A 56597-nucleotide genomic window follows, 5' to 3' on the forward strand; every position below is an offset into this window, starting at 1 on the left:
ACAGGTTAAAGATGCATCAACATTAGGTGTTGGACTTGGCCTGGCGGGATTGGCATCTTCCACTCAATTCTTACAATTTAGCGTTGCAGGTGGTTCACCCAGATCAATTCCGGCCAATACTCCTGTTACCATTAAAATTTCACTCCCCACCGAAGTCTTGAGCGTTCTAAGCGGCGTAGAAATAGGGACATTTACAGGTTTACATACTGTTGCTGCTGATTGGCCCTTATTGGGATTGCTAGGTCCAGGTCATGATGCGGGATATGAGGCAACTACTGTTCCGATTTATAACTCTACCAATATAGCTGGTGTAATTAGCGGTTCGGGAGAGGTTGAGATTACACTCACGCCTAACCAGATATATAACGGGATTTATGTTAAGCTTGCCGGCAATTTACTATCGGTAGCTTTATCTACAAAGCTGTTTCATGCCTACATTATGGAAACGACTACTGATAAGATTGATTGTGATGAAGTAATTGATGTTTTATCGGGGGTACAGCCTACTGTTATTGGTGGGGTGTTAAATGCAACCGGAAAGGTAACTGATCCTTTCAATTCAATAGATAGCGATAAAAATAGCTATGCACTGATGGATGTTGGGATCTCGGTATTAAACAAAATATACCTTACGGCAATATTTAATAAGCCTTCTCAGCCGAAAGATTCTGTGAGCATTATAATAGGTAAGCCAGGGGGCGGATTACTTAATCTGAGTTTACTTACTGGGTTTATCATTCAGCCTTATTTAAATGGGGTTAAAGCGGGGGATGCCTTTGATAATACAGGAACTTTCCTAAATCTTCAGCTTTTTCCCGGTTCAACAGATAAATATGTACTGACCTTTCCAATTACCGAGGTTTACGACCGTTTAGAAATCACTACCGGAGGATTAGCAGGTGTGCTGGGTTCACTTCAGATTTACGATATTAAAAGAAAATTGGCTAAACCACGCACATTGATCGATCCTGTGGCTGAGGATGCCAGGGCCATCTGCCAGGGAGAAACCACTACCTTTTCCGTTAACAATCCACAGGCTTGTACAGAATATAAATGGTACGATGCTGAAACAGGAGGCAATTTGTTGTATACCGGAGAAAATTATACTCCTCCATCCTCGCTACTTGCCGGAGATTATAGTTACTATGTGCAAGGTAGCAGAACCTACTGCGTAACAGGGGTTTCTGAAAGACTCCGTGTGAAACTGAAAGTTCATCCACTGCCACCACTCGATGTTTCGGGTACAACAATCTGCAGTGGAGCAACAGCAGCATTATCTGTTAATAACTCCGATATCGCCCAATATACCTACAATTGGTACACCACTGCCAATGGAATTACACCGGTTAACACAGGGGCAACCTACACAACACCTACTCTTAATGCAAACACAACTTATTATGTAGAAGCCATTAATATATTAACAGGCTGTAAGAATGCGGGAGGCCGCAAAGCAGTGTTGGTAAATGTTAAACCTCTTGCTGTTGTAAATCCGATTATTGGCGTAAATACCATCTGTGCTGGAACAACCACAACTTTAACCAATGATAACCCTTTGGGTGTTTGGAGCAGTAGTGATGCAGCCATTGCAACAATAGATGCTACAGGTAAAGTTACTGCAGTGGCTGCCGGTAATACGGTAATTAGTTATACAGTGGCTGATGACGCTACTTATTGTGGTAAAAAAGTAGATTTTCCTTTAACTGTAAATCAACAGCCCAATTTAACATTAGGACCAGATGCGGGTATTTGTGAAGGGTTGACCACAACCAGAATTACTTACACCAATCCTGTTTTTAACCCAATAACCTATAGTATTTCCTGGGCAGGGAATTTATTGCCTGCTGTTCTAAATCAGGCCTTACCTGCAAATGAAATTACCATTACTATACCCTCAACTACTCCTGTTGCAGTGTACCAAGGAGTTTTAACCATTAAAAACGCAAATGGTTGCGAGCGTAATATCCCTTTCAATTTTAGGGTAAAGCTCGTACCGCATAAACCAACAGTATCTATTAACTAAAAAGAAAATAAATTATTCATCCCTAACAAATTAACATTATGAAAAAAAAATCTACAAAACGCAATCTAAGAATCTTTGTATTCTTTATGTTCCTATTGCCGCTGGGTGCCTTTGCACAAACGCCAAATGTATACCTATGCGGAACAGGTACAGTAAAATTGAATCCAACTTTCACCGGTTATACACCTGTTAATGGCGATAAAATTGTATGGACCGTTGATGGAACTGCGCAGGCTCCAGTTGTATTCGATGGAACAAATGCATTTTATCAGGTTCCTACAGGATTAGCAGTGGGAAACCATACTTACTCTGTTCAGGTTCAGCCAGCGGATGCGAATCTCTGTCCTAGTGATGCCTCTGATAATACCGTTGTAGAAAAATTACCTACGCCTATTATCGCTGTTGCAGCTCCAGGAAGTGTTTATTGTACCGATCAAACAGCGACCACGGTAATTACGGCGAGTAAGGATGCTTCAATAACATTACCAACTGGTGTAACCATGACTTATGTTTGGTCTGCAACTCTCGGTGGCACTGGAGTAGCGGATATTACAACTTTAGGGACAGCATCTACTTCTGGAGATACTTTTACGCTTAAAGCAGGTGTAGCTCCAGGTGCATATGTTTTCACTGCTATTGGAAGTTATGCTACAGGTGGTGTTCAGATTGTGCCTGCAACAACTTGTACTGCAACTGCCGGCAAAGCAATCACCGTTACAGTTAAACCGGGTAAAGCAACTATCTCCGTTGCACCATAAACTTTATTGTAAAGTTTAACCAACATGATGTTTAACAGGTTAGGGATAATTGTGTTCAGTGTGCTGCTGCTTTCTGCAGCGGCATGCTTTGCGCAATCTAACAATCCGAATACGCTTAACCTTAAACCAGGCGTTACCGTTAAACTTAGGGCCAATGGTACAGGTGCTACGTCTTATCAATGGTTCAGAAATGGTGAGCCCATTGCTGGTGCTACTGCACAAGATTATGTAGTTAATTCAGCCGGAAAATATACTGTCATTACTTTTAGTCTGGGTGGCTGTAGCTCAGACCTCTCCGAGGAGATGGAAGTAGTGATGGAGTCGGTTATATCAGCAGATGTTTCTATTGTTAAAAGGTCGGAAAGTAGACCGGTAATGAACACGGAGGTATTCAAATACAATTTATTGGTGCGCAATAACGGGCTGGGCATGGCTACCAACCTGCAGGTAAAAGACGATCTTCCAGAAAATCTAACCTTTGTAAGTGTTGATCCTACTGTTGTTGGTACGGCAAGTTACAACGAACAAACCAAAACAGTTTCCTGGGCTATACCATCACTTGCTAATGGCAGTTTCGTTGAACTAATCATTAATGTAAGGTCAATGAAACCTGGTAATGTTGTAAATAGTGCGACTGTTAAGATTGATGAGATAGATCCCGATCCATCAAACAACATTTCTGTAGATACCAAGGAAATCACAGGGCTTAAAATTCCAAATGTGTTTACGCCAAATGGCGATGGAAAAAATGAAACATTTTTTATCGATCGATTAGACCTTTATAGCGAAAATCAGCTTACCATTATTAATCGCTGGGGAAGTACGGTTTATGAAAAGAAAGGCTATTTAAACGATTGGACAGCGAACGGTTTGGTAGACGGAACTTATTTCTATGTAATTAAGGTGAAAACTGCCAGCGCTCAATGGCAGGAATTTAAAGGCTATGTAACCGTAATGAGATAAATGAAAGTTAAAATGTGACGATATGAAAAAGATAGTTTTAACGACATTATTTAATTTTTTCTGCCTCTGTTTGTTTGCCCAGCAGAATGCCCAGTTTGGGCAATATATGTTCAATGGTTTATATATCAATCCTGCTTATGCGGGCTACAAGGAAGAACTCTATATGCAGGCTTTTGTCAGGGCCCAATGGACAGGTATTCAGGGGGCTCCCCAAACGCTTTCCATATCAGTAGATGAGGCGGTTAAAGAAGAAAGTTTAGGTTTGGGTTTATTGGTATCTAAAGATAAAATTGGCGCCCAGAACTCGTTAAACCTATCAGGGAATTTTGCTTACCGCATTAAACTAGACCGTACCGAAACCAATATACTTGCCTTTGGCGTTGGTATAGGAGTGATGCAGATGGGGCTTAACGGAAATCTGCTAGATCCAAATGAAAGTGGCGATAATAAGATTCCGACAGGTTATGAAAGCCGGATTGTACATGATATTAGGGCTGGTGTACATTATTCGAATGAGAAATTCTTTATCGGTTTCTCTGCCAATAACCTGCTTACACAGTATCTTCCTGTTTTTAGGGATAATAATCTCCTCAGTATTACTTCCAAGCCACATTTTTATTTAACAGCTGGCATGATATTTCCAATCGACAATGATTTTATGTTCAAGCCTACTTTTTTGATTAAAGACGATTTGAACGGGCCAACCTCATTAGATCTGAATGCTTTTTTAATGATCAAAGAGAAACTTTGGCTAGGTGCTGCATATAGAACCTCTATAAAACTTTACCCTAAGTCGGCATTACAAGGCGATTTAAGGGCAAGAAGTGCCATCGGACTGGTTGCGGAGTTCTTTATTCGCGAAAATCTTCGGATTGGTTATGGTTACGACTACAGTTTAAATAAATTGGGTAACTATGATTATGGCTCACACGAAATATCTATCGGTTATTACTTGCAGACCGCAAAAAGTCGGAGGCCAAAGTGCTATTTTTAACAACAATCCTATCCTTATTCTTTTCTTGATTATAATATTTGGTACTGTTAACTGTTGATCTATAGTTTTGTTGATACAGATAGATGAATAAAATGAATATTTTAAACCTCTTGAATTACCTTGTGCAGGTCTTTAGTTGTTATGCTCCAACAACAAATTAAAGAGAATTATGATCAATTATACCACGTTAGGTTAGGAAAATCACTTTATAACAGCTTTATAACCGCAAAATTGTCTTAGTAATCTACTTTATTTTTATATTTCAATAGAATTTGCTATTATTAAGGGTCTAAAGTCTATCCCTATTTGTGTATGCTCGAATCTCACAAGGCATTTTTGATAAACGCTGTGTTAAATTATTTCAGCAGTTTATGCCCAATAACACCTGGGTTTATCCAGGAAATAGAAAAAAATGTAGAACCGCTTCTGGTTAAAAAGAATAAATACATTTTATCGCCTATGGACAATAATGATTATGTTTTTTTTGTTGTATCGGGCTTGGTAAGAGGTTTTATTAAAGATGGTAATAAAGAGATTACCACCTGGATCAGTTTAGGGGAGGAATTTATTGGAGCCATTCAACATCCAGACGCAGATATTCAGCCATCTATTGAATATCTGCAGGCATTGGAAAATTCGGAATTGGTTGCGATTCCGCACTTATTGATTGATAAACTTTACGCCAATTACCAGGAAACGAATGTTATTGGCCGCAAGATTTTAGCACTCCAGTATCACGCCGCCTCAGAGCGATCCATAATCGCACGGATCCCTTCGGCAGAAAGGCGTTATGAAAAATTCTTGGAACTAAACTCTTTAGATATATCCAGAGTACCTTTAAGGTGCATAGCCAGTTATTTAGGTATGCGTTTAGAAACACTTAGCCGCATACGCAGTAAGCTGGTAAAAGAGCCGATGTGGTGAAATGAAAAAACTCAGTTGGTTCTGTGCTTATAACAGCTTATCGATTCATGTGAAAGAATGCGCATTTGAAAAACTATGTTTACATAACGTTATACACTTTTTACATATGCTGTACAATATTAAATTTCGCATACCGAACACTGCTTTTATGTTTAAATTTGGGTAAGTAAGAATTAAATCAACGGGACGATTTAGATTACGTTTATAAGCCGATCTGCTAAGGGAGGCTTATTTTGTTTCTGCTCTATCGTCAAACTACCCTACTATCAAATGGATTTTGTTAAAGTTTTTATAAAATGTTCTTGATGGTATATGCAGAAATCATCCCCAATTTTTACGAAAATAAAGTACAGCATAAGTAGAAAAGGACTGACAATAGAATTACTTTATGTATGGGCAGCTGCACTAAATGCTTCTTTTCTTTATGGTGATAAACAATAAAAACAAAATAGGTTGGAGGAGGAGTGATGGTGGAAGTTGTGGTGGAGACTAAGTGTTTTTAATTTGTTAATATTCAAATCTTCATCAAATCTTAATCTTTCTGTAGTAATATTGCACATATAAGGGGTGAGAGCCTTATATCAACTTCATAGTTGAGAGCGTTAATTTAGATAGAGGGTGTGGCCAATGGCTACACCCTTTTTTTATGCTATTTTTCATTAAGCTAACATGAGGTTTGTCTCTTCCAGTTGTTTCAATAAAGCTGGTACCTCATTCCAGTGGTTGATCCGCTGATGATGGTCTTTCGCTACATTGTGGAATGCGGTAAACATTAAAGGTTTGCCTTTGCAGAAATCGAGGTTTTTGCTATGATCATCAATTAAATAGTCGGTATCAATAATGCTTTTATCGCCGCAAAAGATAATGTTTTTCCAACTGATGAAAGGGAAATGCTCTGCCAGCCATTCGTGTTTTTCGAAAAGGGATAAAGGAAATTCCATGGCTGCCGAAACAATATAGATTTCATAATCTTCCATGAGTTTTTTTACGGCTTCAACAGCACCTTCCATAACCGGCAGGTTCCTGAAAAAGCCTGTTCTGTTGCAGATCTTCATGACCATTGCCCTATCCGGAAAAAGTTCTTCTTCCGATTTGCCTTTTATATCGTTGCGCGTAAGCGAAATACCTGTTTCAATCTGATAGGTATGTAATATATGATCTTCGATGTCGGCCAGTACGCCGTCCATATCTATGCCAATGGTTTTTTTCATTATTTGCTATATTTTGCAACAAAAATATTTAATATTGCAATATATTGCAAATTTTATTCTTTTAAAATTTTTATATTTGCAATATATTGCAGTAATATGGTAAAGGAAGAGCGCCTACAGATTATTATTAATACCCTTGATAAAGACAGTAAAGTAAGGCTTGATGCCTTAAGCGCTTTGTTGAATGTATCAGAAGATACCGTGCGCCGCGACATTAAAGAGCTTGATTCGCAAGGGTTGCTCCGTGCCGTTCGTGGTGGTGCAATTTCCCGTTCTCCTATACCCCAACACTATAGAGATAGGGAAAAATACAATCAGCAACATAAGCAAGCCATTGCCAATAAAGCCTTGCAGTTTTTAAAAGATGGTCAGGTGGTTTTTTTTGACGGCGGTACTTCGGTAGTGGCGCTCGCTACGATTTTGCCTACAGATTTAAAGATTACCATCATTACCAATAGCTTTCCGGTAGCCAATATCTTGGAAGATCACCCTAGTGCTGAGGTAATATTTGCGGGAGGAAGATTGCAAAAAACTGCATTTACTACTATAGGACAAGAAACTATCGATACATTTAAGAAGGTAAGGGCCGATATCTGTATGCTTGGTATCTGTAGTTTGCATCATAGTATGGGCATTACTTCCATTATTTATGAAGATGCTCAGTTGAATAATATTATGATTAGCCAGGCGCAGAAAACTATTGCACTATCCGCACTCGAAAAAATAAATACTGTAGAGCCTTACTATGTTTGCCCGGTTAATGATGTAGATGTGATTATCACCGAAACAGATCCCGATAATGCCATCCTTGTGCCTTATAAAAATTTGGGGATTAAGGTGATTTAAATACTGGTATATTTTTAACTCGGGAGCTGGCTATTTTATTCTTAGGGAAAGAAATAGTTAATTATCCTTAGCTTAATCGTGATGTTGAGTGACTTTAGGGTGCAGCGTACAAACTAAGGTTCTTTTTGCGTAAAAAGTGAAAACTTAATCCGCCTAAGCACAAAATTAAGAGCGAAAGAGAATTGTCTAGAGCGCAATCCAGGATGGTGAATGTTTGTATGGTTCCTCCTGTAGGATTACCACTTCCTGGAGGGCAATTACCACCAGGATTAAGTCCATTCATACAAATAGTGCAGGGCGTTCCGGCAGTAGAACTCGAGTAACACTCTCCCGACAGATCTACGGAAGGTGATCCATCAAACAAAATTCCGTTGTTGGTTTGGGTGTAAACCTGTTGTCCGAGCGGCACAACGCAGCCTGTAATAGTGGCTTGCGCCATTAATTTTTGCACTGGGCAACATAATATGCAAATACAAAATAATAATGCTGCATTCTTCATTTTGACAAAAATAAACTAAAATGCAGTATAAATACTACGTAATTTTTCTGTTTTTGATAATTGTCAATGTGAAAATTTGTTCAATTTTATCAGCTAATCTTGTTCATTTATAATGTGTTGCGGTATAATAGTGGTTTTTGAATAGCCTTTTTTTTGTTAATAGGTAAGCTGAAAATTTTTAGGAATGAATTTGATTCTTCTAATTGTCACTTTCATTGAGTTCTAGTGGGGACTTACCATCCATGTTGTGTAAAATGCCATCTTTATGAATAAGCTGGTTTTTGGAGAGAGCCTAGCGGTAATTGATAACAGTGCCCCGTTTAGTGGATTTATGATAAATATTGGGTGGATATGAAGGTTTACGGTTAATTCTTTCGAAATTTTATTGTTGATCTATTTCATCTCTGTTTATGTAAAAATCGATGTTGAAAGTATAATATTGGTTTGAGGATATGTTTTTTCAGTAAGCAATGGTAATAAATGCGGTAAAAAAAAAGCCTGTATAAAAGAAAAGAGACAATCTATCCAGACTTGTCTCTTTTTTCTAACCAAATATAAACCTGTTATGAGCCAGGCTTTGTCTTTAATCTTCTATCTAAACCAGGGTTTTTCAAGAAAATGATTTATCTTTTTTTATCGTGATAAACATCGTTCCGTTTATTACTCTACAAATATAGTAAAAAATTTGATAGTGTAAAAAATACACTAAGAAAATTTTAAGTATTTTTTTTGTCATTTTTTATTTCCTGTTCTTTTTCTATAAGCTTTTAGGATTTAAAATGATCGTACTGCAAAGATAAGGTAAAAATTTGTTAAGTAATTGTTAAATATTGTCAATTTATAGCACGATTTAGTCAAACGTTTGTTTAATCCCTTGCTTAAAATGATTTCTATCATATTTTTAGGTGTTTTTTGTTGTTTTTACGATTGTAAAGTTGATTTTTGTATGAAAAATTAATCAAAAAATATTTTTCGTGTCAATTTTGAAATAAAATTTATATGTGAAAATTGTGTTTAAAACAAAAAGGCAACATTAATTGAATAATGTTGCCTTTTATATGATTTGAAAATTGCTTAATGCATTTTTTTATTACAAACTTGCGTAATATTCTACGAATTTAGCTAATGCAGAAGAATATCCCCATTCGTTATCGTACCAAGATACCACTTTAACGAAGTTATCGTTTAATGAGATACCTGCTTTAGCGTCAAAAATAGATGCATGATCATCGCCAATAAAGTCAGAAGAAACAACTTCATCCTCAGTATAAGCCAGCACGCCTTTTAATTCACCTTCAGAAGCTGCTTTCATAGCTGCTTTAATTTGCTCGTAAGTAGCTGGTTTTTCTAAACGTGCAGTTAAATCTACAACAGAAACGTCAGCAACAGGCACGCGGAAAGACATGCCGGTTAGTTTACCTTTTAATTCAGGTAAAACCATACCTACTGCTTTAGCGGCACCGGTAGAAGAAGGGATGATGTTAGAGAAACCACCACGGCCACCTCTCCAGTCTTTAGCAGACGGACCATCAACTGTTTTTTGAGTTGCAGTTACAGCGTGGATGGTGCTCATTAAGCCTTCAACAATACCGAAGTTATCATTTAAAACTTTAGCAATTGGTGCTAAACAGTTCGTAGTACAAGATGCATTAGAAACAATAGTTTGATCTGCAGTTAATTTATGGTGGTTAACGCCCATTACATAAGTAGGGATATCGCTATCTTTAGCAGGAGCAGAGAAAACTACTTTTTTAGCACCGGCAGCGATGTGTTTTTCAGCATCAGCGCGGGTTAAGAATAAGCCTGTAGATTCGATTACAACTTCAACACCTACAGCATCCCATTTTAAATCAGCTGGATTTCTTTCTGCAGTTACGCGGATTGTTTTGCCATTAACAACTAAATTGCCATCAACAACTTCAATAGTGCCATCAAATTTGCCATGTGTAGTATCATATTTTAACATGTATGCCATGTAATCAGGCTCGATTAAATCATTAATCGCTACAATATCTAATCCTCTTTTTAATGCGGCTCTGAAAACCAGTCTGCCAATACGGCCAAAGCCGTTTATTCCAATTTTGCTCATTGTTTTTGTTAATTAGTGTAATGTTTTAATAAATTTTGTATTGGTTCTTTAATAATGCTTTTAATTTCCAAGCCATATTTGCCTGCTGTAAGTCTTAAGCGGTCTTCCAGTTCGGCCGCTACTTTACCTACGATATGCAGTTCGCTGTCTTTATGTTTTTGTGAAGTAGGCAAGATATACGTTTCAAAGTATTTTTCAAATCCTTCATCAATCAGCCTGCGGATGTATTCGTGTTTGCTGTTCTGGGTGATGAAATCGAAAAATGAAGTTAAAAATATATTCGCCTGCGGCTTGTTGTAAATGCGTTCTAATATTTGAGGGCGGTCTAGATTGTGTGTTAAAGTAAATTTGGTCTCAATATCCTTTGGCATTTTTTGGCTTAAAAATTCTTTAAGGAGTATTTTTCCAAAGTAATTCGAAGAACCTTCATCGCCCAGTATATAACCTAATCCAAAGTTGTTGTTTATTGGCTTTTTTCCGTCGAAGTAGGCACAATGTGCGCCACTTCCCAACATGCCAACAATACCAGGTTTATCATAACAAGCTGCTTTAGCTGCGCCGAATAAATCATTTTCTACTACAATTTTACTGTATTTAAAAAACGATGCGAGGGTTCTGGCTAATTCCTCTTTTCTGTCTGCTGATGATGCCCCGGCTGCAAAAAAATAAATTTTCTTTATGTTTTCAGCATTGTTAACCAAAACAACTTTTTTGTTTAAAATCTGTAAAATCGTTTTTGGATCAACAAAGCAAGGGTTTAGGCCTGTAGTGTTACAATGTGCTACTACCTGTCCATTTTGTGTTAATTTCCAAAATGCTGTTTTCGATCCGCTATAAACAACTGCTACCATATTATATTGAAAGTACCTCTGTCATTTCCATTAAATCGGGCTCGAGTTTAAAAGAATGAGCAGTTAAAGCCTCTCTTATGCTGGTTAATTTTATTTCGTTTCCTTTTAAACCTACCATTTGCTCCGTTTCGCCTGCAATTAACGCATTTACTGCGGCAAAACCTAAACGACTGCCCAAAATTCTGTCGAAACTGCTTGGACTACCGCCACGTTGAAGGTGGCCAAGTATGGTTACTTTGGTATCGTAATGATCAAAAGTTTCTTTTACTTTTTTAGCAATATCGTAAGCACCGCCCTGTTTATGGCCTTCGGCCACGATAACAATACTCGATGATTTTTTTGTTGCTGCGCCTAAGGCCAGTTTGTTAATTAATTCGTTAACGCTGGTTTCCCTTTCAGGTAATAAAACAGCTTCAGCACCGCTGGCTATCGAACTTCTTAGGGCAATACAACCAGAATCGCGCCCCATTACCTCTATGAAGAATAAACGGTCGTGTGCATCGGCAGTATCCCTGATTTTATCAATCGCTTCGATTACAGTATTAATAGCTGTATCGTAACCTAAAGTAAAGTCAGATCCAACTAAATCGTTATCAATAGTACCCGGTATACCAATTACCTTAACACCAAAAGTTTCTGAGAAACGTTTCGCCCCGGTAAATGTCCCGTCACCTCCAATTACGACCAGTCCGTCAATATCATTTTTCTTTAAGTTATTGTAGGCAATCTGTTGACCTTCGTCTGTTTTAAACTCTAAACAGCGCGCAGTTTTTAATATGGTACCGCCCAAGTGTAAAATGTTACTTACAGAACGGGCGTCCATTGGTTTTATGTTGTCGGTAATTAAACCTTGGTAGCCTTGCATTACCCCAAACATATTAATGCCATGGTAAATTCCGGTACGAACAACAGCTCTGATTGCAGCATTCATTCCAGGGGCATCGCCTCCAGAAGTAAGTACAGCTATATTTTTTATATTTGGCTTCATCTTTATAACACGAATATAGTGTGTATTTTTTACACTAAGTAATTTATTTTATTTTTTTACTTAATATTGAAAGTCATACCTTTATCTGCTTAAAATAACTAAATTTTACTTTGGAACAAATTTTACCTCATTTAGATTCTGTATTCTCGATAGATTGCGTTTTGTTTGGATTTGATGGTAAGGAATTAAAAATCCTGCTCATTGAAAGGAATGAAGAACCATTTAAAGATTGGTGGGCATTGCCCGGTAATATTGTTGGCCCTGATGAAAGTTTAGATCAATCGGCCTCCCGCATTTTGTACGAACTTACTGGCTTGCGTGGCATTTATATGGAGCAGTATTATGCCTTTGGCGATCCGAACAGGCACCCGCAAGGTAGGGTAATTACTTTGGCTTATTACGCTTTGATCCGTTTAGGGGGAGATAAGGAACTGCGTCCGATTAGTACTTATGCCAAAAGGGCAAATTGGCTGCCGATTACTGACCTGCCTAAACTGGCATTCGATCACCAGAAAATTTACGATAAAGGACTAGAAAAAATAAAACGCCGGATTAAACACCAGCCAATTGCTTTCGAACTTTTGCCGGAGAAATTTACCTTAACGCAATTGCAGCATGTTTATGAACTGGTTCTGGGTAAAAAACTCGATAAACGGAACTTTAGGAAAAAGATTGTGAGTTTTGGTGTACTGAAAGAGCTAGATGAAAAACAAAAAGGAGTTTCCTATCGTGCGGCTACTTTGTACCGCTTCGATAAGCGTAAATACGCGAAACTTTTTGGTAAGGAGATCTCTTTTTAGATATGAGACAAGAGTAGGAAACATAAGTTTAATATAAATGCAAAAATCCCCGATTTGAATTTCAAATCGGGGATTTTTATATGGTTGTAATCCGACTCAGGACTCCAGACTCAGGACTCCAGACTTAGGACTGAAGACTAGGCTTTAGGCGCTAACTCCAAGTGGTAATGTACCAGATCATCTATAGGTGAGCGGATAATTTTACCTACGCCCATTTCGTAACGGTCGGCTACAATACTTAAAATATCACGGAAACTATAACCTACTGAACCCACACAGTTTAATTTGTGGTCTTTGTAGTTAGGATAGTGGATGACCAAAGCTTCGAAAAATGCAGTAAAAGCATAATCAATGGTAGCAAAAGCATAATCCTCATAGTTATCTTTAAAATCGTATAAGAATTTACTAAAGCTTGCGCAGAAACGGTTTGGCAGTGGCTTATTATAAATGTTATCGAAAATATCTTCGTTGGTTAAAGCGTAGTTATCGTAAAAAGCTTCACGTAATCCTTTCGGCATGTAACCTTTCATGTAATCGCTTAAAATACGTTTACCGATGTACGAGCCGCTACCTTCATCACCCAAGAAATAACCCAACGAATCGATGTTCATGGTAATTTCAGATCCATCATAAAGGCATGAATTTGTACCTGTACCTAAAATAGCAGCAAATCCTGGCTCGTTTCCAAGGAGTGCTCTAGATGAAGCAAGTAAATCGTGGCCTACAAAAATGGTTGCATTGGTAAAGATCAGTTGCATGGCATCGGCCACAATCTTAACATTTGCAGGTGTAGAACAGCCGGCACCGTAGTAATAAACTGCTGTTAATTTCTCTCTTTCCAAGTGGTCTGGAAGAGTCTCATTCAAAGACTTTACAATGTACTCTCCCTTCGAAAAATATGGATTGTAACCTTCGGTGTTAAAGTAAATTTTTCTGCCGGCCTCGTTAATCAAACACCAATTTGTTTTGGTAGATCCGCCGTCTGCAATTACTATCATTTTATTTATTTTTGGTTTTAGCACGATAAAAGTATAAAAAGTCTTATATTTTGTATCCTTTTTTTTAATAATTTTTTAACAATTTGTTGTTGTCGAAAATTAAGTGTGTAAAAAATACACTATATAGGGCGTTTAATCGCCGAAAAACCTTAAAATTATACCAGAAAGGGCATTGGTCTTTTTTTTTAACATCAATAATATTTTATAACAAAATAGCGAAATGAACAGCAGATTTTTAGATTTCAGGAGTGATACAGTAACCAAGCCAACTGCTGGAATGTTGGATGCCATGATGAATGCAAAAGTGGGTGATGACGTTTTTGGTGAAGACGAAACGGTGCATGCATTGGAGACAAAATTGGCTTCGACTTTTAACATGGAGGCTGGATTATTTTGTCCATCTGGAACGATGACCAACCAGATTGCGATTAAGTGTTTTACCCAGCCGATGGATGAGGTGATCTGCGATCAGACTGCTCATGTGTACCGTTACGAAATCGGTGGCATTGCCTTTCACTCGGGCGCATCGGTAAGGTTGTTGTATGGCGAACGCGGAATTTTAACGCCAGAGCTGATTGAACCCGAAATCAATGAAGATAATATTCACTACCCCAACTCCAGTTTGGTTGTTTTAGAAAATACAGTAAATAAAGGTGGCGGAAGCTGTTATACTTTGTCGCAGATTGCCCCGATCCATCACCTCTGCAATATAAAAGGATTGAAACTGCATTTAGACGGTGCGCGTATTTTTAATGCGCTTGTGGCCACAGGCGATCAGGCAGGTGAGTACGGCAAATACTTTGACGGCATTTCGGTTTGCCTGTCTAAAGGACTTGGTGCGCCAGTTGGCTCTGTGCTATTGGGCAACAAACAAATGATCCATAAAGCCCGAAAAATTAGAAAAGCTTTTGGTGGAGGCATGCGCCAGGCAGGATTTCTGGCTGCTGCTGGTATTTATGCACTCGATCATCACGTAACACGCTTAAAAGACGATCATGCCCATGCGCAGGCTTTGGCAAATGCATTGGCCAGCGCAAAATACGTAAAATCGGTAATGCCGGTTGAAACCAATATTGTTATTTTCGAAGTTGAAAAGGGATCAGCAGAGAAGGTTGTGCACCAATTGAAAGAAAAAGGACTCCATTGCAATACCACCAGTGCAAGTACGATCCGTTTGGTAACACATCTGGATCTTAGTGCTGAAATGATCGATCAGGCAATCGAAATAATATTACATTTGTCTTAGGCTGAGCCCTAAGTCGTGAGCCTTTAGTTCTGAGTCAATATGTCTAATGAAATTCTAACCAAAATGCCCAATAACTCCAAACCCATAATCCCAATCTCCAAACTTTTAATCGCTAACCGTGGCGAAATCGCTTTACGTATTATGCGCTCGGCAAAGGAAATGGGCATTAAAACGGTTGCTGTTTTTTCTGAAGCCGACCGTAATGCTTTGCATGTTCGTTATGCTGATGAGGCGGTTTGTATTGGCCCAGCGCCTTCTAACCAGAGTTATCTGGTTGGTGAGAAAATTATCGATGCCTGTAAATTAACAGGTGCTCAGGCGATCCATCCCGGTTATGGTTTTTTATCTGAGAATGCTGGTTTTGCGCAGAAAGTTGCTGATGCAGGATTGATTTTGGTTGGCCCTTCACCAGAAGCGATGGAAACGATGGGTAATAAACTATCGGCAAAGGCAGCGGCTTTAAAATACAATATCCCGATGGTGCCGGGAACGGAAGAAGCCATTCAGGATGTAGGCGAGGCAAAACAGCGTGCCATCGAAGTTGGTTTCCCCATATTAATCAAAGCTGCTGCAGGTGGCGGGGTAAGGGGATGCGTATTGTAGAGCGGGCCGAAGATTTTGAAGAACAGATGCAGCTTGCCGTAAGTGAGGCTACCTCAGCCTTTGGCGATGGGGCTGTTTTTATCGAACGTTATGTTACCTCGCCAAGGCACATCGAAATACAGGTTTTGGGCGATAGTTATGGCAATATTGTGCATCTTTTTGAACGTGAATGCTCTGTACAACGCCGTCACCAGAAGGTGGTAGAAGAGGCACCATCAGCTGTTTTAACTGAAGAAATCAGGCAGCAAATGGGGAAATGTGCCGTAGATGTAGCCCGTTCGGTAAATTATACCGGAGCCGGTACAGTAGAGTTTATTTTAGATGAGCAGCTCAATTTCTTTTTTCTCGAAATGAATACACGCTTACAGGTAGAGCATCCGGTAACCGAGCTGATTACAGGCATAGATCTGGTAAAAGAACAGCTAAAAATAGCCTCAGGCGAAAGACTTAGTTTTAACCAGGAGGATTTAAAAATCAATGGACATGCGATAGAACTTCGCGTTTATGCTGAAGATCCGGCCAATAATTTCCTGCCTGATATTGGCACTTTGCAGACTTACAGCACACCCAAAGGCAATGGGGTAAGGGTTGATGATGGCTTTGAGCAAGGTATGGAAATCCCGATTTATTATGATCCGATGATCGCGAAACTGATCACTTATGGTAAAGATAGGGAAGAAGCTATTGAGCGAATGGTGAGGGCTATTGAAGAATATGATATTACGGGGATAGAAACTACTTTGGGTTTTGGTAAATTTGTCATGCAGCATGAGGCTTTTAAAACAGGTAAATTCGATACGCATTTTGTAGGTAAATACTTTAAGCCCGAAAGTTTAAAGGTACAGGATGAAACGGAAGCCTTAATTGCCGCGGTAATTGCTGCAAAACTGTTTGATAAGAAGGAGGTGAAGTTGGGTGGTGCGGCAGTTAAGAATAGTTCCGATTGGAGAAAAAATAGATTAAAATATTAGAGAATAGATTTAGTGCGATCGTCATTCCCTCCAAAGGAGTTCCTTTGGAACAACTTGATTAGGAATCGTAATGCCTCGGTAATATTTGCATGGGGAATTAAGATTGCCGCCTGCGCGGGAATGACGATTTGTTGCAAAACTAAAATGATAAACACAAAATGTTCACAGGAATTATAGAAACACTTGGCGAAGTTACTGCCATTAAAAACGACCATACCAATATCCACTTTACCATCTCTTCTGCAATTAGCCATGAGCTGAAAATCGACCAGAGTGTAGCCCATAATGGCGTATGCTTGACTGTGGTGGCACTGAATGATGGAACACATACCGTTACAGCTATAGATGAAACGCTAAATAAAACCAATCTTGGTGGTTTAAAAGTAGGCAGTAAAGTTAACCTCGAGCGCTGCATGCAAATGAATGCCCGTTTAGATGGACACATTGTACAGGGCCATGTAGACCAGACCGCTGTTTGTGTGAAACGTGAAGCTCTGGATGGTAGCTGGGAGTACCGCTTTAAATATGATGCTTCTGCTGGAAATGTAACCGTAGAAAAAGGTTCTGCCTGTGTAAATGGCATTAGTCTAACTGTAGTAAATTCTGAGCCCGATGAGTTTTCGGTGTTTATCATCCCTTATACTTTCGAACATACCAATTTACAGGAAGTTGAAGTTGGCGATACGGTAAATTTAGAATTCGATATTATTGGCAAATATGTTGCCCGATTAATGAACCGATAAACTCTATTTTTGCTGCCCGTCTGTTGTTTTTCGTGTTTAATAAGTGGTGTTTTATTAAATTATTGCCGTTGTGCTAACGCTTAATTTTTCATAACAGTACAGGATGGTTGGTTAAATAATATTTCTGATTATCGTGTAGTTAAGATTAAAAAATTAACGCTAACCAATATGAACAGAAATTTCCGTACCTCAGGCACAATAACTAGCCTTGCCTTATTGCTTTTATTTACAACGAATGTTTTAGCACAGAAAATCTCAGTAAAAGATTTAACCGTTGAGCATCTAGTAAATCCTTTTAGTGTTGATAATCCTAAGCCTAGGTTTAGCTGGAAAATGATTTCGGATATAAAAAATACCAAACAGCGTAACTACGAAATCAGACTGGGTACAACAGCAAATATTGATAAAGTTTTATGGAAAAGGGCGATAAACAATGATCAATCGGTATTGATTGCGTACGATGGTCCAGGGCTATCCTCAAAAACTAGATATTACTGGCAGGTTAGGGTAAAAGACAACCATGGAAATGCATCTGTATGGTCGCCGGTTCAGTTTTTTCAAACAGGTTTAAAACCTGAGGATTGGACTGCAAAGTGGATTGCGGTAAATGGAAAAGATACTTCTTTAGCCAGCCCTTTGTTCAGAAAAGAATTTAACCTGAAGAAAGAAATAAAATCTGCAATGGTTTACATTACGGCCAAAGGTTTGTATGAGGCGAATATTAATGGCGGGCGTGTTGGTAATGCTTATTTTGCACCAGGGTGGACAAGTTATAAAGATCATATTCAGTATCAGGTTTACGATGTTAAGCAGTCACTAAAGAAAGGGGCCAATGTAATTGGCGTTTCACTGGGCGATGGCTGGTACAAGGGACGTATCGGATTTAGTAATCAAAAACAATTTTATGGCGATACCAGGGCTTTATTGCTGCAATTGGAAGTGGAATATACCGATGGAACTAAAGAAACCATTATAAGCGATAACAGCTGGAAAACAGGTTACGGGCCAATACTTGCTTCTAACATTTATGATGGAGAAACCTACGATGCCAGGTTAGAACTAGCTGGCTGGAACAATATTGGCTTTAAAGAAAACACTAGCTGGAAATCTGCACAGGAACTGGCCAGGGGACAGGAAAAACTGGTTGGAATGAGCGGACCGCAGGTAACCAAACACGAAACATTTAAAGCCTTAAAAATATTTAAAACCCCGAAAGGTGAAACCGTTGTCGATTTTGGGCAGAATTTAGTGGGGTGGGTAATGTTAAAAGCCAAGGGGCCAGCGGGTACCAAAATTAGCATCAGCCATGCTGAGGTATTAACCAAGGAAGGGAATTTTTATACCACTAATCTCCGCTCGGCCAAACAACAGAACAATTATATTTTAAAAGGTGAAACTGAACAGGTTTTCGAACCACATTTTTCTTTTCAGGGATTTAGGTATGTAAAAATAGATGGTTACCCTGGTGAACTGAAGTTGGAAAACCTTACCGCAGTAGCTGTTTATTCGGACATGAAAACCAGCGGAAAATTCACGACTTCAAATCCTTTGCTAAATCAACTGCAGCATAACATTTCATGGGGACAGAAAGGAAATTTTGTTGATGTGCCAACAGATTGTCCGCAAAGAGACGAGCGTTTGGGCTGGACGGGCGATGCTCAGGCATTTGCTACAACAGCTGCATATAACATGGATGTATCAGGCTTTTTTACCAAATGGCTGAAAGATGTTTCTGCAGATCAGCTTCCTAACGGTAGTGTTCCTTTTGTGATACCAAATGTACTGAGCCAAAATGATGCGGGTTCTGCTGGCTGGGCTGATGTGGCCACCATTATTCCCTGGGATATGTATGTATCGTACGGAGATAAAGGCATATTAGAAACGCAGTACAGTAGCATGAAAAAGTGGGTCGATTATATTTCATCAGTAGCAAAAAATAACCTTTGGAATACGGGGTTCCACTTTGGCGATTGGTTGTTTTACAGACCTAATGATGATAACGATGGTCGTGCCGCAGTGACGGATAAGTATATGATTGCCCAAACATTTTATGCACATTCAACCCAGTTGCTGGTAAATGCCGCAAAGGTATTGGGCAAAACGGACGATGTAACCAAATATACCGCACTATTGGAGCAGATTAAAGCCGCTTACATCAAAGAAAATATGACGCCAAACGGTAAATTGATTTCTAACACCCAAACAGCATATGTATTGGCCTTACAGTTTGATATGCTGCCTGAAAACTTACGTGCGCAGGCTGCACAAAGATTGGTAGACAATGTAAAAGATTACGGAAACCACCTGACGACAGGCTTTTTGGGTACACCATACCTTTGTCATGTATTGAGCCGTTTTGGGCACGAAGATGTAGCTTATGATCTATTGTTGCAAGAAAGTTATCCTTCATGGTTGTATCCTGTTAAAATGGGGGCAACTACCATTTGGGAGCGCTGGGATGGCATTAAACAGGATGGCTCTTTTCAAACGGCTGATATGAATTCTTTTAACCACTATGCTTATGGCGCCATTGGCGATTGGATGTATAAAAATATTGCCGGCATTAATCCCCTGCCAGTGCAACCAGGTTACAAAACCATTTTAATTGCACCCAGACCAGGAGGGAAATTAACCAATGCTTCGGCAGAACTGGAAACGGTGTATGGCACGGTTAAATCATCATGGACGATTATGGATGGTGTTTTTAAACTTGATGTAACCGTTCCGGCCAATGCTACAGCAACCGTAATTTTGCCAAAAACTGATAAAAAGGAGGAAATAGGATCAGGTAGCTATCATTTTGAATACAAATATTAATCGCTTAATATTGCAGCATTGTAAAAAAGGACCCTATTAATAGTATTTCTTCTGCGAAAAATCGTCATTCTCAACTTGGTTGGGAATCTTAAGGCAATTAGTTTTAGGATTCCCGCCTGCGCAAGAATGACGATTTGGTTGAATTATGGTACGGTTTTTACACAATGCTAAAAAAAATAAATGTACAGTAAAGAAGAAGCAGCCCGCTTGCGCCAACAGTTTTGGATCAGTTTTGGGCAATACATGAAACCTGTCCCTTCAGCAAGCGGTTCAACCGTAAACTGGACGAACTACAAAACTGGCGTGAAGAACATCTTCTTTAAAATGGATGTTGATGCTAAAAATGCCTTTATTAGCATTCAACTGTCGCATCCCGATCCCGATATCAGGCACCTCATTTTCGAACAGTTCGAAGAATTTAAGCTTTTATTTGCCAATACGGTAAATGAAGAATGGGACTGGATAAAAGATACAACTGATGATTTCGGTAAAACGGTATCACAGATTTCAAGCAGCATTACTGGCGTGAGCATTTTTAACCAACAGCACTGGCCAACCTTAATCTCCTTTTTTAAACCCAGAATAATTGCCCTGGATGAATTTTGGGACAATGTAAAACCTGTTTTTGAAGATCTGGTTTAATCGGCCAGGTTTAGCTGTGCAATCCTATCCTTTGAAAATTTAATTTCCTCTTTATCATCCGTTAAGCTCGGTTTGCTTTTTAAATAAAGGTTATAATATTTGAGTGCATTTTTCTCCTGCTTTAAACGGGTATCATAAAATATGGCCAAGCGGTAATATAAAGTTGCTGTTGCTTTAAATTGTAAACCTTTTTTATAGGCTGCGCTTGCCAATGCCAGTTGATTATTTTCTTCATAAACCAGTCCCAATAAAGAATAATAACTGGACGTATTGGGCGAAATGGCCTCATCGATGGTTTTCCTGGTGTAAATAGCCGCCTGTGGATAATTTTTTAAAGCTCGGTAACTGAGCGAGGTGTAATATAAGGTAGTTTCATTCCCCATCGCTACTACCTCCAGTTGTTTAAAAAGATCGATTGCTTTCTGATATTTTTTGGTATAATAATAAGCTTTTGCAACATCTTTTACCACCCCTGCATCGGCAGCATCTTTTAACAGTTTCTCTCCTGATGCAATCACTTCGCTGTACCTTTTAAGCTGATTGGCTATCGGAAGTTTCGCTCTTTGCAGCACGAGGTTATCACTATCTCCCTTAATGGCAATGTCGAGTACATGATAAGCTTTTTCGTATTGCTGATAAGCCGCATGCACCTCAGCGAGATCAGCAGCAACATCTCCCTCCAACGGATTGATCTGATTAGCCTTTAAGAGGTAGATGAGTTTAAGGGAATCATTCTTTGGAGAACTGTACAAATTGGCCAGCAGTTTGTACACATTAAAGTTATTGCTATCTATTTTTGCAATTTCGCTGTAGTACAATTTGGCTTTTTCGGTATTACCTCTTTTGGTGTTAATACTGCCCAGGCTGAAAAGAATTGGCAGGCTCTGCGGCTGCAGTGTATAGGCCTTGCCATAAAATTTTTCTGCTTCTACATTATTGCCTGCCATTAAAAAACAATAGCCAATTTGGCTGAGGGTTTTAAAATCATTCACTTCTTCTCCGTAAATGCCTTTAAGGTATTGAGCAGCATCGGCATAACGTTGGGTCTGATAGAAATCGAAAAGTTTCTCCTTATCAACAGCAGTTGCATTTTGTGCATATCCTGTTAAACTTAAACCAAATAAAATCAATAGTGTAAGAAGCCTTTTCATAACATATAATTTTAAACTAATTTATTAGTTGTTTTTGGTAATTCCAAATCTGTTCGTTAAAAGATTAACGAAATAAAACAAAACCAGCGCTAAGGGGTTTATAAGGAATAGTTTAACTAAAAATAAGAACCTATGAACACTTTAAAGAAGTTTGAATTAATGGAAAAGATCGTGCGTGAATTGGAAGATTTACAAAACTCTCAGCAGGCACTTATTCAAAAAATTGGTAAAATCGAAGTTGATAATATCGAATTGGGCGATAACCGCCTGGAAAAAGATTTACCGGATGTTCATCAAAATTTAGCTGATAACTTAGATACTATTTCGGGAATTTTAGATTACTTTGCAGGTAAAACACAAAACTTTGGTGATAAAAACAATGTTGATGCTTTAAAAGAACAAGAAGCCATTAACAATGCCACCAGCTAAATTTAATCGCGTATGAAATTTTTATCTTTAACTGTTACCTTTTTGCTTGTTGGCCTATTTGCCAGCGCACAGGTACTGCCATCTTTCCAGCTGGGCATTAAAGCTGGTGCAAATTTTTCGAAATTTGATAGTGAAAACACTTTTAACAGTAACAACCGAGCTGGTTTTTACGGTGGCCTTTGGGCTAGGGTAGGTGCCGCAGGCGTTTACTTCCAACCTGAACTTTATGTATCAGGAAAAAAAGCAGATTTGGTAAGTGAGTCAACGGGAGAAGTAAATAAAGTGCGCTTTACAAGTTTAGATGTGCCATTATTGGTAGGTACTAAGTTTGGCGCCGCTGGTATTGGACTCCGTTTAAACACCGGACCAATGTTTTCGTTAATATTAGATGAAAATCAAAGTTTTAGTCAGGCTGCAGGTAGCGTTTTCAGGGCCGATTTTAAAAATCAGGCTTTGGCATGGCAATTTGGAGCAGGTTTAGACCTTAAAAAACTAAGCTTCGATGCACGTTACGAACTTGGTTTATCAAAAATCAATAAATCAGGTTATCCTGGCACTAAGTTAAACTTATTTACAGTTGGCTTAGGTTATAGGATTTTATAGTAGCCCCTTGCGAATCGTCACCCTGAATTTATTTCAGGGTCTTTTCTTTTTTAGCTTGATAGATACTGAAACAAGTTCAGCATGACGTATTAGTTAAGTGCCTCCAATTAATAAAAAAGGGAGATAAAATTAATTTTATCTCCCTTTTTTATTAATCCTCTTTTTCCAGGTCAACTTCTGTTAACTCGTAGGCGAACGATCCGTTTTTTGGTATAATCGGTGTAGCTCTGCCAACACTCAGTGCTTTAATAAAAGATGCGCCGAAGTAAAATATCAACGAAGAGTAGAATACAAAAAGCATAATTACAATAATCGATCCTGCTGATCCATAGATGTTGCTGATGTTGCTCAGTGGTAATAAAATTCTTAAAATATACTTTCCTGCAGTAAAAAGGCACCCGGTTAAAAGGCCTCCAGAAATTGCTGCCCGCCAGGTAGGGCGCCCATTTGTTAAGTACCTGAAGAGTATGGTGAACCATGTAGTTACAATTACAACAAATACCAATTGATTAATCACTGAAGTTAAAATTAAGCCGAAAGATGGTGATCCTGATTTCAGATAGGCACCAATATAGGCCTGCACGCTATCGGCCAGCAAGCCTATAAAAAATAATATGCCAGCAAACAAGATAATCGTAACGGATATAGCTCTTGATTTAAGGGTATTAACAATCCCTTTTTTATCTTTTTGGCCTATATTCCAGATCTGCTCTAAAGAGTTTTTGATTACATTGAATAGTGTAGTGGCCACAAAAAGGAAAAATATAAAACTGAACAAAGTAACATACCAGGCCTGATTAATGCCCCGGATGTTTCTTAATGTAGTTCTGATCTGTATAATACTATCATTGTCGAGAATATTAGCCAAACGTTCGAATAGGTGTGTAGCCAATAACCTTCTATCGGTAAACATGCCGAAAAGCCTGATGAGTATAATTAATATTGGAGGTAAGGCAAAATTGGTGAAAAAAGCAGTAGCACCGGCCAGGCGTAAGGGATCATTCTGCTGAAATAAAATAAATGCTTTTCTTATGGTTGAGAAAAAAAACTTCAGATCTTCTGTTATGGATGGCATCACTCCTGCGTTAAACTCAAAGGGCCGAAAATAGTAAAAATACTTTATTCAGCCTTTTTTATGCATGTAAAGATTCTAGTTTGTTTTGGTGAAAACCAGCAAGGTTTTATCGCCATTTAACAGATATAGCTTATTATCGGTTATTTTAGCGCTATTAACCTGGTTAAGAGCATGTAAGTATGCACGTTCTGCTGCATCAGTTTCCTGACAGAACATTTTAGTGCCAAAAACATTTTTAACAGTAATTTTATTATCAGCAATTTCTCCCTTGCCACCATAGTTATTACAGAACGATTTTCCGCTAATTTTCAAACTATCAGCAAAATTTAGGGTTGCTTTTGCCGAACTTGGTAGCGTTAAACCAGGCAATTCGCTCAACTCCCATTTGGTATTGTTAAAGCTTGCAGGATCTAATTTTTCTTTACAAGAACTCAATAATAAGATCAGCATTCCGCAGAAGATAAGGTGTTTCATAAGGTAAGGTTTAAATGATTTCCTTTTTAGCATCAAAAACTAAACCATAAAAAGATAAAATTGCCTTTTGGTTAAGCTAAATTGATTTTTTAATCTTCATCCAATGGTGTTTTATGCCATTGTAATCAAAAATAGAGGTCCGTTTTAAACCTACTTTTTCCAAAACATGTATAGATCCCAGGTTATTGATATCTGCAATACCCATAATTTCATTCAACTTCAGTTCATTAAAGCCATAGTCTCTCGCCGCCACTGCCGTTTCTGTAGCATAACCTTTCCCCAGAAACGTTTGCTGAACCGATAACCCAGGTCGTAATAATTAACGTGGTTGTTGGTAACTTCTTTAATCAATTTTAAGCCCGACCAACCTACAAAATTACCTGTTGCTTTTTCGATAACGGCCCATCTCCCAATACCATTTTCTATATATTGTTTTCTGATAAACTCGATTTCTGCAATACTTTGCTCGATTGATTTTACAGGCTTATTGCCAAGATAAAGATGCACCTCGGGGTCACTATCCATTTCAAACATACCCTCAGCATCGGTTGGTATTAGTTCACGTAAAATTAAGCGTTCGGTTTTGGCAAAAATCATCATAAGCTTGATTTTAAAAAATGGCCATCAATGATTAAAAGTTTTACACTTTCTTCAGATACTGACCGGTGCGAACTTAAATCGTCAGAAACCACATAAGTCATCCCTGTGCTCAGCGCGAATGTTGTTCCATCTTCCATTTCACTTGTAAAGCTACCTTCCAAACAATGTACAATGTGGCCTTTTTTGCACCAATGATCGGCAAGATAACCCGCAGAGTAGGTTACAGTCCTGATTCTTAAGCCATCCAGGTTTAAGGTTTGCCAGGTTGCTGTGCCTGTTTCACCAGGGTATTCTACTTTTTCTATCTGGCTCCAATCTATATTGGTAAAGGGGATGGTATACATAGTTATTTTTTAATGGCTTAAAATTAATAAGACGAGATCAGATTAGCAGGTATCTTAAATGGTTTTTACATTTAATGGAGTGCCCTCTTTTCTTTTCAGAATAAGTGCTGCTACCAATGAGATCAATATGCCTACAGGTAGTATTTCCATATAGGTAAATAGAACTACCATGATCGGATTTTTGTACATTTCCTGACTAGAGGCCAGTTCTTTTGTTTTTGTTGCCAGCTCAGCTGCCGATGCGCCACCTGCTTTGGCTTCCCTTAATACCTGGGCAACATATTTATCCATAAAATCAGGCATAAATACATAATAATCAACCAACCAGACAATAACATATATGGTAGAGGCCACCAAGCTGATCAATGCGCCGATTTTAAAAGCTTTGCCGAAAGTGATTAATCCATCGTTATACTTATCGCGGTAGTTTTTTATGCCGACAAAAATAAAGGAAAATGCCAATACCATTGAGGCATAGCCGATAAGCATGCTGTGCTCAAGGTTCGGGTCGCTATAACATCTTGCCATAGAGAGCACCATCAAAGTTGATACAATTAAGCCGGCGATTAATCCAAATACGATTACGTTCTTTTTCATCTGTTTATAATTTTAAGAGGTTTACACCACAAAATTGCTTCGATTATTTTTTCTAACCCTCATACTTTAGGGTGATTTTTCAGATTGGTAGCTTTTTAATACTAATGTGTTAGTCCACTAAGGGATAATATTGAGCCTTTTTGCCGTTTCTATGGCCTGCGTTCTCCGTTTGACTTCCAGTTTTTCGAAAAGCCTGGCGTTGTGTGTTTTTATGGTGTTTAAAGAAACAAATAATTTTAATGCAATTTCCTGGTTGCTTAAACCTGCAGACATGAGCTGCAAAACCTCCAGCTCTCTTTTGCTGATGTTGAGTTTGGCCAGTTCTTTTTCGTTGAGGATAAATGTTTCAGGCTTGCCGGTAAAAACTTCTTTTTCGATCAGTATGGTTTTGGGCCTGGTTAATTTAAGCACGAGCCAAATGCCTAAAGCTGTAAAAATAATGGCTATCGAACCAGCATAAATTTCGAAGGCATGGTTGATGATAATGAAACGAAGTTCAAGCCACTTCAGCAAAAACAGTAGTGCAGCCAGGAAAACTCCATATAAGATTACGCTTTTATTTTTAGCGAGAAAACTCGGTGTGTTAGCCATTGGTTATCTGTTAATCAAAAATAAGGAATTTAGTCGGAAGTAGTCAAATTCTGCCACCCAAACACAGAAAGTAAGGCATTTGAGTCTGATAGAGAGGCAAATGCCAGGGGCTTTGGTCTTTATGATTAACAGATAGTGGAATGCCAGTATAAACACGATCTGTTGTGCTTTTTAAACAGATGCGGTAATTTTCTGGTGACTTTGATAAAATAAGCGCAATAAAGATTATAAATTAGCAAAAAATAAATAGCTATACCTATGAAAATTACGCTTTATGCACTCTTACTTTCCGTTGTTTTATTTGGCTGCGGTAAATCAGAAAAAGCCTGCAAGGCAAAACCATTTACGGCCAGTGAAGATTTTAATGTTTTCCCGAAATCAAAGAAAAATATACTTACTATCGTAAAAACAGATTCTGGTGCAGTGGCAGCAGCCGATCGCTTTGCCATTCAGTATAAGGATACCACTATTATTATTGATGATGCACCAAATGCTGCTGCACAGAAATTTATTGTTGCATCATTCATCAATACCCAAAAAACTGCCGTGTTGGTTCAGGTGTCGAACGAAACGGGTAAAATGGCTCCATTTTATATCATTTCTGTTAATGATGGAAAAACTGAAGTGGTGAGCTTAAACAAACCATCAAAAGGTGCTGAAGATAAAAAATATACAAACGGGTTGGAAGAATTAACACGTAGCAATATTTTGGTTAATAATGATTTCTTCATCACGACTATAAATTCAAGGGTTTATCCGGTGAAGAGACAAAACCCTGATGAACGTATCCAGGGGAAATTTTTTATGTACTCTAGTGATAAAACCACACTAGCCTTTTTAACCGCCAATTCTTTGTACCAGGTAAATACGGCAACTGGCGAAACTTTTAACCTGCCATTGCCAGCATCACTTATTAACCAGCCTGAAACATTAGTAGGTAATATCCAAAGAGATTATACCTGGGTAGCAAATGCTAATGGCACTTCTTTCTTAAAGAAAAATGCTGATGATGACCGTATTGTAGATATTAAAGAGTTTAAACATTAAGATTTTTGCGAGGAGGAACGACGAAGCAATCTTTTATACTAGTGATCCTTGTCATAAAGATTGCTTCGTTGGCTGAAAAAGCCTTCTCGCAATGACGATATCTAATCCCCATTTAAACTAAACCACCATTGTCCTAAAGGTGAGATTTATTCTTGGCTTACTTACTTTTTTGGTTGGTGGAAGGCGATGTAACCAATTGGTTTGTGTTTCATCTTTCATTACCAATAAACTTCCATTTTCTAAAAATAAGGTTACGGTTTCTTTAGTTTTTTTGTGTTTAAAAAGAAATCTTCGCTCTGCGCCAAAACTTAATGATGCAATGGCAGAATCTTTAGCTAAGGCCTTCTCGTCGTCGCTATGGTAAGCCATTCCCTCATCACCGTTATGGTACAGGTTAAGTAAGCAGGAATTAAAGGTGGTACCCGTTTGCTCCTCTGATATTTTTTTTAACTCCAGTAATTCCTTTGTCCATGGTAAAGCCATTTTTGATTTATTGGAGTAGGTATAAGAATAGGCTTCATCTCCATACCAGGCTACTTTTCTTTTGGTGATAATGTGTTTGCCCATAATAAAAGCTTCGTCGTTCTTCCATTCAATAGTATTCATCAGTGCATCGAAGTAATGATCGGCTTCTGGTATAGAAAATAATTTGCCATAATAATTTACTGTTCCACCATATGGAAGCAGATTTTGGTTACTATCTATTGTTGTGTTGAATAAATCCATTGTTGATATGCCTTTCTTAAACAATGCCCACACGGACGGTAGCCATGTTGAAGTGCTTCTTCTACAGAACGAAAAAATATGCGGTTTCCTTTCTTCATCCGCTTTCCCGATCTGCATTTAAGTAGTCCGTAAATCTTCAATCTGGCATTTCCACCGAAGCAGATGTCTTTGTTTTTGAAATGTTTTTTTAATTCTTCCATTGAAATATCTGCATGTTTGATCATACAGGTTTAAATATTGGTTTTTGCTGCTTCCCAACCAATCATGGCTGTTTTTCGGTTCACTCCCCAGTGGTAACCGCCCAAAGCACCGCTTGATTGTATTACCCTGTGGCAAGGAATGAGAAAAGCCACCGGATTATCGCCAATCGCCGTGCCCACCGCTCTTGATGCATTAGGGTTGTGCAATTGTTTGGCAATGTTGCCATAAGTGGCCAATTTACCCATAGGGATTTTTAACAAGGCTTCCCAAACTTTTAACTGAAAGTCTGTCCCCTTTAAATGCAGTTTAATCTGGTGTAATTTGCTCCAATCGTGACTGAAAATATATAAAGCATTTTGTTGTTCTTTATCCAATATCTGTTGATACTGAGCTGCAGGGAATTGCCGTTGCAGATTTGCCAAAGCAATATTTTCGTCGTCGTAAAAAGCGATATGACAGATTCCTTTTGGGGTGCTGGCTACCATAATATTTCCGAACGGACTTTCTGCAAAACTATAATTGATATAAAGATTTTCGCCACCGTTTTTGTATTCGCCAGGTGTCATGCCTTCAATGTTTATAAAAAGATCGTGCAGTCTGCTGGTTCCCGATAAGCCAGTTTCTAATGCAGTATCGAATAAACTCTGGTTTTCTTTCAGCATTTCTTTGGCATAACCAATGCTAATATATTGCAGAAAACGTTTAGGAGTTGTACCTGCCCATTCGCTAAATAATCTTTGGAAATGAAAGGGACTTAAATTTACTTTCTCTGCAATTTCTTCTAAACCTGGCTGTGTTTTAAAATTCGCCTTGATGTAGCTAATGGCTTCGGCTATGCGATTGAAATTGATCTCTTCTTGTACTTTCATGGTCTTGAATAATTTATATTCAAAAGTAGTTTGGAAAGAAACGACAAACTACCCGAAACTTGCTAAGTTTAACAGGATTTTAAAATCCTGTTTATTTAATTCAGTTGTCAATTAATTTCCTTGCTTGTGCAAGATCGGTATTTCCATTGATGTCTATATGAAGAAAATAAGGTGCTTGCCACTGTTGGGTTTTCTCTGCCTGTTTATTTGTTACTGTATCCCAGAGCGGATAAACCCTAATACCTCTTTTGCCTTCTATTCCTTTTGCTGTAATAATTTTATGTTGTGCCAATATGGCTTTTGGAAAAATGAACTGACCAGATCTGTGGGCACTATTAACAGATATAATTAACAGATCAAATTCATCCTGATCAGTAAACGGAGTAGTAATTCCTGCTTCATTCCGTTTCCATATGGTTACAAATTGCCCCGTCTTGGTTGGGGTGATTTTAGAAAGGCGGTGTTTGATTTTTACGCTATTTAGCTCAAAAGTACAGGCCGCATATTCCTGACTTTCATTTTCAATTTGTAGGTTATTTATTTGATAATTAAGCGGGCCGTAAACTAAATTGGATGCGGTTAGTAATATTGATGATATTCGATTTATAAGAGTTTCTTCTAGAGGCATATTGGGCTTGCAAATTGAGATGGAAATCTATTTGTAATTAAGCTTATTGCTCTTCAATGATCGACTGTCCTTTCGATTTATCTCCTGATGTCCACTGCCAGGTTTCATGAAGTCTAATTTTGCCATTGGCTAATTGCTCTGGTTTTGAATTGCAGATTCCGGTCATGAGCTCGCCTTGTTTGTTTATCTGGTGATAGCGCATTTCGATGTTCCCGTTTTCATCAACTAAGCCAATTAAATGGCCAGACATAATTTTTCCACCCTCATATTCTGCGGTTAGGATATTTCCTGTTTGTTTATATCTAAAAATGGTTTCATTTGATGTTTCACCATTTTCTGTATTATTTACGGGTTTAAAAAGCTTGTTGTTATAGTTTATCATATTTGATAAAACTAATCATCTCCTCTTGAATTAAAAAATCACCCGATTAGCTTCCGCAAATTTTAGATGTTTAATCGAGCAAACCAAAGCATTGTAACTAAGCTAACCCAAACTTTCTTCTCTTTTTACCAGCAGGTAACGCTCTTCATTTAAAAGTAAGTAACCATACTCATAGCAGAAAATGTATGTGTTTCCATTCTGGGTTTCGTAACTATAGGTGTGGTATTCAAAATTAAAGCCTGCCGAAACCAGCTTTTTACTGGTAATCTTTGTTTTACCATTTGGATTAAGCGCAGCAAGGATAGCGCGATTCTTTTTGAGTATGTTATTTACCTTTTTAATCACGAGATTATCATCAATCTTCAAACGATTGTTGTAATTGCTGCGACAAGAATCATCGCAGTATTTTTTATCGGCCCTTCCTTTGATCGGGGTTCCGCAATCTAAACATAAACGTTCCATAATAATTTCTTTTTTTATTATGGGATGATGCCCGAATTTATAAAATAAAATGGTGGAATAAAAAATAAAACATCATATTAAAGCTTTAAGGGCATGCTATCCGTGTATAAACGTTTATAAACGGCTATAAATGTTTACAATCCGACTAATTTTTGATGCCGTTTACAATTTTGTCCTGTCGGTTATCGAGGTGATAATTGTTCGTTAAACATTTAGAAACTTAAAATTTAAAGATCATGGAAAGTGCAGTTAACAAAGTAGTATTGAGCGGATTTGCAGGAGCAGATGCAGAAATTAAAAATTTTGGAAGTCAAAAATTAGCAAAGGTTAACCTGGCTATAAACGAAAACTATAGAAATTCATCAGGTGAGGAAGTAAAAAGAGTCCAGTGGTTTAATTTAAGTTTCTGGAATGCAAAAGCCGAGCTTGCCGAGGCTCAGGTTAAAAAGGGTACAAGCTTAACCGTTGAAGGTAGGTTACAGACCAATAGTTACGACGGCGCAGACGGGAAAAAGCGCTATGCAATCGAAATAGTTGTTAGCAATATAATTATCAAGGAAAGAGAAAAGAAAGAGGCCTTTTAGCTTATAGGGTAATCGCATCATATAGATGGTCAATTTATATGATGCGATTTAAAGATTATAGTTTAATGGAGAGGCCTGTGTAAAAATTAATTCCTGGTGCCGGGTTAAAATACCTTCCATTTGCGACGTTTAAGTCGTTGCCTAAACTATATTTCACGTTAAGTAGGTTGTTTGCCCCTACAAATAGATCTAAATGGGTTTTATTGATTCTTAAATTTCTGATGCCTAATTTACTTTCAACCAAGTGATACCTTTTCGCAAAAACGGTATTGATATCGTTTAAAGGGATTGAAGAAGTATAATTGTGTTGTATAAATAGATAAAATGTTTTCGGAAAGTTAAATTCTAAACTATTGACTAAAATACTTTCCGGAACTCCAGTAAGTTTGTTACCGCTGAAAGTACTAGTGCCGTTCGCGAAATTTTCAAATCTAAAATGGCTAAAAGTATAATTACTTCTCCATTGTAAACCTGTTAAAAAAGACTCATTATTTTTGATCATCCAAAAGGCAGCTTCCAGTTCAATTCCCAGCTGTTTGGTTCCCCCGGCATTGATAAAATACTCGGCGTCGTTTTGATTTAACCTTCTAACAATAGCATCCTTCAAATGGTAACTGAATAGGTTTCCATTGGCGTAAAAACGATTGTTTTTGGTTTTATAACGCATGCCTAATTCGTAATTCCAGCCAAGTTCAGCCTGTAGGCCATTATTGATATTGTTATCCGACGATCTTACTTCTGCAATGGTTGGGGGCGAATAACCTTTACTAACTGAAGCCCTGGCCGAAAAATCAGAAGTGATGAGATAAGATACTGCTGCCTTTGGCATAAACTGGCCATCGAATTTTCTTTGTTTTGAGGCCATAACCACTGGGAAAAAACTCTCATAATTGTATCTGTAGAAATTTAAACTCGAAGCAAGTTCGATCAGAAATTTACTGTTGATGTCGAAGTTTAATCTGAAGTAAGCAAAATCCTGACCAGCTTTTAGGCGGTCTGAAGCCTGCATTGTGGTCGCTTCACCACCATTATTATTAAAATTTTTAATCTGACTTTTGGTGGCAGAATGCTCTAATCCAATTTGAGCATTAAATTTAAAATCTTCTTTTGCCTGGGCGTATTCTAAGAATGTTCTTAATCCAAGTGTACTTTCGTAGCGCTTTTCGTAATTGGTAATAAAGGGGTTCTTGAAATCGGTATAAGAGGTGAATAAAGCAATTACGTGTTTCAACCGCAGGCTGATCTGATAGGAATTCGATATCCCCCCGAAAATGGTTTTATTGTAAATGGCGGCTTGTTGTGAAATGGCACCAGGTAATGTTGATGTTGCCGGACGGGCCAGTTTAGGGTTTTGATCTGATTGGGCAGCCGTTAACCCTCCTGGCGTTTCGTACTTTAAATCGCTATAAAAGGCAAAAGCCTTTAAACTGCCAGCACTGCTATAATTCCATTGCTGCAAAGTTTGAAAATATTTTCTATCCATTGCACTGTTTTGTCGGTACTCATCACTTCTCTGATATCCTTCGCTAAAACTAAAGCTGTACTTTTTATATTGCTGTTTAATCGATGCCGTTTGATGGAAGAGACCATAGGAACCGCCAGTAGCGGAAACATTAATTTCATTGCGGTTTATAGCGGGAGCGTTGATTAAAAGAGCACCTCCCGTATTTGCGCCAAAAATACTGGCTTCAGGACCCTTATAAATTTCCATCGTACCTACCGCAGAAACATCTAAAGCATTTAGGTAGGTATTTCCACCAGCATCCGTTAAGGGGAAATCGTCGAGGTAAATTTTAATATTCCGAATGCCAAAGGGAGACCGGAGCAAACTGCCACGGAGTGATAGGCGATAACTACCAGGCGAACGTTCTTCCATGCGTACACCAGGAACAGTATTTAGCATGCTCACTAATGAGCTGTTGGGCTGGTTTTTTATTAAACTACTATCTACCAGGTTAACAGCCGATACTGATCTTAGCAAGGTTTGATGGTTATAATAACCTTTTACAGTAACTTCTTCGAGTCTCTTAGTCGAATCGGGTTTTATTGTTTGTGCTAAACCAGTAAAAGAAAGTAATGTTAAGAGTAGAGTAAGGTTCGGTTTCAATAGGATGATAATTGATGGTTTAACCACTGATTGGCAGATAAATTTAGCGCATATTCTGGTAAAGCGCGGTTATTTTACAAACTATTATTGTATCGTCTCTTACTTTTTACGTTATGAAAGTGGTTGATAGGCAAAAGTAACAGCGGATATGCGTATGGCTGCAAAAAGTTTTTATTTTCTAGCCAGCTCGGTTGATAAAGAAAATTAGTTTTAAAAGATAAAATTAAAAGCGGAGAGAAATTTTTAGTGCGGCATAATTGCCATAGGATTAAAATAATAAAAGGAAAGTACCCTAGAGCACCTTCCTTGAGAGCGCATGTTATTTTCCCTGGCTCAATGCTATGATGATAACAGGGAAGTATTTTTATATAATTCCTTTAAAATTGAATTCTTGATTGATCTACAAAAATCCGGTCATCAAAAGATGGCGTGCTTCTGAGATTGTAAGAGTGGAGTAAAGGAATTTGATCATAATTTTTCCAGTATTAATTTGAAAACGATTAGTTAAAAACTAAGTTACGGCATTACACCTAATTTTTTAGTTAAATTTTGTTAAATCGTTTCGCAGCTCAAATCCGGGTTGTTTCGAACCTGTATTTAACATTGCTAAAAGAAACTGTTAAGTACACACAGTTAGTTAACTTTAATATTTTCAAAAGTAATCACTATGCCGTCCCCATAACTTCTGGGATAAAACATTACAAATTCAATTGGTTTGATGACTTTTCTTTTTGCTGCTTTGAGTAATCTTTTATTCTTTATAGCTCGCAGGTAGGGTTGTCCAATGTTTGTGTATTCATCAAAGTCTTCATTCTTTTTATTTTTCTCCCACAGATTGCGTAACTCCAATATATTGTCATAATAACCAAATTTCAAGCTCGCCCCATAATTATATTGTTTCTTCTTAATAATACCTGTTTCGATACTAATACTATCCCACTCAAGAACGAATTTAGCAGAGTCTGGAAGCTTTGAAAACAGAAATCTATTCTTGTCGATCTTTTCTGGATAAGATTTGTTCATGCCATCAAGTATGTAAAATTTTATCTCATTTGGTATTTGAACTTCTTTTTGATTATTTTCAAGCGTAACTGAAAAATAAGGAGGTTGACTATTGAAAACTTTTTCAAGACTGTCTATTAATTTTCTATTATAATTAATTTCGTTTATGAAACCAGTTATAGACAGGGAATCTACTTGTTGTGCATAGCTACTGAGGTAAGAAAAAAAAATAATAAGAATGAATAGATTTTTTTTCATTTCTTAAGTTTAGGATTATATTTTTATGATGTCAATTCTCTTTTCAATACATAAGCTGTATGATTACAAAAAATCAGGTATGTGGTTCGCTAGGTGTGTGCCTAGTATGGCACTTAATGTTCCGAGGATTTGCGTTCCGGTAGGAAATTGAAGCATAGTGCCTATATTACTAGAGTTCAATTGAAAAACTATTGTTTAATTTTGCACTTCAGCCTGGCTTTGCCAAACCTGTATTGGTTCGCTGTTTTCTCATTTTTCGTATAATTATATAATCTATACATAATTATACTCGTCAGTAAAAATAAAATATTTTTAAACGGTATTTTACTCATTGGCTACATGAGTAACAGCCAGTACAGCTCCAAAAGGGTCTTCCAGCATAGCATACATGTAATTGCCGTTATTGTCAAAGGTTTCTTTGATTACCTTGTATGTTCTATTTTATTGGCTGATTACATTCCAAAAATTATAATCCATCATAGGTGCTTTTGTAACACCTATATTATGCCCAATGCTTACAATTTGTCCACGATGGTAGGTTGTATGAATTATTAAATGTTGCAAGTATTCGTACTTTGGAAAATTTGATGAAAACCATTCCGATTCTATTAAATAGGTCTCACTCATAGCTTCGTTGTTCTCCTTTACATATGTTGCCAAAATTTTAGCTTCACTTACTAAATTTGCCATTTCAGTTTTAAGATTCACTTCATTAGCAATGTAATCAAAAGTAGGTGTTGTCGTTTCACGAATCATTGATGACCAATACAATTGGGTGTCGCTAATATGTTTAAGTGTTTTTGCTATGCTATTAAAACTGGATGGACATTCTTTTTGCAATAATTCTTCGGGGTAATTTTGTAGCCAGGCTACTAACTGTTCTGTTACCCAAACATTATAATCAACGCTGTTTGTAATTGTTGTTTTTAAACTCATTATATTTATTTTTAATAGGATTTCTTCCTGTCAACTTCGGTTAGGATAAATTTATTAAAAAACTGGAAAGATTTATGCGAATCTCAGCCTTGTTCACGAAGTTTTCAAAGAGGTGATGGATTGAACCGTAACCGTCCTGCCAAACAACTGAAAGCGGTTTAGTGAATTTTAAATCGCTGCCTCTACCCAAACCAATTTCAATAAGTCCTTTCCCGTTTGTCAATTCAAAGTTCATTGCTACTGCTTTTTTATTCGTGGATTGTCCGTCACGCTTGCTGCTGTTAGCAGAGGTTGTTTTTTATCGCAAACTCCCTACCTATGCAATTTTCCGCAAAATAATTCTCTATTTTAATCGCTGAATTTATATCAATATTAAAATTGTCAAATCTCGTTGTTTTTGCTGTATTATCAACAAGGATTATTTTGTTTGTCATTATTTCCAATGATTTTATGTCTTTAACATTTATTTTGCCTTTAAATCCAGTAATTGATAAAAAATTTTCTTGAAGTTCAATTTTGCCCTTAGGTAAATCAAGTAGTCCATTAATAAAAAGTAACAACCCTACAATTAGCAAAATAAGCTCTAAATTAAATATCTCTGGCTTCCATAACCAAAGTATGATAGCTAACGAAAAAAGAATAAATCCTAAAATTATTGATGTCATTTTCGAATAATCATCATTAATCGTAGGAATTAGAATATATTGAGCTTTACCTTTTCTGTACTGAATTTTCGAATAAATATTCCACGTCCAATATGCTGTCCAGAGACCTAAAAATATATAAGAAAGAATTGGATAGTCAATAATAGAAAAACTCAGGTACAATAGTCCAAAAGTGATTACGTCAATAATAGTTCTTAAGTCATCTTTAAGCTCTCTCATAACAATATCTGTTAACTAATGAATAGCCGAAACAATTACAATTCGGTCTACTTTCGTTTATTTTTTTAATTGTTTTATTAACAATGGTTTATTAAGATATCCAAAGCTCGGCTTCCAGTAATTTCTATTTCGCAAAACATTAAATATTGGCAAATGCTAAATCAGTTTTTAAGTAGGTACTTTATTTAAAAATATATTTTTTGATCGGTATTGGAAAATTTTACTTATCGTAGCTTATTTAACCAGATTTTCCTGTAATTTTTTCTCGATGTCTTTAGCATTTAATATCAGCGCAGAGAACTGAGGATCTGATTTTATCAGTAAGAATTTTCCGTTAGGAAGGATAATTGCGGAGGTTCCACAAGAAGTAACTTCTTTAAATAGTAATTTTCTAAGAAAGCCCGAATCGGTTTCTATTTCTAAACCTTTTGATTTAATTGGACTGAAACTTTTTCCCTCCTCACGATATTGGTAAATGGCAACTTTCGGCCTGGCCTCGGCTTTTTCGAGAATGTTTTTTTGAAAGGCCCATCTTACATTGTTCAAGAATTCTGCGTTCTGATAGCTCAGGTCTTTCCAACAGTCGTCTTTATTGAAATCATATTTGATGATAATGGTGTCTTTTATAGCAAGCCTTTCGTTCTGCTTTAAAAAAAGATGCAGGGAATCTACTTGCGACTCGGTTAATGTCCCCGCCTGATAACGTTTGTTTTCATCCACATATAATTTGGGAGAACAGGCATATATAAAGATGGAAAGAAAGAGAAAGAAAGATAATTGAAGTTTGGCTTTAGGGTTACTTTTCATTTGTGTGAGCGTTAATGTCGAATTTCCCGATCAATTTAGATTTACTGACCCAGAAAGTTCTTGAAAATAAATTTATAACTAAAATTTTATTAGACAATATTTTTGAATAGAAATTTCGTCATTGCTGAGAAGGCTTTTCAGCCGACGAAGCAATGACGATATCTTAAAGCCAATCAGTTGCAATGGAGCTGCCACTCAACCATTTAAAACCTTAGCTTTTTCCGCATCAAACTCTTCCTGCGATAAGATTCCGGCATCGAGTAACTCTTTTAAATCTAATAATGCCTGTTTTTTCGCAGCCATATCATTTTTCGGAGTTTCAGCAGTATTTTTTGTTGATAGGGTACTTGTTTCTTGTGCATTTTGCTTAGCTGGAAGGCCATATTTCAACAAGAGTTCTGTAATTTCATTAAAACCCTTAATATTCGAATAATCTATTGCTTTCTGTTCCTTTACATTTACAATGGTAGGGTCGGCCGATTTTTCGAGTAAAAATTTTACCGCATCTTTTTTACCATTAGCAGCCGAGTAATGTAAAGCAGTGTTCCCGCTTTCATCCTGAATATTAATATTTGCACCTTTTTCGATTAATAGCTTTAACATACTTAAATGGCCACTTTTGGCTGCTACATGCAGCATGCTTTCGCCTCCGTAGTTGTAATTGTTATCGAAAGAGAAGCTGGCCGAAATGGAAATGTTATTGGCAGTTTCTACCCATTCTAAGTACGAATACATGGAATCGTCGTTACCCGAAAGCGGTTTAGCATAGTTTACATCTATACCATTGGTTAAAAATAAATCAACAATTTCTTTCTGGTTATTGGCACAGGCATACCAGATAGGCGACAGGCCATCTTTTGATGAAACGAATACATCTGCGCCCTTTTCCACCAATACTTTGGTGAGCATCCTGTTGGCATCATAACAAGCAATTAGTAAGGCCGATTCTCCGGCATGATTAATATGGTTAATATTTCCACCTTTTTCGAGAATAAGCTCAACCATTGGCGTGTTTTTAGATTTAACCGCAAAAATTAAGGGTGAATCGCCATGTTTATTAGTGGTGTTGATATTGGCGCCAAATTCCAATAATTTTTGAACAATTTCTTTGTTCCTCCAGCTTGCAGCAATAAGCAAAGGCGTTTCTGCCTCGTTATTTTCGCCGTCAACTTCAAGACCTTGATCGAGTAGTTTTTCTAAAACTTCAATCTGTCCGCTTTGTGCAGTTAGGTGTAATAAGCTGTTGCCTTTAAAATCCTTAATGTCAACTCTTGCACCTTTATCTAAAAGAAATAGTGCGGTTTGTTTCTGTTTTTGTAAGCAGGCAAAATAAAAAGGTGTTTCGCCGGCATGATCTTCGTAATCTAAAGCTGCCCCACGATCTATTAAAATCTGTACAAGGTCTAAATATCCACGATGGGCGGCATAATGGAGGGCTGTTCTGCCTTTTTCATCTGTATAACCTACCTCTACCTCTTGGTTGGCCAATAAAAGTTCGGCTATTTTGCGCTTGCCGCTTTCGCAGGCAATAATAAATGACATTGACATATTTTAAGATTGTTTCATGAGCAGTTCTACAGTTTTTATTTTCAGGTTATCATCAGATGCAAGCATCAGTGCGGTTTGATCCTGATCGTTTGTGACAGCAATATCTGCTCCATTTTCAATCAAAAGTTTTACTTTACGATAAGTTTCTTTCGCTTTTTCTGCTTCATAATTTACATTGTAAGCGCAAACCTTATGGAGTAAGGTATTCCCTTTGTCGTCAGTTCTGTTTATATCTACCTGTCCGGTTTCCAAAACCGCCTGTAAAATATCAGCCTGTTTTTCAGCGATTATATCTAACGGGGTTTTATCTGCACTGTACCAGGTGCTGGCCTGATATAGATCGGCACCATCTTCAATCAGTTTTTTAAGAAAATTTATCCCACTTTCACTGTTCGACATCATTCGCACATATTCAAATAATAATGTTTCGCCGTTTTTATTAACCTGGTCAAAAGCTGGTGAGGCGAAATTGCGCAGCGTATCGTATATGTTTTCGCTCTGCAAATGCGCCACTGCATAAAAGAATGCTGAATTTCCATCGCGGTCGGTATGATTGGGATCGGCGCCATTTTCGAGCAGATGGGCAATTAAATTTTTCTTATTAAATTTTATTGCGGTAATTAATGGGCTTTCTTGCACCACATTGCCTTCATTAATATCAATACCTTCGTTAAGGAGAATATCGATATATCCTTTAAGCAGATCGGTAGTCTGTTCATCGTTTAGGTTATACCTTCGGAAACTGCTTTTCACTACCTGATGGATGTAGTTTTCCTCTGCATTGTTTTTGAAGGTGGTGGTGCAACCTGCATCGATACATGCTTTAATCAGCGCTAAACTCACCCCGTTTTCGAAGAAATAACTTAATAGTGTTTTGGTGTTAACCTCGTCATTTAAGTTGTCGAAATGAGTAATAAATTCATTGAAAAATGCAATATCTTCATCGTCATTACCAAGGCTGCGGACAATAGCCTGAAAAATGCTTTTGTCAAAACTGTCGAATTCATAAATGTCGGTTTCGATGGTTTTGTCCTTTAGCATCATAATCAGGATTTCGTATTGTTTCTCTCTCACCAGATGATCAAAAATCGATGACTTATGATGTTCCTGAATGCTTTTAGAAAGTTTTTCGCCGTTATGCATCATGCTTTTAGCCTCTTCGAATTTGCGGGCATTTAACTGTTGATCTAAGGTAGGTTCGGTCATTTCAATTAAAAAGTTTAAAATAGATAGATATATGGTTTTGACACTACAAAAGTTTAGCCAAAGAAATAATTCACGAAAAAATATTGGGGTGTTGCACTAAAGACAGATAAAACTATACCTTATTATGATATGGTCGTTTATTTTTTTGAAAAGCAATTGCAGTATTCCATTGGTTAATTTCTTCCTGCTCTGCCTTCTGCCATGAAAAATGGCATCCGTTCGATCAGGTTTAATTAGGTAATTTTTCTGCTACTATGTTAATTTTCTGTGCCACAGGCCTAAGTTTCTAGCCCTGATCGAAGCGGGCATCCCCGATATTTCATCGGGATAAAGCGGAGAGCAGGACTGACTTTAAATAGAGTAAATGACCCTGCGCTCCCTAAAAACAATAGTATGTTTTATTATTATTTCACTATGATGAAGATTATCTGTTTTTAACAAATGAATTGCTAATCCAAACCAGAAATAACATTGCGATGTTCCTTAATTCATTCGATTATTTTATCTTTAGGCGATTTTAAAAAGATCGGTTTACAAACCTAGAAACCGGTTGAATAATTAACCTTAATAAGCAAAATCAATATAAACATGTCAAATACATCAAAAATTATCTACACCAAAACCGATGAGGCGCCAATGTTGGCAACCTACTCACTTTTACCTATTGTACAAGCTTTTACCGCATCAGCAGGTATTGATGTAGAAACCAGAGATATTTCTTTAGCAGGAAGAATTTTGGCCAACTTTCCCGAGTATTTAAAAGACGATCAAAAAATTGGTGATGCGCTAGCAGAGCTTGGTGCTTTGGCTACCACTCCAGAAGCTAACATCATCAAATTACCAAATATTTCTGCCTCTATCCCACAATTGGTAGGTGCAATTACTGAGCTTCAGGCGCAGGGCTTTGCTATTCCAAATTACCCTGATAATGCACAGACAGACGAAGAAAAAGCAATTAAAGCTAAGTATGCAAAAGTTTTAGGTTCGGCTGTAAATCCGGTTTTACGCGAAGGTAACTCTGATCGTAGAGCACCTAAAGCCGTTAAAAACTATGCTAAACAAAATCCACACTCAATGGGTAAGTGGTCTGCAGATTCGAAAACCAAGGTAGCCAGTATGACTGAAGGCGATTTTTACGGTTCAGAGAAGTCTACCACTGTTGCTGAAGCAAGCCAATTTAAAATAGAATTTGTAGCTGCTGATGGTACAGTAACCGAATTAAAAGGTTTATCGCCACTAAAAGCAGGAGAGGTGATTGATAGTTCTGCATTGAGCTTATCTGCTTTAAAAACTTTTGTTGCCAAAGAAATTGCAGAAGCTAAAGCTGAAGGCATCTTATTATCAGCGCACTTAAAAGCAACTATGATGAAGGTTTCTGATCCGATTATTTTCGGGGCTATTGTTGAAGTTTATTTTGCAGATGTTTTTGCCAAATATGCGGATCTTTTCAAGGAGCTTAATATTGATACGAGAAATGGTTTAGGAGATGTGTACGCAAAAATTGCAGGCAACCCTAAACAGGCAGAAGTTGAAGCGGCTTTGGCTCAGGCTATTGAAAACGGACCTGCTTTGGCCATGGTAAACTCTGATAAAGGAATTACGAACTTACACGTACCATCGGATGTGATTGTTGATGCTTCTATGCCAGCAATGATCCGTACCTCGGGACAGATGTGGAACAAAGAAGGTAAACTTCAGGATACCATTGCTTTAATTCCAGACCGTTCTTACGCTGGCGTTTATACTGCAACCATTGATGACTGTAAAGCAAACGGTGCTTTTGATGTAACCACAATTGGTTCGGTACCAAATGTTGGTTTAATGGCTCAAAAAGCTGAAGAATATGGTTCGCACGATAAAACCTTCCAGGCTACCGGTGCAGGAATTATCCGTGTTACCGATGCTGATGGCAAAGTATTTTTTGATCAGAAAGTAGAAAAAGGCGATATCTTCCGCATGTGTCAAACTAAAGATGCACCAATTCAGGACTGGGTAAAATTAGCGGTGAACAGATCGCGTTTATCAGAAACGCCAGCAGTTTTCTGGTTAGATGAGAAAAGAGCGCATGATAGAGAAATCATTGCTAAAGTCAACACCTATTTAAAAGATTACGATACTACAGGTTTAGATATCCGCATTTTAGCGCCGATTGAAGCAACTAAATTTACTTTGGAGCGTATCCGCAAAGGTTTAGATACCATTTCGGTTACCGGTAACGTATTGCGTGATTATCTGACAGATTTATTCCCGATTTTAGAATTAGGAACTTCTGCGAAAATGCTTTCTATCGTTCCATTAATGAACGGAGGTGGTTTGTTTGAAACCGGTGCTGGTGGTTCTGCCCCAAAACATATTGAGCAGTTTATCGAAGAAGGTTATTTACGTTGGGATTCATTAGGTGAGTTCCTGGCACTTCAAGCTTCTTTAGAACATTTATCTCAAACCCAAAATAATGCAAAAGCGCAGGTATTAGCTGATGCTTTAGATGAAGCTAATGCTAAATTTTTGGCAACCGACAAATCACCGGGTAGAAAATTAGGCACTATCGATAACCGTGGTTCTCACTTTTATTTGGCTTTATATTGGGCTGAGGCTTTAGCTGCTCAAACAAAAGATGCTGATCTGAAAGCAAGATTTGCACCATTGGCTAAAACTTTATTAGCAAACGAAGCTAAAATTAACGAAGAGTTAATCGGTGCGCAAGGTAAGCCTCAAAACATTGGTGGTTACTATAACCCTAACGATGAGCTGGCAAGCAAAGCCATGCGCCCGAGTGAAACATTAAATACATCTTTAGCTTCTTTGTAGGCGAAATTGAATTGTCAACTTTAAATATTAGCGTCCTGATGTAGAAATCAGGGCGCTTTTTTTGTGATGTAGGTTTGTTGATTTAATAGCCTTTTGTTAGAAAGTTGAATAAATTTGGAAAGCAGATGCAGCGGCTTTTGGGTTGCAGCAGTCGCGCTCCAGCTTCTGCACCCGATGAAGAATCGGTAGCATCTCGCTTTGATCGGGTTTGGGTGGATTGACCAGAGGTACTATTTTAAATCCTTAACTCCTCAGCCTGTGTCCTCACAGACAGAAATGAATTATATCTTGTTACAACAATTCATATTAAATTTAACTGATAGTTCGCGGAGGATCATGAACTTCCTCTTTCCTGCGTGAGGGATAGCAAGGTAAAGCCCACAGCCCTTCCGATATAAAATCGGGATTCATCGGCCGAGGATTTGTTGTATATAGCCTGATCCTTGCACGGCTTGGAGCACGCCCAGATAATTTTACTATTGTTAAGTATGAAACAAACCTTATTCATATCAATTTGTTATATTCATATAAATTAAAGGAGATCTATACCATGGCAATTAACGAGAATAAAGGATCGCAAGATAAAATACATAGTACCACAGAAAATAGCGAAATCAATAAAGAGAATTTAGCTTATGACGAAAATAAACAAAGTTATGAGCTAGATGTAAGAAGTACCGATAGCGATTACGATCATCCGATGGGTTACGAAACGGTTGCTGCAGGTGCGAAAGATGATGATTCTACATATGATGAAGCAAATCCGTATGTTGGCGATGAATATGCCCGTAATGAAGAAATTGCCGAAGATAACTTAGAAGAGCTGGGTATGCATGTAGACAATGGTGAAAGTGTTAAACTTAGTCCAGAGGATGAAATTCTTGCCCGTACACCAGAAGATAACCGCGACGACTTAGACGAAGAAGGTTATCCGATCAATGATACACAATCCTAGTTAGCCGTATCCGACTTGTAGTTGGCAGCCATCGGTTCCCCAGTAATTTAAAAACTATCAACTGGAAACTGTCAACTGACTAAGGGTTAATGTCTAAATTAAATCTCCGCCGCAGTTCATCCAGTTTTGGATTTTTGTTTACCAGGTAATCGTACTTTTCGCGGTTGCCATAGAGCCTGTTTTCTATTTTACGTTCTACAAGCTTATACGTAACCTCAACACCAAAGTTTCTAAGCTCGTTCCGCAAGAAATTTAAAAGCTCAACAGACTCTTGTTGTACGAGATGTTCTTGCGTTTTGCTCTCTACCGAAATTTCGATTAGCTCGGGATTTAAAAGCGTAGGAGCGAAATTATTTAAGATGGTAAAAAGATTGATTTTATCTGCAGCCTTCATTTTCTGGGTAAAGGCATTCCATACTTCCAGTAAGCGGTCGTAACTAAATGCTTCACGTGCATCGCCGGTAACTTTCTTTGGCCCCTCATCATCATCTCCTTGGGCTATGCGTTCCAAATCGTTTAATGAAGGGATGAGTGTACTTATAGCATTTGCTTTCGGAATATTAATACTGATAGAAGTTGTGGATGGCTGCGGGCCAACCCTAGGTATATCCTTAGGCTTTTCTTCTGGGGAATATTGGGTAAAACAGGGGCACTAAGGGCAGGTGCTGGTACAGAAATAGTCTTTTCGCTTTCAGGTTTCAGCTTTGGACTTTCAGCTTGCTCAGCTACGACATTAGTTTTTTTTTTATCCTGATCTACGTCAGTTGCTGTATTATTAGGATTTAAAGGCTGTTGTGCTAAGTTGACGACCGACCGGATGTGGCACATTTTAATCAGCGCCAGTTCTACCTGTAAACGTTGGTTTTTAGAGTTCTTATAATTTAGATCGCAGGTATTGGCCAGATTTAATGCTGTTAATAAAAACGATAATTCTGTTTGCCTGCACTGATCAAGATATTTTTGTTTAATATTTTCGCTAACTTCTAACAGTTTAATGGTCGATGCATCTTTACCTACCAATAAATTACGGAAGTGAGTGGCCAGGCCGTTAATAAAGTTATTGCCATCAAAACCGTTATTTAAAATTTCGTCAAACAGGAGCAGGGTTTGGCTAACTTCTGCTGCGGTTAAATAAGAGGTAAGTTTGAAAAAATAATCGTAATCTAAAATGTTCAGGTTGTCGATTACAGCCTTATACGTAATGTTCTTATTTGCATAACTGGCAATCTGATCGAACATCGAAAGCGCATCACGCAATCCGCCATCTGCTTTTTGAGCAATAATGTGTAAACCATCGCTTTCGAAAGCAATATTTTCGCGTTGGGCAATGGTTGATAGGTGATTGGCAATATCTTCTACCTGGATGCGGTTGAAATCAAAAATCTGGCAACGTGATAAAATAGTTGGCAGTATTTTATGTTTTTCGGTAGTGGCCAAAATAAATATAGCATAAGAAGGCGGTTCTTCCAACGTTTTCAAAAAGGCATTAAATGCACTTTGTGATAACATGTGAACCTCATCAATGATATAGATTTTATATTTTCCGGCTTGTGGAGGTATTCTAACCTGCTCAATTAAACTACGGATATCATCAACAGAGTTGTTCGATGCCGCATCCAATTCGTGTACATTAAAAGAATGTCCGTTCTGGAAAGAAAGGCAGTTGTCGCATTGTCCACAGGCTTCCATATCGGCTGTAGGGTTGGTACAGTTAATGGTTTTTGCAAGGATACGCGCACAGGTTGTTTTACCCACTCCGCGCGGCCCGCAAAATAAAAATGCCTGGGCAAGCTGATTGTTTTTAATGGCGTTTTTTAACGTACCGGTAATATGCTGCTGGCCAACTACGGTTTCGAAGGTGGCTGGGCGGTATTTACGGGCAGAAACGATAAAATTTTCCATCGGCACGAAAATAGGAAAAATTTAAGTGTTGTAAGATTGAAAAGTTGGAATGTGGAAAAGTTGAAATACTGAAATCATTTATAAAAGATTGCGTAACATTTACCAATAAAATTAATCTAATCGTAAAACTTTATAAATGAGGATATTAATTTTTATTAACGCGATATTGCTGTCTTTTGCAGGCACTTCGATGGCACAGGTTGATACTATAAATGCGCAAAACCATAAACTGGTGATGAGCAATCTGAAAGAGGGAAAAAACAGCTACCTGGTTTACATGACCGATTCTCTTGAAACGAAACGGACTGTTGGAGATATATGGGAAAGAACAACCGTGTTTAAAACAAGAGATAAAAATGATGTTGTAGAATTTGGCTGGAAATGGCTTCACAACGATTCCCTTTTCGCTACAATAACAAATATCTGCGACCGAAAAACGATGTCTCCAATTTATCATTATGCCAGTTATAAACGAAGAGGCGTTTTTGCTTATGATTACAAAAATGGCTTGATGCAGCCATCTGATACCGTGAAAAATAATGATGCAATCAAAAAAGGACCGGTTAAATTGGATATCCCGATCATTTCATGGGAGCAGGATTTAGAAACCTACCCATTATTACCAATAAAAAAAGTTGGCCAGCAATTCGATATTTCCTTTTTCGATCCCAACGAAAAATTAGCTTCCTACCATCGTTATGAAGTAGTTGGTAGAGAAGATTTAAAGTTGAATGCAGATATTTCGGTTAAGTGTTGGCTGCTTAAAATTAATTACAGCAAAGATAGTTATGCCATTTTCTGGCTAACCGAGAAATCAAAAGAGGTAATTAAAATGAAAGAATATTATAAAGGTAACTATCGTATAAAAGTTAAGCAATATTGATAATATCAATGGTGCAGGTTATAAAACTGTTTATAACTTGCTTCAAATGTATCAAAGCTGCCGTAAGTAAGTGTTATGGCTTTTTCAGTATCATAGCCCTGTGCAGTTAACTTGATGATGTTTTTTAATGCTTTGGTACTTTTGTTTTTAACGAAATAATAGATCATGCTATAGGCCGTATTATAGTTGTCGTCAATACCATGGCCGTAAAAAGTGCCATCGTAGATCCTGAAAAAAGTCTTTAACCTGTCGGTATCCTTAAAAGCTAAACCTGCTTTTATACTTTTAATCCGGTTGCTTTGTGGGTAGGCGTATAAATTTCCATCACTGTCGAAATCTAAGGTTTCGAAAAACTCAGCAAGGCCCTCATTTAGCCATTTTGGAGCCTTCTGATAATTAAACTGGAAAATGCTGTGACTGGCCTCGTGCAAGGCCACGGGAATAAAATCGCCACTCTTCATAATAAAAGCCTGGTTTATTGCCGAGATGTAGAATCCGGTTGATGATGGTGCATTATACTTGTTTTTTTCTATGCGGTAATCTTTTGATTTTCCATAAAGGTTGATTTTAACAGGAACAGTAATGTTATTACTGGTTTCGAAAATTTCGTTGCAGAACATGCGCTCATAAGCAATTAGTTTTTCTATTTTCTTTTGCTCATTGTCGTTTATTTTGCTATTAACCAGATTGATCTCTACATATTGGGCGTAGAGTGAAAAACTGATCAGATTGGTAAATACTAAAAATGTTAATATCAGAGGCTTGTTCATATTTTAAAAACTTATTCTAATATATTATTTAATCACTGATTTTAACTCATGTCTGTATTCTGAAGCACTTTTACCAGTAAACTCCTTAAATAATTTATTAAAGTGGCTGAAATTGTTAAACCCGCTTTCGTAAGAAATATTGGCAATGCTGGTGGGTTTTTCGGCCAAGAGCTTTGAAGCATGTACTACCCGGTATTCGTTTACAAAATGTGTAAAGGTTTTTTTGGTAATCTTTTTAAAATAACGGCAAAATGAAGGAACAGTCATGCTCGACATTTCTGCAATGTGCTGTAAACTGATTTGCTCCTGGAAATGATCTTTTACGTAGTTAAAAATCATATTAATACGGTCGTTATCCTGCACCTGCATTTCCATCGAAAAACCATCGGCGTTTAAGATGTTGTAATCTTTAGCATATTCGAGTTCCTTTAATACGCTAAGTAAGGTTAAAAGCCTTTCAAAAGGTGGCTGATCGTCCATCATTTCTATTCTATCGCCAACTACCCGCATGGTTTCGCTACCGAAGGCAATTCCAGCTTTCGATTTATCGAACAGTTCTTGTATTCCTTTGATCTCCTGCAGACCTAAAAAAGTGCTGCCCAAAAAATCGGGTTTCATCTGGATAACGGTTTCGTTTTTGTTTCCGGTATTGGTATCGGTAAAGCCACAATGGGGAAGATTGCTGCCAATTAGAATCAGATCGCCTTCGGTGTAATAAGAAACGTGACTTCCAATTTGCCTTTTCCCCGAACCGCCATTAACAAACACCATTTCAATTTCAGGATGGTAATGCCAAAGATGTGCCATGTTGTTTGCATTTTCTACATACTTAGAATAATAGAACGAACTTCCAAAAGAAGGTTCAACAACCTCGAAACTTGGTTTCATACATGCTAAATTATTTCACCAAAATACATAAAAAATATGCTTTATTATAGCTTTTTGTCAAATGAAGGTATTGTTGGGGTAATATAGCATAGAAAGTGGAAAATATGCAACTCACTATATCCAAATTAGCTCCTTACCTTAGTATCATCATATAATGATTAACTCTTATAAAATAATTGGTTATGAAAAAGTTCTTAAAAATCGGTTTAATAGCAGCCTTGTTTTTTACTGCTACGGGTGTTCACGCTAACGATGATAATTTTACGCCAAACGTAAAAAGTGAAAAAAATAAATTTATTCGTTTTTCTATAGGTAAAGCAGAAGACGTTAATTTATCTTTTGTTGGTTCGGATCAGGAAGTATTGTTTGAAGAAAACATTCATGCTTCAGTTGCCTCTAGCAAAGTTTATGATTTAAATGCACTTCCTGATGGAAATTATGTGCTTAAAATAGAGTCTGATTTAAAACTGGCTAAATATACCGTTACCATTAAAAATGGCAAGGCTTTGGTTTCTGAGCCGAAAATCACTAACGTATTTAAACCAGTTTATACGCTAAAAGATGAGGTTGTTACACTTAATCTCGAAAATTTAGATAAAAGCCCAATCGAAGTGAAAGTTTACAACGAATACAATGATGAGGTTTATTACGAGGTTTTTAAAGATAGGACACAGTTGACTAAAAAATTCAATATCAGCAAAACAGATTCGAAAGAATTGACCTTCATGGTTAAATTTAAAGATGAGTCTTATGTTAAAACGATACAAACTTATTAATAACAACAGCTAATTGATATAGGGGATTATCTAGACAGGTAATTCCCTTTTTTTGTATAATTTGGAAGAGGTAAGATGGATGAACTAATACCAAGGCCCCTGCCATCTGTTTTCTAATTTCCATCATCCATTCAATCTTACCATATTCTATTATTATTTCTTACTAATCATTTGATTTTAAGAAAAATATTGTTACTTTTGCATCCCCGTAATATACCTCGGGATTAAAAAAATTAAAAACTTAATTAATAACAATGAATCAGTACGAAACTGTTATCGTTCTAACCCCGTTGTTATCTGAAGAGGCTGCGAAAGAGGCATTAGCTAAATTCAAAGCAGTTCTAACTGATAACGGAGCCGAAATTATCCAAGAAGATAATTGGGGTTTGAGAAAATTAGCGTATCCAATTGAGAAAAAATCAAATGGATTCTTCAACTTAACTGAATACAAAGCTTCAGGAGATTTGATCGCAAAATTAGAGCTTGAATTAAAACGCGATGAGCGTGTGTTACGTTTCTTAACTATCCGTTTAGACAAACACGCTGTTGCTTACAATGAGAAAAAGCGTAGTGGTGCTTTTAACAAAAAAACTAAGGAGGTTGCAGCGTAATGGCAAGAGAACAAATACAATACGTAACTGCCCCTAAAGTAGAGGATAACCGTAAAAAATATTGCCGTTTCAAGAAAAACGGAATTAAATACATCGATTACAAGGATGCAAACTTCTTGTTGAAATTTATTAACGATCAAGGTAAATTATTACCACGCCGTTTAACCGGTACTTCGTTAAAATTCCAACGTAAAGTGGCTCAGGCAGTTAAACGTGCCCGTCATATCGGTTTGTTACCTTTCGTTGCTGATCAATTAAAATAGGAGGCTAGAGATATGGAAATTATTTTAAAACAAGATATTAAAGGCCTTGGTGAGAAAGATGATGTGGTTACAGTAAAGCCAGGTTTTGGCCGTAACTATTTAATCCCTCAAGGATTTGCAGCATTGGCTACCTCTTCAGCTAAAAAAGTTTTGGCTGAAAACTTAAAGCAAGCTGCTTTTAAACAAGATAAAATTAAGAAAGATGCTGAAGGTGTTGCTGAACGTTTAACTGATGTTAAACTTTCAATCGGTGCTAAAGCTGGCGAAAGCGGAAAAATCTTCGGAGCGGTTAATACCATCCAGATTGCTGAAGCATTAAAAGCACAAGGCTTTGATGTAGACCGTCGTCGTATTACTTTCGAGACTGAACCTAAATTTGTTGGCGAATATGTTGCTAACTTAAACTTACACAAAGAAGTTAAAGTTCAGGTTCCTTTTGAAGTAGTAGCTGAATAAGCATTCTTTAAGAATCATAAAAAAAGTCCTTTCAGTTTTTTGAAAGGACTTTTTTTATGATATAAAATCTGAGATATTGGGTTTGAGACCTGCCAATGCATAAATAATAAATCTTTAATCTCCAATCTAATATCTCAGATCTTTCCTATCCTTTCGGTGTAGTCGGTCTGATTTCTACCTTACTAGGTAAGGTTCTCGCTGGCATCGCCAATAAATCAACAATCAGTTTGCCCATATCCTCTGGCTGGATTTTCCAGGCATCATCTTCTGTATTGGGCTGATGATCGTTAAAGTGGCTCGCTACCGATCCTGGCATTATGGTACTCACCTTTACCCCGTACTTTCTTAAATCGAGCATAACCGATTGCGTAAAACCCGTTAAGCCAAATTTGCTGGCATTATATGCCGAGCCGCCTGCAAAAAAGTTTGTACCTGCCAAGCTTGATATGGTAAAGATATGTCCCTTTGTTTTTTTGATTTCATCAACCGAGGCTTTAATGCTGTAAAAAACACCTGTTAAATTGGTATCAATGGTTTCTTTCCATAAATTAATGTCCAATTCATCAATTGGTGCAAAATGCCCTACACCAGCATTGGCAATGAGTATATCCAATTGTCCCCATTTTTCGAGTATCAGATTTACAGCATCCTGCTGAGATTTAAAATCCGCAACATCTGCTTCAATGGCCAATACATCCCCATGTGCCACAAGGAGTGATGCGGCCTGGTTTGCGCTGGCAATCGTCCTGCTTGTAATGGCTACCTTATAGCCTTCTTTTAAAAGGGCTTCTGCAATACCGAAACCAATTCCTTTACTTCCGCCCGTAATTAATGCAACTTTCATGTTGTTGTAACGTATGATATTGAAAAATGTTTAATTAGATTTTTTCTTGTTCTGGTGTGTAAGTTCCATGATCTGGATATCTTTAAAATCGACAGGCTGTCCCTCACTTTGTAAGGCAATAAAACCCTGAGTAAGCGCTTTTCTGTCAATTTTTATTTTCGGATCGTAGCGGTTGGCTACCCCGCCACCTATCTGTGGTTTGCTATATTGTAAAACGGTATCGCCGTTTATAATATGCGTTACAAGCGAATCGCCGAGCACAATCAGTTCTGCCGATACCCACTGATCGCCGTCGTATGTTTTTGATTTAGAGTCCAGGCAATGTCCATCATATAACTTACCCTGATAAAAAATATCTGTACCTGGCGAACACATATTTCCTGTAGGACGAGGATGGCCATCACTTAAGCCGCCTAAAAATTGCATCTCAATAGAGATTGGCCAGTCTTGTTCCTTAGGCATCGTTTTCGGATCCTGAGAATGGAACATTAAGCCGCTATTGCGTAAAGTATAACTTGGTGCGCCTTTTTGCAACTCACCAACCATGCGGTATTTTAGTTTTAAATGATAGTATGAAAAAGGTGTTTTGTAATAAAGATGACCAAACTGATCATTAAAATCCCCATACTGATCATAACGTACTTTTATAATGCCATCTTCAACACGGAAGGTGTTTCCGAAGTTTACATTGTAATCGTGATGGTGGATTTTAACATTCCAGTCTTTGATGTCTTTTCCGTTAAAAAGAGTAACCCACTTTTCATGACTGTTATTAATGTTTTTGGTTGTACTGCAGCCCCATAGTGTAACAGCAAGAAAGAGAAAGCCTAGTTTTTTCATTTCGTTAATTTTGGTTTGCGCTTTATTTAAAAATGTGAATCACAAAATACATAAACAAACTGATTTTAATGTACATTAAGCGTCTACCACGAGAATTTTGCATTTTGGCTTTATTTTTTGATCATAAAAAAACTTTTTTTTGCATTATTCCAGCTTCCTTCATTTCCCATCTTCCATCCCTTTAATTAACTTTGGCACATGGCGAAAACGCGGACAACCAGAGCTAAAAGCAAAGCAAAACATCCCCTTCTGAAAAAGATTACCAATATTGCCACAAAGGTATTTTTATATTTTTTGCTGGTTTCTGTATTTTGGGTAATTACATTGCGTTTTATTAATCCACCGATAACACTTTTAATGGTTTTAAGGAATATTGAGCGTAAAGCCGACGGGAAACCTTTTAAAACAGAGAAAAAGTGGATGAAATTTGAAGATATCTCTGACAACATGAAAAGGGCCGCAGTATCTGCCGAAGATCAACTCTTTTTAACACATATCGGTTTTGATATGAAAGCCATTGAAAAGGCTTTTGCCAGTAATGCTAAAGGAAAAAAGGTAAAAGGTGGGAGTACCATTTCGCAACAAACTGCTAAAAATGTTTTCCTATGGCCTGGCCGCTCGTGGATTAGAAAGGGTTTTGAAGCTTATTTTACTTTACTGATTGAGCTGTTTTGGAACAAAGAAAGAATATTGGAAGTTTACCTTAACGTAATCGAAATGGGCGACGGAATTTATGGTGCTGAGGCCGCCGCACAGGAGTATTATGGTAAATCCTGTACAAAACTGACGAAGAAAGAAGCCGCTTTAATTGCCTCTTGCTTCCCAAATCCATTGCGTTGGACGCCCAAAAATGCAACCCCGTACATCAGACATCGCCAATACCTGATTTTAAGGAATATGAATAGGTTAGGGCCACTTGATTTTTAGTCCGCAGTTTATAATCTTGAGTCCAACAATTGATTAAGGACTTGAGACTCTCTGACTAAACTAATCGTGATCTTTATTCCACCTGATTTTTATTCCGCCCTTTTCGTCATCAATAGCTTTTAAGTGCAATACGATGCCACGCATGCGGGCTTCTCTTTTTTCTGATCTGGTTAGGTTTTCATCTCCCTTTGGGTTTCTCAATGGAATGTCCATCTCTACATTTGTGCCATTTCCTAAAGCATAAGTGCCTTTCACGTTAAAGTTTAAAGCACTGGAGTTTATCTGCATCGGACTGATTTCTACCTTATCACCACGGATATTAAGGGTTCCATCAAGGTTCTTGATTTCTACGTTTGATAGGTTCCTGTTGGCAAAAGCAAATTTTCCTACCTTAACCATGGGGTCGAAATTAACCAGTGCAGCATTGTTCAGGTTGAAGACCACTTTACCATTTATCGATCGGGGAAGAATTTTTCCGGTGTGCGATATCTTGCCTGAAATATTAACCAATGATGATAAATAGCCCTTTAAATTCTTGTTGGTGATGGTATTCTGTCCGAAGTTATCAAACGAATAAAAGAAATCTTTCACGCTTACATGGCTAATCTTAGAATTGATCTTAAAACTATTTGAAGCAGCTTCCTGCATAATATTTCCATTTAGCGATAACAGGCCACCTGCATGCGCCACGCTTATTTTGTTGAAGAATATTCCCCCGCCCCGCAAAGAAATATCGGCATCAAGGTTTTTGGCCAGAAAATTATCGTAAATGGCTTTATTAACTGTTAAACGGATATTCATTTTCGAAACTTCCAGTACATTGCTCAGCTCTTTTGAAACCACTTGTTTATTTCCGCCTGATTTTTTCTTTGTCGTTCTTGGTCCTAAGAAGGGTAAAAACTCTTTTAAGTAGAGCTGAGGACTCGACATTTTTAAGTTTACCAATATTTTTTCTGGAGCAGTATAATACAGGTTGGCAAAATTGGCGATACTACAACTTACATTAAGCTCGCTTTTACCCAATTGAAAATGTCCGTTCTGTATCGATAAATCATTCTGGTTAAAATTGATGTTTAAGGCACTTTTTACCAGGTGAAGCTTCCTCGGGATGTAAAGGATATCGGCATCAGCAATCTGTATTTTTCCAGAAACAACCGGTTTGGTAAACCTGAAGTTATCAATATCAGCCTTGCAATATAACCTTAAGTTGGCTGTACCGTCTTTAAATTCAAAATCGTTTGTACCTAATGAATTGTTTAAATTGGATAGGGGGAATTGCGAGGTTACCAATCCGGTGGCAATTGGACGAGATAAATTATTTACCGTAAAAGTGTCAATCTTAAGAGGCGCATTAAAATATTTTGCTGTAAGCCTGTGGAACCTGATCGATGAGTTTTCATCACCAATAATACCTCCAACAGTATCCCGATTGGTAAAGGAACCATCAAAATTACAAGCCGTTAATTTACCTGCCGGAATAGAAACTACATTATCCCGAACGGTTATGCCCACTTTAATTAACGGATCTCCATATTTTCCTGATCCATCGTCAACGATATTTCCCCGGATATTGATCGGTTTTTCGATGCCAAACTTTAAGAGTTTGGAAGAGATATTTGGCGATAGGAGTAAAGCAACGTCTCTAAATAAAATATCATCCACAGCAATGTTAATGGCAAAAGCAGATTTACCCAGTTCTATTTTAGCACCGATTTTAAAAGGATGGCCGCCGATGTTTAATATTTCGGGATTTAGTACTACTGCGTCGAGATCCCGGCTATAATGTGCGTTTAAGGTGCCTTCTAAGGTTTTGTCTTTCAAAAAACTACCTTTACGCGTATTAAAGGCGAAACTGTTTACTTTAGTCATTAACTTGATTTTACCTGTCCAGCCGCTATCAGGGTATTGCATTCTGCCCTGGACCTGATCGATATCGAAGTTGAATAATTTGAATCTTTTTTTGTTATCCAATACCAGACTCACCTTGTTAAAATCAATTTTTTTAATTTCTAGCGCAGAGGATTTAGGTGATGATTTTTTTTCTGCTTTCGGTTTTCTCTTAAAAATACTGGTGTTGCTATAGCCCGTAGAATCGGTGTAGATATAGATAGATGCATTGTTAATGGCAATCTGTTTAATGTTGATATTGCCTACAATAAGCGAAAGTACATTTAAAGATACATCTATATCCTGTGCCTTTAAAAGGTCGTGTTTATGTTGGTTCCACAGGCTATCTCTGAGTAAAACACCATTTAAGGATACTGAAACGCCCGGAAAACTTTTAAGCAGCGTTGGCTCCATGCTTGTAGCGGTAATTTTTCCGTTTAAATTTTTATTGAGCTGTGACAGGATAGAAGCAAGTACTTCTTTTTTATTTTTGCTGATGTAAAATGCGCCTGCTAGCCAGGTTAGGATAATCAGCACAACAATAACCGATATAATTTTTAAAGAGATTTTGAGCCAGCGCTTCATAGACATTATTTGATTTATCCAATATAATGTTTTTTGCTTGCTAATTGTTTGGCTGATAGTAAAAAAATAGCTGTAATAGCGCTACAGGTTTTGCGAATCAGTTAGCCTAAAAGTGATTGCAGGCTGGGGTGGTACTGTGAGGTGAGAAAATGTGTAATCGTGAAATCGGCCAAACGATGCTTGTAAAAGGGATCTTCCATCAGGATTTTTTTTAATTCAGCCTCATCTTTAGTTAGGGCCAAAATAATCCCACCGGTTCGGGGTACCTTTCTGCCCGAAGCCACAAAGATATGCTGGTCGTAGTATTTTCTTAAAAATTGAACATGCGCCTCCATATGTTCATCCAGTTCTTCTAGTGGAACAATATATTTAAGATCTACAATAAACACTGGTCTACAATAAATGTGCAAAAACAGTAGAATGCCAGCTGTTTTGAAAAGGAACTTCCCACTTAGATTCGAGCTCGGCCAGGTTTTGAACCATGTTGTTAAATACAATGGTTTCTGGTGTAACCTGTTTAATGTTGACAAGGGTTTCAAAATCTTCTTTGTTGTTTACCACAACCTCTCCATTTACCTTATAGGCAATATTGAAGCGGTTAAAAAGATCTACATGGTATTCCTGCTCAATTTCTTTGATCAATCGTACAGAGCTATCGATAGAGCAACCGGTAACACCCGCCTGACTTTCATCAACTGTTAGGATAATAAAAAAGCCATAGCGAA

Annotated in this window: 58 protein-coding genes and 2 pseudogenes (2 of these 60 running past the window's edge); 25 read left to right on the forward strand and 35 right to left on the reverse strand. The window is 37.6% G+C overall.

Features of this window, described 5'->3' with window-relative positions; genetic code table 11:
- The 5 genes from H9N25_RS02485 to H9N25_RS02505 form a co-directional block, all read left to right on the forward strand.
- Positions 1-2023 carry the 3' portion of an Ig-like domain-containing protein gene (locus H9N25_RS02485; protein ID WP_190327843.1) on the forward strand. 155 nt of this gene lie to the left of the window's left edge, so 2023 of the gene's 2178 nt are visible here — the last part of the coding sequence; the start codon falls outside the window, past its left edge; the stop codon is at positions 2021-2023.
- A gap of 38 nt (positions 2024-2061) precedes the next feature.
- Positions 2062-2781 (forward strand): hypothetical protein, encoded by a 720-nt coding sequence (locus H9N25_RS02490; protein ID WP_190327844.1) that lies wholly within the window; start codon positions 2062-2064, stop codon positions 2779-2781.
- 24 nt (positions 2782-2805) lie between these two features.
- Positions 2806-3744: a T9SS type B sorting domain-containing protein gene (locus H9N25_RS02495; protein WP_190327845.1), complete on the forward strand. Its 939-nt coding sequence runs from the start codon at positions 2806-2808 to the stop codon at positions 3742-3744.
- A 22-nt stretch (positions 3745-3766) separates the two neighbouring features.
- Positions 3767-4738, forward strand: coding sequence for a PorP/SprF family type IX secretion system membrane protein (locus tag H9N25_RS02500; RefSeq protein WP_190327846.1), 972 nt, complete (start codon positions 3767-3769; stop codon positions 4736-4738).
- Between the two features lie 312 nt (positions 4739-5050).
- Positions 5051-5662, forward strand: coding sequence for a Crp/Fnr family transcriptional regulator (locus tag H9N25_RS02505; RefSeq protein ID WP_190327847.1), 612 nt, complete (start codon positions 5051-5053; stop codon positions 5660-5662).
- A gap of 659 nt (positions 5663-6321) precedes the next feature.
- Here the strand turns inward: H9N25_RS02505 and H9N25_RS02510 are convergent.
- Entirely contained in the window at positions 6322-6873 is a 552-nt protein-coding gene (locus tag H9N25_RS02510; protein WP_190327848.1) for a 5' nucleotidase, NT5C type, read from the reverse strand.
- A 96-nt stretch (positions 6874-6969) separates the two neighbouring features.
- On the opposite strand from H9N25_RS02510, the gene H9N25_RS02515 reads away from it, so the two are divergent.
- Entirely contained in the window at positions 6970-7719 is a 750-nt protein-coding gene (locus H9N25_RS02515) for a DeoR/GlpR family DNA-binding transcription regulator (protein WP_190327849.1), read from the forward strand.
- A gap of 94 nt (positions 7720-7813) precedes the next feature.
- Here the strand turns inward: H9N25_RS02515 and H9N25_RS02520 are convergent, their stop codons facing one another.
- The 4 genes from H9N25_RS02520 to pfkA form a co-directional block, all read right to left on the reverse strand.
- Complete coding sequence (locus tag H9N25_RS02520) at positions 7814-8158, reverse strand: hypothetical protein (protein ID WP_190327850.1); 345 nt, start codon at positions 8156-8158, stop codon at positions 7814-7816.
- Positions 8159-9308: 1150 nt separating this feature from the next.
- The gene (gene gap / locus H9N25_RS02525) at positions 9309-10307 is read right to left on the reverse strand and encodes a type I glyceraldehyde-3-phosphate dehydrogenase (RefSeq protein WP_025144555.1); all 999 of its coding nucleotides are present in this window, start codon (positions 10305-10307) and stop codon (positions 9309-9311) included.
- An 8-nt stretch (positions 10308-10315) separates the two neighbouring features.
- The gene (locus H9N25_RS02530; RefSeq protein ID WP_167293177.1) at positions 10316-11158 is read right to left on the reverse strand and encodes a hypothetical protein; all 843 of its coding nucleotides are present in this window, start codon (positions 11156-11158) and stop codon (positions 10316-10318) included.
- Position 11159: 1 nt separating this feature from the next.
- Complete coding sequence (gene pfkA, locus H9N25_RS02535; RefSeq protein ID WP_167293178.1) at positions 11160-12146, reverse strand: 6-phosphofructokinase; 987 nt, start codon at positions 12144-12146, stop codon at positions 11160-11162.
- Positions 12147-12256: 110 nt separating this feature from the next.
- On the opposite strand from pfkA, the gene H9N25_RS02540 reads away from it, so the two are divergent.
- Complete coding sequence (locus H9N25_RS02540; protein ID WP_090982558.1) at positions 12257-12946, forward strand: NUDIX hydrolase; 690 nt, start codon at positions 12257-12259, stop codon at positions 12944-12946.
- A 137-nt stretch (positions 12947-13083) separates the two neighbouring features.
- On the opposite strand, the gene H9N25_RS02545 is transcribed toward H9N25_RS02540, so the two are convergent.
- Positions 13084-13944: an N-acetylglucosamine kinase gene (locus H9N25_RS02545; protein WP_167293179.1), complete on the reverse strand. Its 861-nt coding sequence runs from the start codon at positions 13942-13944 to the stop codon at positions 13084-13086.
- A 220-nt stretch (positions 13945-14164) separates the two neighbouring features.
- Between H9N25_RS02545 and H9N25_RS02550 the strand changes: the two genes are divergently transcribed.
- The 6 genes and pseudogenes from H9N25_RS02550 (at position 14165) to H9N25_RS02570 (ending at position 20966) form a co-directional block, all read left to right on the forward strand.
- Entirely contained in the window at positions 14165-15190 is a 1026-nt protein-coding gene (locus H9N25_RS02550; protein ID WP_190327851.1) for a threonine aldolase family protein, read from the forward strand.
- Positions 15191-15331: 141 nt separating this feature from the next.
- Positions 15332-16185 (forward strand): annotated as a pseudogene (locus H9N25_RS24870) (ATP-binding protein); the annotation flags it as partial.
- A gap of 156 nt (positions 16186-16341) precedes the next feature.
- Entirely contained in the window at positions 16342-16764 is a 423-nt protein-coding gene (locus tag H9N25_RS24875; RefSeq protein ID WP_255524642.1) for a biotin carboxylase domain-containing protein, read from the forward strand.
- A 158-nt stretch (positions 16765-16922) separates the two neighbouring features.
- A complete protein-coding gene (locus H9N25_RS02560; protein ID WP_167293181.1) occupies positions 16923-17507 on the forward strand; it encodes a riboflavin synthase in 585 nt (194 codons plus the stop codon).
- 168 nt (positions 17508-17675) lie between these two features.
- Positions 17676-20324, forward strand: coding sequence for a glycoside hydrolase family 78 protein (locus H9N25_RS02565; RefSeq protein WP_190327852.1), 2649 nt, complete (start codon positions 17676-17678; stop codon positions 20322-20324).
- Positions 20325-20504: 180 nt separating this feature from the next.
- Positions 20505-20966 (forward strand): DUF4268 domain-containing protein, encoded by a 462-nt coding sequence (locus tag H9N25_RS02570; RefSeq protein WP_190327853.1) that lies wholly within the window; start codon positions 20505-20507, stop codon positions 20964-20966.
- Here H9N25_RS02570 and H9N25_RS02575 read toward each other — a convergent pair.
- Positions 20963-22117, reverse strand: coding sequence for a tetratricopeptide repeat protein (locus H9N25_RS02575; protein ID WP_190327854.1), 1155 nt, complete (start codon positions 22115-22117; stop codon positions 20963-20965). The genes H9N25_RS02570 and H9N25_RS02575 overlap by 4 nt on opposite strands.
- Before the next feature lie 132 nt (positions 22118-22249).
- Here H9N25_RS02575 and H9N25_RS02580 point away from each other — a divergent pair, with 132 nt between their 5' ends.
- Both H9N25_RS02580 and H9N25_RS02585 read left to right on the forward strand, forming a co-directional pair.
- Positions 22250-22546: a hypothetical protein gene (locus tag H9N25_RS02580; protein ID WP_167293185.1), complete on the forward strand. Its 297-nt coding sequence runs from the start codon at positions 22250-22252 to the stop codon at positions 22544-22546.
- Positions 22547-22558: 12 nt separating this feature from the next.
- Positions 22559-23149 carry a porin family protein gene (locus H9N25_RS02585; RefSeq protein ID WP_190327855.1) on the forward strand — a complete coding sequence of 197 codons (591 nt, stop codon included), beginning with the start codon at positions 22559-22561 and terminating at the stop codon, positions 23147-23149.
- A 151-nt stretch (positions 23150-23300) separates the two neighbouring features.
- Here the strand turns inward: H9N25_RS02585 and H9N25_RS02590 are convergent, their stop codons facing one another.
- The 6 genes and pseudogenes from H9N25_RS02590 to H9N25_RS02615 form a co-directional block, all read right to left on the reverse strand.
- Positions 23301-24224 carry a YihY/virulence factor BrkB family protein gene (locus H9N25_RS02590; RefSeq protein ID WP_167293187.1) on the reverse strand — a complete coding sequence of 308 codons (924 nt, stop codon included), beginning with the start codon at positions 24222-24224 and terminating at the stop codon, positions 23301-23303.
- Positions 24225-24299: 75 nt separating this feature from the next.
- Positions 24300-24698: an META domain-containing protein gene (locus H9N25_RS02595; RefSeq protein WP_167293188.1), complete on the reverse strand. Its 399-nt coding sequence runs from the start codon at positions 24696-24698 to the stop codon at positions 24300-24302.
- Between the two features lie 76 nt (positions 24699-24774).
- Positions 24775-25298, reverse strand: a pseudogene (locus H9N25_RS02600) (GNAT family N-acetyltransferase).
- Positions 25295-25642 (reverse strand): DHCW motif cupin fold protein, encoded by a 348-nt coding sequence (locus H9N25_RS02605; protein ID WP_190327856.1) that lies wholly within the window; start codon positions 25640-25642, stop codon positions 25295-25297. Before H9N25_RS02605 ends, H9N25_RS02600 begins: the two are co-directional and overlap by 4 nt.
- A gap of 54 nt (positions 25643-25696) precedes the next feature.
- Complete coding sequence (locus tag H9N25_RS02610) at positions 25697-26239, reverse strand: DUF4199 domain-containing protein (RefSeq protein WP_190327857.1); 543 nt, start codon at positions 26237-26239, stop codon at positions 25697-25699.
- Between the two features lie 117 nt (positions 26240-26356).
- A complete protein-coding gene (locus tag H9N25_RS02615; RefSeq protein ID WP_190327858.1) occupies positions 26357-26830 on the reverse strand; it encodes a response regulator transcription factor in 474 nt (157 codons plus the stop codon).
- A 258-nt stretch (positions 26831-27088) separates the two neighbouring features.
- Here H9N25_RS02615 and H9N25_RS02620 point away from each other — a divergent pair, with 258 nt between their 5' ends.
- The gene (locus H9N25_RS02620; RefSeq protein ID WP_190327859.1) at positions 27089-27877 is read left to right on the forward strand and encodes a hypothetical protein; all 789 of its coding nucleotides are present in this window, start codon (positions 27089-27091) and stop codon (positions 27875-27877) included.
- 117 nt (positions 27878-27994) lie between these two features.
- On the opposite strand, the gene H9N25_RS02625 is transcribed toward H9N25_RS02620, so the two are convergent.
- The 6 genes from H9N25_RS02625 to H9N25_RS02650 form a co-directional block, all read right to left on the reverse strand.
- Positions 27995-28603 carry an alpha-ketoglutarate-dependent dioxygenase AlkB family protein gene (locus H9N25_RS02625; protein WP_190327860.1) on the reverse strand — a complete coding sequence of 203 codons (609 nt, stop codon included), beginning with the start codon at positions 28601-28603 and terminating at the stop codon, positions 27995-27997.
- Complete coding sequence (locus H9N25_RS02630; RefSeq protein WP_190327861.1) at positions 28579-28827, reverse strand: Ada metal-binding domain-containing protein; 249 nt, start codon at positions 28825-28827, stop codon at positions 28579-28581. Before H9N25_RS02630 ends, H9N25_RS02625 begins: the two co-directional genes overlap by 25 nt.
- Before the next feature lie 6 nt (positions 28828-28833).
- Positions 28834-29673, reverse strand: a complete 840-nt coding sequence (locus H9N25_RS02635) for a methylated-DNA--[protein]-cysteine S-methyltransferase (RefSeq protein ID WP_190327862.1) — start codon at positions 29671-29673, stop codon at positions 28834-28836.
- A 100-nt stretch (positions 29674-29773) separates the two neighbouring features.
- Positions 29774-30301 (reverse strand): MepB family protein, encoded by a 528-nt coding sequence (locus tag H9N25_RS02640; protein ID WP_190327863.1) that lies wholly within the window; start codon positions 30299-30301, stop codon positions 29774-29776.
- Positions 30302-30344: 43 nt separating this feature from the next.
- A complete protein-coding gene (locus H9N25_RS02645; protein ID WP_190327864.1) occupies positions 30345-30683 on the reverse strand; it encodes a n-acetylglutamate synthase in 339 nt (112 codons plus the stop codon).
- A gap of 102 nt (positions 30684-30785) precedes the next feature.
- On the reverse strand, positions 30786-31145 hold the full coding sequence (locus H9N25_RS02650) for a hypothetical protein (protein WP_169501992.1): 360 nt from the start codon (positions 31143-31145) through the stop codon (positions 30786-30788).
- 236 nt (positions 31146-31381) lie between these two features.
- Here H9N25_RS02650 and H9N25_RS02655 point away from each other — a divergent pair, with 236 nt between their 5' ends.
- A complete protein-coding gene (locus H9N25_RS02655; protein WP_167293198.1) occupies positions 31382-31729 on the forward strand; it encodes a single-stranded DNA-binding protein in 348 nt (115 codons plus the stop codon).
- 55 nt (positions 31730-31784) lie between these two features.
- Here H9N25_RS02655 and H9N25_RS02660 read toward each other — a convergent pair whose 3' ends face one another.
- From H9N25_RS02660 to H9N25_RS02690, 7 genes are all read right to left on the reverse strand, one after another.
- Entirely contained in the window at positions 31785-33836 is a 2052-nt protein-coding gene (locus tag H9N25_RS02660) for a TonB-dependent receptor (RefSeq protein WP_190327865.1), read from the reverse strand.
- 633 nt (positions 33837-34469) lie between these two features.
- Positions 34470-35096, reverse strand: coding sequence for a hypothetical protein (locus tag H9N25_RS02665; protein ID WP_190327866.1), 627 nt, complete (start codon positions 35094-35096; stop codon positions 34470-34472).
- Between the two features lie 441 nt (positions 35097-35537).
- On the reverse strand, positions 35538-36032 hold the full coding sequence (locus H9N25_RS02670) for a DinB family protein (RefSeq protein ID WP_190327867.1): 495 nt from the start codon (positions 36030-36032) through the stop codon (positions 35538-35540).
- A 281-nt stretch (positions 36033-36313) separates the two neighbouring features.
- Positions 36314-36916, reverse strand: coding sequence for a hypothetical protein (locus tag H9N25_RS02675; protein ID WP_190327868.1), 603 nt, complete (start codon positions 36914-36916; stop codon positions 36314-36316).
- Positions 36917-37150: 234 nt separating this feature from the next.
- Positions 37151-37723 (reverse strand): hypothetical protein, encoded by a 573-nt coding sequence (locus tag H9N25_RS02680; protein WP_190327869.1) that lies wholly within the window; start codon positions 37721-37723, stop codon positions 37151-37153.
- Between the two features lie 195 nt (positions 37724-37918).
- Positions 37919-39265, reverse strand: coding sequence for an ankyrin repeat domain-containing protein (locus H9N25_RS02685; RefSeq protein ID WP_223833559.1), 1347 nt, complete (start codon positions 39263-39265; stop codon positions 37919-37921).
- 9 nt (positions 39266-39274) lie between these two features.
- Positions 39275-40477, reverse strand: coding sequence for an ankyrin repeat domain-containing protein (locus H9N25_RS02690; RefSeq protein ID WP_190327871.1), 1203 nt, complete (start codon positions 40475-40477; stop codon positions 39275-39277).
- A gap of 588 nt (positions 40478-41065) precedes the next feature.
- Here H9N25_RS02690 and H9N25_RS02695 point away from each other — a divergent pair.
- Positions 41066-43285 (forward strand): NADP-dependent isocitrate dehydrogenase, encoded by a 2220-nt coding sequence (locus H9N25_RS02695; RefSeq protein WP_167293203.1) that lies wholly within the window; start codon positions 41066-41068, stop codon positions 43283-43285.
- Positions 43286-43835: 550 nt separating this feature from the next.
- Complete coding sequence (locus H9N25_RS02700; RefSeq protein WP_167293204.1) at positions 43836-44240, forward strand: hypothetical protein; 405 nt, start codon at positions 43836-43838, stop codon at positions 44238-44240.
- Positions 44241-44319: 79 nt separating this feature from the next.
- Here the strand turns inward: H9N25_RS02700 and H9N25_RS25225 are convergent, their stop codons facing one another.
- Entirely contained in the window at positions 44320-44751 is a 432-nt protein-coding gene (locus tag H9N25_RS25225; protein WP_330221081.1) for a hypothetical protein, read from the reverse strand.
- A gap of 26 nt (positions 44752-44777) precedes the next feature.
- Entirely contained in the window at positions 44778-46142 is a 1365-nt protein-coding gene (locus tag H9N25_RS02705) for a DNA polymerase III subunit gamma/tau (protein WP_330221082.1), read from the reverse strand.
- A gap of 136 nt (positions 46143-46278) precedes the next feature.
- On the opposite strand from H9N25_RS02705, the gene H9N25_RS02710 reads away from it, so the two are divergent.
- A complete protein-coding gene (locus H9N25_RS02710) occupies positions 46279-47025 on the forward strand; it encodes a DUF3108 domain-containing protein (protein ID WP_190327872.1) in 747 nt (248 codons plus the stop codon).
- A 5-nt stretch (positions 47026-47030) separates the two neighbouring features.
- Here H9N25_RS02710 and H9N25_RS02715 read toward each other — a convergent pair whose 3' ends face one another.
- Positions 47031-47795, reverse strand: a complete 765-nt coding sequence (locus H9N25_RS02715) for a DUF1570 domain-containing protein (protein ID WP_190327873.1) — start codon at positions 47793-47795, stop codon at positions 47031-47033.
- Between the two features lie 24 nt (positions 47796-47819).
- Positions 47820-48683, reverse strand: a complete 864-nt coding sequence (locus H9N25_RS02720; RefSeq protein WP_190327874.1) for an AraC family transcriptional regulator — start codon at positions 48681-48683, stop codon at positions 47820-47822.
- Positions 48684-48865: 182 nt separating this feature from the next.
- Between H9N25_RS02720 and H9N25_RS02725 the strand changes: the two genes are divergently transcribed.
- The 4 genes from H9N25_RS02725 to rplI all read left to right on the forward strand — a co-directional run bounded on the left by H9N25_RS02725 (position 48866) and on the right by rplI (position 50789).
- Positions 48866-49459, forward strand: a complete 594-nt coding sequence (locus H9N25_RS02725) for a hypothetical protein (RefSeq protein WP_167293210.1) — start codon at positions 48866-48868, stop codon at positions 49457-49459.
- A 254-nt stretch (positions 49460-49713) separates the two neighbouring features.
- Positions 49714-50070 carry a 30S ribosomal protein S6 gene (gene rpsF / locus H9N25_RS02730; protein WP_086545075.1) on the forward strand — a complete coding sequence of 119 codons (357 nt, stop codon included), beginning with the start codon at positions 49714-49716 and terminating at the stop codon, positions 50068-50070.
- A complete protein-coding gene (rpsR, locus tag H9N25_RS02735; protein WP_010599582.1) occupies positions 50070-50333 on the forward strand; it encodes a 30S ribosomal protein S18 in 264 nt (87 codons plus the stop codon). The genes rpsF and rpsR overlap by 1 nt, the downstream gene beginning before the upstream one ends.
- A gap of 12 nt (positions 50334-50345) precedes the next feature.
- On the forward strand, positions 50346-50789 hold the full coding sequence (rplI, locus tag H9N25_RS02740) for a 50S ribosomal protein L9 (RefSeq protein WP_167293211.1): 444 nt from the start codon (positions 50346-50348) through the stop codon (positions 50787-50789).
- 145 nt (positions 50790-50934) lie between these two features.
- Here rplI and H9N25_RS02745 read toward each other — a convergent pair whose 3' ends face one another.
- The gene (locus tag H9N25_RS02745) at positions 50935-51633 is read right to left on the reverse strand and encodes an SDR family oxidoreductase (protein WP_190327875.1); all 699 of its coding nucleotides are present in this window, start codon (positions 51631-51633) and stop codon (positions 50935-50937) included.
- 30 nt (positions 51634-51663) lie between these two features.
- Positions 51664-52473, reverse strand: a complete 810-nt coding sequence (locus H9N25_RS02750) for a 3-keto-disaccharide hydrolase (RefSeq protein WP_167293213.1) — start codon at positions 52471-52473, stop codon at positions 51664-51666.
- A gap of 198 nt (positions 52474-52671) precedes the next feature.
- On the opposite strand from H9N25_RS02750, the gene mtgA reads away from it, so the two are divergent.
- Positions 52672-53400: a monofunctional biosynthetic peptidoglycan transglycosylase gene (gene mtgA, locus H9N25_RS02755; protein WP_167293214.1), complete on the forward strand. Its 729-nt coding sequence runs from the start codon at positions 52672-52674 to the stop codon at positions 53398-53400.
- Between the two features lie 60 nt (positions 53401-53460).
- Here mtgA and H9N25_RS02760 read toward each other — a convergent pair whose 3' ends face one another.
- From H9N25_RS02760 to H9N25_RS02770, 3 genes are all read right to left on the reverse strand, one after another.
- Complete coding sequence (locus H9N25_RS02760; protein ID WP_190327876.1) at positions 53461-55872, reverse strand: AsmA family protein; 2412 nt, start codon at positions 55870-55872, stop codon at positions 53461-53463.
- 101 nt (positions 55873-55973) lie between these two features.
- Positions 55974-56261 (reverse strand): YciI family protein, encoded by a 288-nt coding sequence (locus tag H9N25_RS02765; RefSeq protein WP_190327877.1) that lies wholly within the window; start codon positions 56259-56261, stop codon positions 55974-55976.
- Positions 56262-56265: 4 nt separating this feature from the next.
- Positions 56266-56597: the 3' portion of an ABC transporter ATPase gene (locus H9N25_RS02770; RefSeq protein ID WP_190327878.1), read on the reverse strand. Its footprint extends 148 nt past the window's final position; only the last 332 of its 480 coding nucleotides appear in the window; its start codon lies beyond the right edge, outside the window; its stop codon occupies positions 56266-56268.

Source organism: Pedobacter riviphilus, from assembly GCF_014692875.1.
GTDB lineage: Bacteria > Bacteroidota > Bacteroidia > Sphingobacteriales > Sphingobacteriaceae > Pedobacter > Pedobacter riviphilus.

Excerpts from the sequence above, each read along its gene's own strand:
- H9N25_RS02490 (WP_190327844.1), top strand. The coding sequence starts at position 2,062 with ATGAAAAAAAAATCTACAAAACGCAATCTAAGAATCTTTGTATTCTTT.
- H9N25_RS02495 (WP_190327845.1), top strand. The coding sequence starts at position 2,806 with ATGATGTTTAACAGGTTAGGGATAATTGTGTTCAGTGTGCTGCTGCTT.
- H9N25_RS02500 (WP_190327846.1), top strand. The coding sequence starts at position 3,767 with ATGAAAAAGATAGTTTTAACGACATTATTTAATTTTTTCTGCCTCTGT.
- H9N25_RS02505 (WP_190327847.1), top strand. The coding sequence starts at position 5,051 with ATGCTCGAATCTCACAAGGCATTTTTGATAAACGCTGTGTTAAATTAT.
- H9N25_RS02510 (WP_190327848.1), bottom strand. The coding sequence starts at position 6,873 with ATGAAAAAAACCATTGGCATAGATATGGACGGCGTACTGGCCGACATC.
- H9N25_RS02515 (WP_190327849.1), top strand. The coding sequence starts at position 6,970 with ATGGTAAAGGAAGAGCGCCTACAGATTATTATTAATACCCTTGATAAA.
- H9N25_RS02520 (WP_190327850.1), bottom strand. The coding sequence starts at position 8,158 with ATGGCGCAAGCCACTATTACAGGCTGCGTTGTGCCGCTCGGACAACAG.
- gap (WP_025144555.1), bottom strand. The coding sequence starts at position 10,307 with ATGAGCAAAATTGGAATAAACGGCTTTGGCCGTATTGGCAGACTGGTT.
- H9N25_RS02530 (WP_167293177.1), bottom strand. The coding sequence starts at position 11,158 with ATGGTAGCAGTTGTTTATAGCGGATCGAAAACAGCATTTTGGAAATTA.
- pfkA (WP_167293178.1), bottom strand. The coding sequence starts at position 12,146 with ATGAAGCCAAATATAAAAAATATAGCTGTACTTACTTCTGGAGGCGAT.
- H9N25_RS02545 (WP_167293179.1), bottom strand. The coding sequence starts at position 13,944 with ATGATAGTAATTGCAGACGGCGGATCTACCAAAACAAATTGGTGTTTG.
- H9N25_RS02550 (WP_190327851.1), top strand. The coding sequence starts at position 14,165 with ATGAACAGCAGATTTTTAGATTTCAGGAGTGATACAGTAACCAAGCCA.
- H9N25_RS02560 (WP_167293181.1), top strand. The coding sequence starts at position 16,923 with ATGTTCACAGGAATTATAGAAACACTTGGCGAAGTTACTGCCATTAAA.
- H9N25_RS02565 (WP_190327852.1), top strand. The coding sequence starts at position 17,676 with ATGAACAGAAATTTCCGTACCTCAGGCACAATAACTAGCCTTGCCTTA.
- H9N25_RS02570 (WP_190327853.1), top strand. The coding sequence starts at position 20,505 with ATGTACAGTAAAGAAGAAGCAGCCCGCTTGCGCCAACAGTTTTGGATC.
- H9N25_RS02575 (WP_190327854.1), bottom strand. The coding sequence starts at position 22,117 with ATGAAAAGGCTTCTTACACTATTGATTTTATTTGGTTTAAGTTTAACA.
- H9N25_RS02580 (WP_167293185.1), top strand. The coding sequence starts at position 22,250 with ATGAACACTTTAAAGAAGTTTGAATTAATGGAAAAGATCGTGCGTGAA.
- H9N25_RS02585 (WP_190327855.1), top strand. The coding sequence starts at position 22,559 with ATGAAATTTTTATCTTTAACTGTTACCTTTTTGCTTGTTGGCCTATTT.
- H9N25_RS02590 (WP_167293187.1), bottom strand. The coding sequence starts at position 24,224 with ATGCCATCCATAACAGAAGATCTGAAGTTTTTTTTCTCAACCATAAGA.
- H9N25_RS02595 (WP_167293188.1), bottom strand. The coding sequence starts at position 24,698 with ATGAAACACCTTATCTTCTGCGGAATGCTGATCTTATTATTGAGTTCT.
- H9N25_RS02605 (WP_190327856.1), bottom strand. The coding sequence starts at position 25,642 with ATGTATACCATCCCCTTTACCAATATAGATTGGAGCCAGATAGAAAAA.
- H9N25_RS02610 (WP_190327857.1), bottom strand. The coding sequence starts at position 26,239 with ATGAAAAAGAACGTAATCGTATTTGGATTAATCGCCGGCTTAATTGTA.
- H9N25_RS02615 (WP_190327858.1), bottom strand. The coding sequence starts at position 26,830 with ATGGCTAACACACCGAGTTTTCTCGCTAAAAATAAAAGCGTAATCTTA.
- H9N25_RS02620 (WP_190327859.1), top strand. The coding sequence starts at position 27,089 with ATGAAAATTACGCTTTATGCACTCTTACTTTCCGTTGTTTTATTTGGC.
- H9N25_RS02625 (WP_190327860.1), bottom strand. The coding sequence starts at position 28,603 with ATGGATTTATTCAACACAACAATAGATAGTAACCAAAATCTGCTTCCA.
- H9N25_RS02630 (WP_190327861.1), bottom strand. The coding sequence starts at position 28,827 with ATGATCAAACATGCAGATATTTCAATGGAAGAATTAAAAAAACATTTC.
- H9N25_RS02635 (WP_190327862.1), bottom strand. The coding sequence starts at position 29,673 with ATGAAAGTACAAGAAGAGATCAATTTCAATCGCATAGCCGAAGCCATT.
- H9N25_RS02640 (WP_190327863.1), bottom strand. The coding sequence starts at position 30,301 with ATGCCTCTAGAAGAAACTCTTATAAATCGAATATCATCAATATTACTA.
- H9N25_RS02645 (WP_190327864.1), bottom strand. The coding sequence starts at position 30,683 with ATGATAAACTATAACAACAAGCTTTTTAAACCCGTAAATAATACAGAA.
- H9N25_RS02650 (WP_169501992.1), bottom strand. The coding sequence starts at position 31,145 with ATGGAACGTTTATGTTTAGATTGCGGAACCCCGATCAAAGGAAGGGCC.
- H9N25_RS02655 (WP_167293198.1), top strand. The coding sequence starts at position 31,382 with ATGGAAAGTGCAGTTAACAAAGTAGTATTGAGCGGATTTGCAGGAGCA.
- H9N25_RS02665 (WP_190327866.1), bottom strand. The coding sequence starts at position 35,096 with ATGAAAAAAAATCTATTCATTCTTATTATTTTTTTTTCTTACCTCAGT.
- H9N25_RS02670 (WP_190327867.1), bottom strand. The coding sequence starts at position 36,032 with ATGAGTTTAAAAACAACAATTACAAACAGCGTTGATTATAATGTTTGG.
- H9N25_RS02675 (WP_190327868.1), bottom strand. The coding sequence starts at position 36,916 with ATGAGAGAGCTTAAAGATGACTTAAGAACTATTATTGACGTAATCACT.
- H9N25_RS02680 (WP_190327869.1), bottom strand. The coding sequence starts at position 37,723 with ATGAAAAGTAACCCTAAAGCCAAACTTCAATTATCTTTCTTTCTCTTT.
- H9N25_RS02685 (WP_223833559.1), bottom strand. The coding sequence starts at position 39,265 with ATGTCATTTATTATTGCCTGCGAAAGCGGCAAGCGCAAAATAGCCGAA.
- H9N25_RS02690 (WP_190327871.1), bottom strand. The coding sequence starts at position 40,477 with ATGACCGAACCTACCTTAGATCAACAGTTAAATGCCCGCAAATTCGAA.
- H9N25_RS02695 (WP_167293203.1), top strand. The coding sequence starts at position 41,066 with ATGTCAAATACATCAAAAATTATCTACACCAAAACCGATGAGGCGCCA.
- H9N25_RS02700 (WP_167293204.1), top strand. The coding sequence starts at position 43,836 with ATGGCAATTAACGAGAATAAAGGATCGCAAGATAAAATACATAGTACC.
- H9N25_RS02705 (WP_330221082.1), bottom strand. The coding sequence starts at position 46,142 with ATGGAAAATTTTATCGTTTCTGCCCGTAAATACCGCCCAGCCACCTTC.
- H9N25_RS02710 (WP_190327872.1), top strand. The coding sequence starts at position 46,279 with ATGAGGATATTAATTTTTATTAACGCGATATTGCTGTCTTTTGCAGGC.
- H9N25_RS02715 (WP_190327873.1), bottom strand. The coding sequence starts at position 47,795 with ATGAACAAGCCTCTGATATTAACATTTTTAGTATTTACCAATCTGATC.
- H9N25_RS02720 (WP_190327874.1), bottom strand. The coding sequence starts at position 48,683 with ATGAAACCAAGTTTCGAGGTTGTTGAACCTTCTTTTGGAAGTTCGTTC.
- H9N25_RS02725 (WP_167293210.1), top strand. The coding sequence starts at position 48,866 with ATGAAAAAGTTCTTAAAAATCGGTTTAATAGCAGCCTTGTTTTTTACT.
- rpsF (WP_086545075.1), top strand. The coding sequence starts at position 49,714 with ATGAATCAGTACGAAACTGTTATCGTTCTAACCCCGTTGTTATCTGAA.
- rpsR (WP_010599582.1), top strand. The coding sequence starts at position 50,070 with ATGGCAAGAGAACAAATACAATACGTAACTGCCCCTAAAGTAGAGGAT.
- rplI (WP_167293211.1), top strand. The coding sequence starts at position 50,346 with ATGGAAATTATTTTAAAACAAGATATTAAAGGCCTTGGTGAGAAAGAT.
- H9N25_RS02745 (WP_190327875.1), bottom strand. The coding sequence starts at position 51,633 with ATGAAAGTTGCATTAATTACGGGCGGAAGTAAAGGAATTGGTTTCGGT.
- H9N25_RS02750 (WP_167293213.1), bottom strand. The coding sequence starts at position 52,473 with ATGAAAAAACTAGGCTTTCTCTTTCTTGCTGTTACACTATGGGGCTGC.
- mtgA (WP_167293214.1), top strand. The coding sequence starts at position 52,672 with ATGGCGAAAACGCGGACAACCAGAGCTAAAAGCAAAGCAAAACATCCC.
- H9N25_RS02760 (WP_190327876.1), bottom strand. The coding sequence starts at position 55,872 with ATGAAGCGCTGGCTCAAAATCTCTTTAAAAATTATATCGGTTATTGTT.